The following is a 56,956-nucleotide window of genomic DNA, read 5'->3' as shown; positions in this document are numbered from 1 at the left end:
CCGGGTTCATCGCGACACCGCGGACGGTCGGGCGAACGCCCTTCCAGCGCATACGGCCGGCCTTGCCCCAGTTGATGTTCGACTGCTCGGCGTTGCCGACCTCGCCGATGGTGGCGCGGCAGCGGGCGTCGACCAGGCGGATCTCACCCGACGGCATACGAAGGTGGGCCATGGAGCCCTCCTTCGCCAGCAGCTGCACGGAGGCACCCGCGGAGCGGGCGAACTTCGCGCCGCCGCCGGGCCGCAGCTCGATGGCGTGGATGGTCGTACCGACCGGGATGTTGCGCAGCGCCAGGTTGTTACCGGGCTTGATGTCGGCGGTCGGACCGTTCTCGACACGGTCACCCTGCGACAGGCCACGGGGAGCGACGATGTAACGCTTCTCGCCGTCCGCGTAGTGCAGCAGCGCGATGCGCGCGGTGCGGTTCGGGTCGTACTCGATGTGCGCGACCTTGGCCGGCACGCCGTCCTTGTCGTGACGACGGAAGTCGATCACTCGGTAGGCGCGCTTGTGGCCACCGCCCTGGTGGCGAACGGTCACACGACCGGCGTTGTTACGGCCGCCCTTGTTGTGCAGAGGGCGGACCAGCGACTTCTCCGGCGTGGACCGCGTGATCTCGACAAAGTCGGCGACGCTGGAGCCACGACGGCCCGGGGTCGTCGGCTTGTACTTGCGGATACCCATTTCTCAGTCCTCGTCCGATTCCGGACGACTCGACCTCCGTCAGGAGGTCGGGCCGCCGAAGATGTCGATACGGTCGCCCTCGGCGAGGGTCACGATGGCGCGCTTCGTGTCGGCGCGCTTGCCGAAGCCGGTCTTGGTCCGCTTGCGCTTACCCTGCCGGTTGATCGTGTTGACCCCGGTGACCTTGACCGAGAAGACCGCTTCCACGGCCTGCTTGATCTGGGTCTTGTTGGAGCCGGGCGCGACGATGAAGGTGTACTTGTTCTCGTCGAGCAGCGCGTAGCTCTTCTCGGAGACAACCGGCTTGACGAGAACGTCGCGCGGGTCCGAGTAGGTCTTGCTGGTAACGGTCGCCTCACTCATCAGGCGGCGCTCCCTTCGGTCTCAGCGGTCTGGGGGCCAGACACGAAGGACTCGAAAGCGGCCTGGGTGAAGACCACGTCGTCAGAGACGATCACGTCGTACGTGTTCAGCTGGCCCGGCTCCAGGATGTGCACCTGGGGCAGGTTGCGAGCGGACAGCCACGCGGCCTCGTCGGAGCGCTCGACGACCAGGAGCAGGTTGTTGCGCTCCGAGATCTTGCCGAACAGCGTCTTGGCGGCCTTGGTGGAGATCCCACCCTCGACCACGCCGGTGACGACGTGGATGCGGGAGTGACGCGCCCGGTCCGAGAGGGCACCGCGCAGGGCGGCGGCCTTCATCTTCTTCGGGGTGCGCTGCGAGTAGTCACGCGGCTGCGGGCCGTGGACGACGCCACCGCCGGCGAACTGCGGCGCGCGGGTCGAACCCTGACGCGCGCGGCCGGTGCCCTTCTGGCGGTAAGGCTTGCGCCCACCACCGCGGACCTCGCCACGGCTCTTGGTCTTGTGCGTGCCCTGACGGGCAGCTGCCAGCTGGGCGACGACGACCTGGTGGATCAGCGGAACGCTGGTCTTCGCGTCGAAGATCTCCGCGGGGAGCTCGACGGTACCGGCCTTGTCGCCTGCCGGCGAAAGGATGTCAATGGTGCTCATTACCTCAAGCCCCCTTGGCCGCGGTACGGACCAGGACGAGGCCGCCGTTCGGACCGGGGACCGCGCCCTTGATGAGCAGCAGACCCTTCTCCGCGTCAACCGCGTGGATGGTCAGGTTCTGGGTGGTGACGCGCTCGTTACCCATCCGACCGGCCATGCGCATGCCCTTGAAGACACGCCCAGGGGTGGCGCAGCCACCGATCGAACCGGGGGAACGGTGCTTGCGCTGCACGCCGTGACCGGCGCCGAGGCCCCGGAAGTTGTGACGCTTCATGACACCGGCGAAGCCCTTGCCCTTGCTCTTGCCCGTGACGTCAACCTTGACGCCGGACTCGAACACCTCGGCAGTGACCTCCTGGCCCAGCGTGTACTCGCTGGCGTCAGGGGTGCGGAGCTCCACCAGGTGGCGGCGCGGGGTCACGTCGGCCTTGGCGAAGTGGCCCTTGAGGGGCTTGTTCACCTTGCGCGGGTCGATCTCGCCGAAGGCGATCTGGACCGACTCGTAGCCGTCGCTGTCGTTGGTGCGGACCTGGGTGACGACACAGGGCCCGGCCTTGACGACGGTCACCGGGACGACCCGGTTGTTCTCGTCCCAGACCTGGGTCATGCCGAGCTTCTCGCCCAGGACGCCCTTAATGTTCTTAGCCATCTCGCGCGTCACCTCAGAGCTTGATCTCGATGTCGACGCCCGCCGGCAGGTCGAGACGCATGAGCGAGTCAACCGTCTTCGGCGTGGGGTCGAGGATGTCGATGAGGCGCTTGTGCGTGCGCATCTCGAAGTGCTCGCGCGAGTCCTTGTACTTGTGCGGCGACTTGATGACGCAGTACACGTTCTTCTCAGTGGGCAGCGGCACCGGGCCCGCGACCGACGCACCAGTGCGGGTCACCGTCTCGACGATCTTCTTCGCCGAGGAGTCGATGACCTCGTGGTCGTAGGCCTTGAGCCGGATGCGGATCTTCTGTCCCGCCATGGCTACTAGTAGTCCTGTCTCTCAATAACGCTCTGGAACCCGGGAGTTCTCTTAACTCCGCCTCCGACCCACGCGGTCGGGCGTGTCGCATCCCCTCTACGAAGATCTCCCGAAGGATTTCCCAACCAAGGGGGTGCGGGCCGAAACCGCGCTGCCGGGGGCGAAACCCCACCGGGTGCCTGGCCGGTGCCCCGCTGACACTTCCCGGAAGATTCCCGTACGTCCGACCCTGGGGATCGACGAGTACTGTGGGACTCGCTTCCGGTCCTCCCGGCGGGAGGCGCGCAGCATTGACACTCAACCGAGCAACCTGGCTAGTGTGCCATACGGCGCATGGGCCTGGCCAATCGGGCCGGAGATCTTACCCCCTGTGGGGGACAGCTCAAACAATGACACCAGCGCAGGGGCCCTCACGCTCCCCCGACGCCCTTCCGCCTCGCCGGTCGGGGTCGAGCTGGACCGAGGCGGTGACCTGCCGCGAACGCCCCGCTGGTTGAATCCGTCACATGTCCACACACCCCCCTGTCCAGTCCTGGACCCTGCGCCCCGCCCTGCCCGAGGACGTCGAGCCCATAGCCGAGCTGCGGGCGGTCGTCATGCGGCCCGACCTCGAACGCCTCGGCCGGTACGACGAGCAGCGGGTCCGGCAGCGCTTCCGGGACGCCTACGAGCCCGGGCAGACCGAGATCGTTCTGATCGGCGACGCCTTCGCGGGATGCGTCGCGCTGCGCCCGGCGGACGACGGATGGTGGCTGGAGAGCTTCCTCCTCGCGCCCGAGGTCCAGGGCCGGGGCGTCGGCACGGGGGTACTCACCGCCCTCCTGGCCAGGGCCGACGCCGCAGGCACTCCGGTGCGCCTCCAGGTCCTCCAGGGCAGCCCCGCCCGCGGGCTCTACGAGCGCCACGGGTTCCGGCGGGAACACGAGGACGCGGTGGACGTGTACATGGTCCGGGAGGCCCGGGGCTGACCTCAGGGGCCCTGCTTCCGCGACCGCTCACCGGATCGTGGATTCCCGAGACCCGGTGAGCCACGACCCGGTCCGCCGCGTCCCGGGTCTCCGCGTCCTGGTGAGCCGCGACGTAAAAGGCTTTGAAGTACTCGGGAAATGACCCTTCCCAACCCCACCCTGCCGCCCCATCCGGCCTGATCACTCTCACGGGTGAATTCGGGCAACTGGGCTGGATTCGGGACGGGTTGGCTGCCATATGCTCGCCGCGACAACCCCAGACATGCGACGGCCCCCGGCCGGGACTGAGAATCCCGATCGAGGGCCTGACCACCGAGGAAGTAAGAGGCTTCCCGATGGATACCCAGCAGGTTAACGCGCGCCCTCGCGCGGAATCCCGTAAGGCCCCGGAAAACAGGCCTACTTCCGGTGTGATCCACGACAACACCCGGCACAGCGCCGCCTTCACCGTCGTGGGGAACCACCTCTGCCAGCACCGGGCGCTGTCGCTGCTGGCGATCGGTCTCGCGGTGCACATCCAGTCGCTGCCCACCGGCGCGCGGATCGGCATCAAGCACCTCGCGGCCCGCTTCCCGGAGAGCGAGGTCAGGATCGCGGCGGCTCTGCGCGAGCTGGAGGCGACCGGCTATCTCCGCCGCAGCCGCACCCGGCTCCCGGACGGCCGGGTCGTCACCCGGACCGTCTCCTGCAACCAGCCCGGGACCCCGGCGGTGTCCGGCCGCCCTCGGCACACCCGGCGCGAGGCAGCGGCCACCGCACCGGCAACGAGTGCCCCGGAAACCCTGGCACCGCCCGCCGCCCCACCATCCCTCCAGGGGGCACCCGCCGCCCCACCGTGGTTCCCGGCGCAGCCCTCCGCACCCACGCCGATGGTGGAGCCACCTCAGGCACCCCCGCCGGCCCCCGCACCCGTGCCGATTCCCTCCACCCCCGCCCACGTCCCGGCCCCTGCCGCATCCGTACACGTCCCGGCCCCTGCCGCGCCCGTGCGCGTGCCGACGCCCACCGCGCGCATCGCACCGCCGCCGCCGCTCCCCCGCCCGCTGGCCGACGACGCGGATCGCGACCGGCTGGCAAAGGCGCTGCTGGGTGATCTGCGGCGGGTCTCACCTCAGCTGACGCTGACCGAGGAGGGCATCGCGTCACTCGCCCCAGGAGTGGCCACCTGGCTGGAGCGCGACGCCCACCCCGACGCCATCCGACAGGCCCTGACCAGCGACCTGCCCGTCCCGGTCAAGCACCCGGCCAAGCTGCTGCGCCACCGGATCACCGCACTGCTGCCGCCCCCGCTGCCGGGCGCACAGGACCTGGTGCCCACGCGCCCCGCCAGGATCGTCATCCCGCTGCAGAACTGCGACCGCTGCGACCGCGCCTTCCGCTCGCGCCGTCCCGGACACTGCCGGGACTGCCGGGCGGACGCCCTGCCGGCGGCCTGAGCGGAAGGCTCGCGGTCACGGGCTTCGGAGCCCCCGGGACAGCCCTCAGGTGCGGGTGGTCGTGCCGCACTCCTTGCTGTCCCGCCACTCGCTCCGGTCGTACGGGTCGACCAGCTCGTCGCCGGGGGCCGTCGCGTGGTCGTCACCGTCGAACCACGGGTGCAGGAAACCGTCGTAGACGTCGCACTCGGTGTTACCCACGCTGGACTCGTACGTCTGGAGCGTGATCTTGCCGGGTGTCGCGTCCCACCGCTCGGGGTCGTACATCACAGCCGTCATCCGGCGGCGCACGATCGTCCGCGCAACGTCGTCACTGCCGGTCTTCCTCAGGGCGTACACGAAGGTGTAGTCCGCATCGACCTTTACGGAACCGGGCTCACCCGCCTTGAAGGTCATCCGACCCCGGACCTTCACCACGTCCCCCAGCACCTCGGCCTCATCAGGGTCGAAGCGGGACACGAGCATCACCGGGTCGTTGCTCTCGCTCGGCTCGGAAAGGGAATCCTTCAGTTGTTCCCGCGCTCCCGACGGGTGCGGATCGAGCAGTCGCAGCACCGACTCCGGCCTCTCCCCGCGCAGGGTCGCCGGATTCAGGTTGGACTCGACGAGGAGCCGGCGGGTCTTGTCCAGGGCATCCGCAACCTCCTCCTTGCTCATCCCCCCGGTCGCCCTGGCTTCCGGAAGCTCGATGCCCCGCGCGCCATCGGCCCAGCGGAGTGCGGGAGACCCGCGGAAGGGCTCGGCCTGCGTCGGCCGGTCCGGAGCCTCGCGTGGCGGTGCGGCGCTGGGTGGCGCGGTCTCCGACAGCAGTCGTGTGGTGTCGGCATCCGGTGCCACGCCCCCACCCGGGAGGTGGTCTGTCAGAAGGCTCGGCCGCATGGCGATCACCAGGAGACCCATCACCACGACGAAACCGAGGCCGCCGGCGAGGCGGCTCCGCTTCCGCGAGCGCCCGTTCATCTCCTGCCAGGCGGGGCCGGTGCGCCAGCCCTCGGGCTGCCAGGGTTCGGTCTGCTTCGGCTTCCTGCCCCACCGCCGCCCGGACCGCTGGGCAGCAGCCGCCTCCTCGTCGAGCGCCCGCAGTCTGGCGGTGACCATCCGAGCCCGCGCGGACGGCTCCTTGGGCGCTTCGGGGCTGCGGCTCTCCGCCTGTGCGACGAACTCCTCCCACTGTTCGTCGGAGACGGAGGATCCGTCCGCCTTCGACTGCGGCCTGCCGTCATCGCCGGACCGCTCATCCGGTGACCCACTCATGCTCACTGCGCTGTCCCGCTCCCCACCTGACGTCGTCCTCGCACCCTCATGCGCCACCTCGCAGTCGCACAAGAGGACGAACGCTTCCGTGATGATCTTGTGACGGCCCGGTGCGCACCCCGTGAGGCCGCCCTCTCCGCAGAGGCGGCGGCCGCAGCCGGGAGACGGGCCCGCCGCGCGGCCGCCGCGTGCCATAACGCCGCGGCATGGCCGGCCGGGATGTACCGGTCTCCACCCTCCTCCGGAACCCTGAGGCGCGTCGATCCCCCACCGGCACGCCCGGCGCGTGTCCCGCGAAACGAGGAACCATGCGTATATCCAGGTTGGTCCCCGCCACCGCTGCCGTAGCGGTCTCCGTCCTCGCCCTGCTCTCCCCCGACGCCTCGGCCGCCGCCCCCTCCACCCAGGCCGTGCAGCCGATCATCGGTGGCGGTTACGCGCAGAGCTCGCCCGGGGCGGCCCGCCTCTTCTCGAACGGCCGGGAGACCTGTTCGGCGACGGTCATCGCGCCGACGTGGATCCTCACCGCGAAGCACTGCGTATCCGGCGGCGGGCTGTCGTTCCGCGTCGGCAGCCTCGACCAGCACAGCGGGGGCACCCTCGCCAACGGTGTCCAGACCTACACCCACGGCGCGGACCTCGCGCTCGTACGCCTGGACCGCTCGGTGCAGGGCACCTACGCGACGCTGGGGCAGCCCGGCACCGTGCGGGTGGGTCAGAACGTGCAGGTGTGGGGATGGGGCGCCACCCCGCAGTGCGGCTCCGAGGCGAACTGCCAGTCCCGCTACCTGAAGGTGGCCGATGTGACCGTCACCAGCGGCTGCACCGACGCGTACGGCGGCTCGGCCATCTGCGCCCGGCGCGGCAACGGCATCACCGCGGGCGGCGACTCCGGCGGCCCCATGACGCTCAACGGCGTACAGGTCGGCGTGGCCTCCACCAGCGACCGGCAGACCACGACCGCGTACACCAACGTCACCGCCTACCGCTCCTGGATCCGGTCGGTCGCCGGCGTCTGACGGACCTCCGGCAACGGCGAAGGGCCCCGCCCCACCGCGCGAACGGTGAGACGGGGCCCTTCTTGGTGCTCGGTGAGGAGCAACCAGGTCAGACGATCAAGTGATTACTTGATGATCTTGGTGACCTGGCCGGCGCCCACGGTCCGGCCACCCTCACGGATGGCGAACTTCAGGCCCTCTTCCATGGCGACCGGCTGGATCAGCGCGACGTCCATGAGGGTGTTGTCACCCGGCATGACCATCTCGGTGCCCTCGGGAAGGGTCACAACGCCCGTCACGTCCGTGGTACGGAAGTAGAACTGCGGGCGGTAGTTGTTGAAGAACGGGGTGTGACGGCCACCCTCGTCCTTCGACAGGATGTAGGCCTGGGCCTGGAACTCGGTGTGCGGCGTGACCGAACCCGGCTTGATGATGACCTGGCCGCGCTCGACGTCCTCGCGCTTGATGCCACGGAGGAGCAGACCGACGTTCTCACCGGCCTGGCCCTCGTCGAGCAGCTTGCGGAACATCTCGATGCCGGTGACCGTGGTGGTGGTCTTCTCGGTCTTGATACCGACGATGTCGACGGTCTCGTTGACCTTCAGGACACCACGCTCGATGCGGCCGGTGACGACCGTACCGCGACCGGTGATCGTGAAGACGTCCTCGATCGGCATGAGGAACGGCTTCTCGACGTCACGCTCGGGCTGCGGGATGGCGTCGTCGACGGCCTTCATCAGGTCGAGGACGGACTTGCCCCACTCGGCGTCGCCCTCGAGCGCCTTGAGCGCCGAGACCTTGACGACCGGGACGTCGTCGCCCGGGAACTCGTACTCGGAGAGGAGCTCACGGACCTCGAGCTCGACGAGCTCCAGGATCTCCTCGTCGTCCACCATGTCGGCCTTGTTCAGGGCGACGACGATGTACGGAACGCCGACCTGGCGGGCCAGGAGCACGTGCTCCTTGGTCTGCGGCATCGGGCCGTCGGTGGCCGCGACCACGAGGATGGCGCCGTCCATCTGCGCCGCACCCGTGATCATGTTCTTGATGTAGTCAGCGTGACCCGGGCAGTCGACGTGCGCGTAGTGACGCGACTCCGTCTGGTACTCGACGTGCGCGATGGAGATGGTGATACCGCGCTGGCGCTCCTCAGGAGCCTTGTCGATCTGGTCGAAGGCCGAGGCCTCGTTCAGGTCCGGGTACGCGTCGTGCAGCACCTTGGTAATGGCGGCCGTGAGGGTCGTCTTACCGTGGTCGATGTGACCGATGGTGCCGATGTTGACGTGCGGCTTAGTCCGCTCGAACTTTGCCTTCGCCACTGGGGTCCTCCTGAGTGGATCTGTACGCCTTGCTTCATCGGCGCCAGGTGATCTTTGCTGGAATGCCGGTGCCGGGGGCATTCGCCGCACCGCTCTCGCGGGCGACGAATGCCCTACCGGGCTCCGGTGACAAGCCTAAAGCGTGAGCTCCGAAGAGTTACTCGCCCTTGGCCTTCGCGATGATCTCCTCGGCGACGTTCCGCGGAACCTCGGCGTAGGAGTCGAACTGCATCGAGTAGCTTGCGCGACCCGAGGTCTTGCTGCGGAGGTCTCCGACGTAGCCGAACATCTCCGAGAGGGGCACGAGGCCCTTCACGACGCGAGCGCCGCTGCGCTCCTCCATGGCCTGGATCTGGCCACGGCGGGAGTTGAGGTCGCCGATCACATCGCCCATGTAGTCCTCGGGCGTGGTGACCTCGACGGCCATCATCGGCTCGAGGAGCACGGGGGACGCCTTGCGGGCACCCTCCTTGAACGCCTGCGAACCGGCGATCTTGAAGGCGAGCTCCGAGGAGTCGACCTCGTGGAAACCACCGTCGAGAAGGGTGACGCGGACGCCGACCATCTCGTAGCCGGCCAGGATGCCGAACTGCATGGCTTCCTGGGCACCCGCGTCCACCGAGGGGATGTACTCACGGGGGATGCGGCCACCGGTGACCTTGTTGACGAACTCGTACGACGCGTCGCCACCCTCGATGGGCTCAAGGGCGATCTGCACCTTCGCGAACTGGCCGGTACCACCAGTCTGCTTCTTGTGCGTGTAGTCGATGCGCTCGACGGTCTTGCGGATCGTCTCGCGGTACGCGACCTGGGGCTTGCCGACGTTCGCCTCGACGCGGAACTCGCGCTTCATGCGGTCGACGAGCACCTCGAGGTGGAGCTCACCCATACCACCGATGATGGTCTGGCCGGTCTCCTCGTCCGAGTGCACCTGGAAGGAGGGGTCCTCCTCCGAGAGACGCTGGATGGCGACACCCAGCTTCTCCTGGTCACCCTTGGACTTGGGCTCGATGGCGACCTGGATGACCGGCGCCGGGAAGTCCATGGACTCCAGGATCACCGGGTTCTTGTCGTCGCACAGCGTCTCACCGGTGGTGGTCTGCTTCAGGCCCATGACGGCGATGATGTCGCCGGCGCCCACCGACGCGATCTCCTCACGCTTGTTCGCGTGCATGCGGTAGATCTTGCCGATGCGCTCCTTCTTGCCCTTGACCGAGTTCAGCACCGCGGTGCCGGCCTCGAGGCGACCGGAGTAGATCCGGACGAAGGTGAGCTTGCCGAGGTGCGGGTCGCTCGCGATCTTGAACGCCAGGCCCGAGAAGGGCTCGTCGTCCGAGGGCTTGCGCTTCACGACGGTCTCGGGGTCCTTGACGTCGTGGCCTTCGATGGCCTCGACGTCCAGGGGCGAGGGCAGGTAGCGGACGACCGCGTCGAGCAGGGGCTGGACGCCCTTGTTCTTGAACGCGGTGCCACAGAACACCGGGGTGACGGTGACGGAGTCGGCGCCACCCTTCGACGCCAGGGTGATCCGGCGGATCGCCTCGTGCAGCTGCTCCTGGGTGGGCTCCTCGCCCTCCAGGTACAGCTCCATCATGGCGTCGTCGTTCTCCGAGACGGCCTCAAGGAGCTTGCCGCGCCATTCCTCGGCGGCCTCCTTCAGGTTGTCCGGGATGTCGATGACGTTGTACATCTCGCCCTTGACGGCCTCTTCGGGGTACACGAAGGCCTTCATGGAGACGAGGTCGACGACGCCGGTGAAGTCCGCCTCTGCGCCGATCGGCAGCTGCATGACGATCGGCACGGCGCCGAGGCGCTCGACGATCATGTCGACACAGCGGAAGAAGTCGGCACCGGTGCGGTCGAGCTTGTTGACGAAGCAGATACGCGGAACGCCGTAGCGGTCCGCCTGACGCCACACGGTCTCGGACTGCGGCTCGACGCCCGCCACACCGTCGAACACGGTGACGGCGCCGTCGAGGACGCGGAGCGAACGCTCCACCTCGACGGTGAAGTCGACGTGACCCGGGGTGTCGATGATGTTGATGGTGTGGTCAACATCGTTGAGCGGCCAGTGGCAGGTCGTCGCGGCGGACGTGATCGTGATGCCGCGCTCCTGCTCCTGCTCCATCCAGTCCATCGTGGCAGCGCCGTCGTGGACTTCACCGATCTTGTACGAAACGCCGGTGTAGAAGAGGATCCGCTCAGTGGTGGTCGTCTTGCCCGCGTCGATGTGGGCCATGATCCCGATGTTGCGGACCTTGGCCAGGTCAAGCGAAGTGGTGGCCATAAGGCTCAGTCTTCTCTCGGTCTCGATTGGGGTAGCGACTACCAGCGGTAGTGCGCGAAGGCCTTGTTGGACTCGGCCATCTTGTGGGTGTCCTCACGCTTCTTGACGGCAGCGCCAAGACCGTTGGAGGCGTCGAGCAGCTCGTTCATGAGGCGCTCGGTCATGGTCTTCTCGCGGCGGGCGCGGGAGTAACCGACGACCCAGCGGAGCGCGAGGGTGGCGGCGCGACCGGGCTTGACCTCGATCGGCACCTGGTAGGTGGCGCCACCGACACGGCGGGACTTGACCTCGAGCGAGGGCTTGACGTTCTCAAGCGCGCGCTTCAGCGTGATGACCGGGTCAGCGCCGGTCTTCTCGCGGAGGCCTTCCATGGCGCCGTACACGATCCGCTCGGCGGTGGAACGCTTGCCGTCGAGCAGGATCTTGTTGATCAGCGAGGTGACAAGAGGAGAGCTGTAGACCGGGTCGATGATGACCGGGCGCTTCGGGGCGGGGCCCTTACGAGGCATTCTTACTTCTCCTTCTTGGCGCCGTAGCGGCTGCGGGCCTGCTTGCGGTTCTTGACACCCTGGGTGTCGAGCGAACCGCGGATGATCTTGTAACGAACACCCGGCAGGTCCTTCACACGGCCACCACGCACGAGCACGATCGAGTGCTCCTGCAGGTTGTGTCCCTCACCCGGGATGTAGGCCGTGACCTCGATACCGGAGGTCAGACGCACACGCGCGACCTTACGGAGCGCCGAGTTCGGCTTCTTCGGGGTGGTCGTGAACACACGCGTGCAGACGCCGCGGCGCTGGGGCGAACCCTCGAGCGCGGGCGTCTTGTTCTTCTCGACCTTGTCCTGCCGGCCCTTCCGGACCAGCTGCTGGATCGTAGGCACTACTTCTCCGGTTTCTGTGTGCCGTTCGTGAAACTAACCTGGAACACCCACCGACCCACGCGGTCGGGTGTGTCGAATACTGCACGCCCCTGCGATCAGGCAGGAGGAACACAGATTGCGGTGGCCACTTACGGACTCGCCGTGCGGTTGAGGACACGCACACGAGCCCAGGCACACCCCAGGCACAAGGCTTGAGCGTACCTACCTCACGGAGCTGGGTCAAAACAAATGCTGTCCACGCCCGCCCACGGGGGCCGTGGAGCACCCGGGCCGGCCCCCGGGACCGCCCGGCTCGCGTGTCCGGTTGCCGGATCCCGGCAACCGGCCGGCGCCGGAACGGCCCGGATCTGCCCTGCCGCCATGCCCCACCGGTGCCGGACGATGCGGTCAGCCGACCAGTCGGGCCGCTCCCCGGACCGGCCCGGACCCGAGGAGGTCCCGGATGACAGCCGACCGCCGTGAATCCGTGTCCCGGGCGCCGAGCGCGCTCTCCACCGACGTCAGCCTGGCCGTCATCGAATACGGTGACGCCGCTTCCGCCTACGCGCGGGCCATGACCGCTCCCGGACTGTCACGGTCCGTCGTCGACGACTACGCGATCGTCGTCGACGTCCTGGCTCTCGCCCGCAAGGTCCCGCTGCCCGACGTGCCGCCCCTGCTCGCCGTGGGAACCCGTGCGCTGCTGCGGGTCCACCACGCCCTGCTGGGCTGAGAGAGGCCGCCCCGAGGGCCGGGACGGCACACACGCCTGAGGGCGGTCACCCCGTGCGCAACGGGGTGACCGCCCTCAGGCGTTCAAGCGACGAGCTCTCGCCTACTGGTTGTACGGACCGTAGTCGTAGTCCTCCAGCGGGACGGCCTGGCCGGAGCCGGTGCCGAACGGCGAGTAGTCCATGTCGTCGTAGCCGACGGCCGAGTACATCGCGGCCTTGGCCTCCTCGGTCGGCTCGACCCGGATGTTGCGGTAGCGGGAGAGACCCGTACCGGCCGGGATGAGCTTACCGATGATGACGTTCTCCTTGAGGCCGATCAGGGAGTCCGACTTGGCGTTGATCGCCGCGTCGGTCAGGACCCTGGTCGTCTCCTGGAAGGACGCCGCCGACAGCCACGACTCGGTGGCGAGCGAGGCCTTGGTGATACCCATCAGCTGCGGACGGCCGGAGGCGGGGTGACCGCCCTCGGTGACCACACGACGGTTCTCGGTCTCGAACTTCGACCGCTCGACGAGCTCGCCCGGCAGCAGCTCCGCGTCGCCGGACTCGATGATCGTCACACGGCGCAGCATCTGCCGGATGATGATCTCGATGTGCTTGTCGTGGATCGACACACCCTGCGAGTTGTAGACCTTCTGGACCTCGCCGACCAGGTGGACCTGGACCGCGCGCTGACCGAGGATCCGCAGCACGTCGTGCGGGTTCGTGGCACCGACGGTGAGCTTCTGGCCCACCTCGACCGCGTCGCCCTCGCCGACCAGGAGACGGGCACGCTTGGAGATCGGGAACGCCGTCTCCTCGCTGCCGTCGTCCGGGGTGACGACGAGCTTCTTGGTCTTCTCCGTCTCCTCGATACGGACCCGGCCCTTGGCCTCCGAGATCGGGGCGACCCCCTTCGGGGTACGCGCCTCGAAGAGCTCGACGACACGGGGCAGACCCTGGGTGATGTCGTCACCGGCCACACCACCGGTGTGGAAGGTACGCATCGTCAGCTGGGTACCGGGCTCACCGATGGACTGGGCGGCGATGATGCCGACCGCCTCACCGATGTCGACCAGCTTGCCGGTGGCGAGCGAGCGTCCGTAGCAGAAGGCACAGGTGCCGACCGCGGACTCACAGGTCAGGACCGAGCGGGTCTTGACCTCCTCGACGCCGGCGCCCACCAGGGCGTCGATCAGGACGTCACCGAGGTCGACGTTGGCAGGCGCGATGACCTTGCCGTCGACGACGACGTCCTCGGCGAGCATGCGGGCGTAGACCGAGGTCTCGACGTCCTCCGTCTTGCGGAGCACGCCGTCGGCGCCCTTGACGGCGATCTTCAGCTTGAGGCCGCGGTCGGTGCCGCAGTCCTCCTCGCGGATGATCACGTCCTGCGAGACGTCCACCAGACGACGGGTCAGGTAACCCGAGTCGGCGGTACGCAGGGCGGTGTCCGCCAGACCCTTACGGGCACCGTGCGTGGAGATGAAGTACTCCAGAACGGTGAGGCCCTCACGGAAGGACGCCTTGATGGGACGCGGGATCGTCTCGTTCTTGGCGTTGGACACCAGACCACGCATACCGGCGATCTGACGCATCTGCATCATGTTTCCTCGGGCACCCGAGTCAACCATCATGAAGATGGGGTTCGTCTTGGGGAAGTTCGCGTTCATCGCCTCGGCGACCTCGTTGGTCGCCTTGGTCCAGATCGCGATGAGCTCCTGCGTGCGCTCGTCCTTGGTGATCAGACCGCGCTCGTACTGCTTCTGGACCTTCTCGTCCTGCTCCTCGTAGCCCTTGACGATGGCCTTCTTGGCCTCGGGCACGACGACGTCGGAGATGGCCACGGTCACACCGGAGCGGGTCGCCCAGTGGAAACCGGCCGCCTTCAGGTTGTCGAGCGTCGCCGCCACGATGACCTTGGGGTAGCGCTCGGCCAGGTCGTTGACGATCTCGGAGAGCTGCTTCTTGCCCACCGAGTAGTCGACGAACGGGTAGTCCTCGGGCAGCAGCTCGTTGAAGAGCGCGCGGCCCAGGCTCGTACGCAGACGGAAGGTGTCACCCGGCTGGTACTCGGGCTCGCCCTCCTCGGCGACCGGCGGCACCCAGCCACGGGGCGGCATGGTGCCGACCGGGAAGCGGATGTCGACCTTCGCCTGCAGCGACAGCTCGCGGGCGTCGAACGCCATGATCGCCTCGGCCGTGGAACCGAAGGAACGGTCCGCGCCCTTGACGTTGCGGCCCTCGTCGTCCGTGGTGAGGAAGAAGAGGCCCAGCACCATGTCCTGGGTCGGCATGGTGACGGGACGGCCGTCGGCCGGCTTCAGGATGTTGTTCGAGGACAGCATCAGGATGCGGGCCTCGGCCTGCGCCTCCGCGGAGAGCGGCAGGTGCACGGCCATCTGGTCACCGTCGAAGTCCGCGTTGAACGCGGTGCAGACGAGCGGGTGGATCTGGATGGCCTTGCCCTCGACCAGCTGCGGCTCGAAGGCCTGGATGCCGAGGCGGTGCAGGGTGGGCGCACGGTTCAGCAGCACCGGGTGCTCGGCGATGACCTCTTCGAGGACGTCGTACACCACGGTGCGGCCGCGCTCGACCATGCGCTTGGCCGACTTGATGTTCTGCGCGTGGTTCAGGTCCACCAGGCGCTTCATCACGAACGGCTTGAAGAGCTCCAGCGCCATCGCCTTCGGCAGACCGCACTGGTGCAGCTTGAGCTGCGGACCGACGACGATCACGGAACGCGCGGAGTAGTCCACGCGCTTACCGAGGAGGTTCTGGCGGAAACGGCCCTGCTTGCCCTTCAGCATGTCGCTGAGGGACTTCAGGGGGCGGTTACCGGGACCGGTGACCGGGCGACCACGACGACCGTTGTCGAAGAGGGCGTCCACGGCCTCCTGGAGCATGCGCTTCTCGTTGTTCACGATGATCTCGGGCGCGCCGAGGTCGAGAAGCCGCTTCAGGCGGTTGTTGCGGTTGATGACACGGCGGTACAGGTCGTTCAGGTCGGAGGTCGCGAAGCGGCCACCGTCCAGCTGCACCATCGGACGCAGGTCCGGCGGGATGACCGGCACGCAGTCGAGCACCATGCCCTTGGGCTTGTTGCTGGTCTGCAGGAACGCGGAGACGACCTTGAGGCGCTTGAGCGCACGGGTCTTCTTCTGGCCCTTGCCGGTGCGGATGATCTCGCGGAGGCGCTCGGCCTCCTCGTCGAGGTCGAAGGACTCCAGGCGCTTCTGCAGCGCGGCGGCGCCCATGCAGCCGTCGAAGTACGTGCCGAAACGGTCACGCAGCTCGCGGTAGAGCAGCTCGTCGCCCTCGAGGTCCTGGACCTTGAGGTTCTTGAAGCGGCTCCACACCTCGTCGAGACGGTCGATCTCGCGCTGCGCGCGGTCGCGCAGCTGCTTCATCTCGCGCTCGGCACCTTCGCGCACCTTGCGGCGCACGTCGGCCTTGGCACCCTCGGCCTCGAGCTCGGCCAGGTCGGTCTCGAGCTTCTTGGCGCGGTTCTCGAGGTCCGAGTCGCGGCGGTTCTCGATCTGCTGACGCTCGACGGAGACGTGCGCCTCCAGCGACGGGAGGTCGCGCGTGCGGCGCTCCTCGTCGACGAACGTGATCATGTACGCGGCGAAGTAGATGACCTTCTCGAGGTCCTTCGGCGCGAGGTCCAGCAGGTAGCCGAGGCGCGACGGGACGCCCTTGAAGTACCAGATGTGGGTGACGGGAGCGGCAAGCTCGATGTGACCCATGCGCTCACGGCGCACCTTGGCGCGGGTGACCTCGACGCCACAGCGCTCACAGATGATGCCCTTGAAGCGGACACGCTTGTACTTGCCGCAGTAGCACTCCCAGTCCCGGGTCGGACCGAAGATCTTCTCGCAGAAGAGTCCGTCCTTTTCGGGCTTGAGCGTGCGGTAGTTGATGGTCTCCGGCTTCTTCACTTCGCCGTGGGACCAGGTCCGGATGTCGTCCGCGGTGGCAAGGCCGATCCGCAGCTCGTCGAAGAAGTTGACGTCGAGCACTTGTCGTCAATCCCTCTTTCGGGGGTTCGAGCCCCCTCGCGTCACGCGAGAAAACGGGGCACTTCAGCAATGGTCTGAACGGGTCCGGGGAGGGCCGGCCGGATCACTGGGATCCGGCCGGGCAACCCGTCAGACCTCTTCGACGCTGCTCGGCTCGCGCCGGGACAGGTCGATACCGAGCTCCTCCGCCGCGCGGAAGACGTCCTCGTCCGTGTCGCGCATCTCGATGGACATGCCGTCCGAGGACAACACCTCCACGTTGAGGCAGAGCGACTGCATTTCCTTGATGAGCACCTTGAAGGACTCGGGAATGCCCGGCTCGGGGATGTTCTCGCCCTTGACGATCGCCTCGTAGACCTTCACACGGCCCGTGACGTCGTCGGACTTGATCGTCAGCAGTTCCTGGAGGGCGTATGCGGCGCCGTAAGCCTCAAGGGCCCACACCTCCATCTCACCGAATCGCTGCCCACCGAACTGCGCCTTACCACCCAGCGGCTGCTGCGTGATCATGGAGTACGGGCCGGTCGAACGCGCGTGGAGCTTGTCGTCGACCAGGTGGTGCAGCTTGAGGATGTACATGTACCCGACCGAGACCGGGTCCGGGAACGGCTCGCCGGAGCGGCCGTCGAACAGCTGGGCCTTGCCGGAGGGCTGGACCAGCCGGTCGCCGTCGCGGTTCGGGATCGTGGCTCCGAAGAGACCCGAGATCTCGTCCTCGCGCGCACCGTCGAAGACGGGCGTGGCGACGTTGGTGCCGGGGGCGACCTGGTCGGCGCCGATGGCCTGCAGGCGCTGCGCCCACTCGTCACCGAGGCCGGAGACGTCCCAGCCGCGGCTGGCGAGCCAGCCGAGGTGGATCTCCAGGACCTGTCCCGGGTTCATTCGGGACGGGACACCCAGCGGGTTGAGGATGATGTCGACCGGGGTGCCGTCCTCGAGGAAGGGCATGTCCTCGATCGGGAGGATCTTGGAGATGACACCCTTGTTGCCGTGACGGCCGGCGAGCTTGTCACCGTCGGTGATCTTGCGCTTCTGCGCGACGTAGACGCGGACCAGCTGGTTCACGCCCGGCGGCAGCTCGTCGCCCTCTTCGCGGTCGAAGACGCGGACGCCGATGACCTTGCCGATCTCACCGTGCGGCACCTTCAGGGAGGTGTCACGGACCTCGCGCGCCTTCTCACCGAAGATCGCGCGGAGCAGGCGCTCCTCCGGGGTCAGCTCGGTCTCACCCTTGGGCGTGACCTTGCCGACGAGGATGTCGCCGGCGACGACCTCGGCACCGATGCGGATGATGCCGCGCTCGTCGAGGTCGGCGAGGACCTCCTCGGAGACGTTCGGGATGTCCCGGGTGATCTCCTCCGGGCCGAGCTTGGTGTCACGGGCGTCGACCTCGTGCTCCTCGATGTGGATCGAGGAGAGGACGTCGTCCTGCACGAGGCGCTGCGACAGGATGATCGCGTCCTCGTAGTTGTGACCCTCCCACGGCATGAACGCCACGAGCAGGTTCTTGCCGAGCGCCATCTCACCGTTCTCGGTGGCCGGACCGTCGGCGAGGACCTGGCCCTCGATCACCCGGTCGCCCTCGGAGACGACGACCTTCTGGTTGACCGAGGTGCCCTGGTTGGAGCGCGAGAACTTGGCGATGCGGTACGTGGTGTACGTGCCGTCGTCGTTCGTCACGGTGATGTAGTCCGCGGAGACCTCCTGGACCACACCCGCCTTCTCGGCCTTGAGCACGTCGCCGGCGTCGGTGGCACAGCGGTACTCCATGCCGGTGCCGACCAGCGGCGCCTCGCTCTTGATGAGCGGGACGGCCTGACGCATCATGTTCGCGCCCATGAGGGCACGGTTGGCGTCGTCGTGCTCGAGGAACGGGATCATCGCGGTGGCGACGGACACCATCTGGCGCGGCGAGACGTCCATGTAGTCGACGTCGTCACCGGGGATGTAGTCGATCTCGCCGCCACGACGGCGGACGAGGACGCGGGCCTCGGTGAAGCGCATCTCGTCGGACAGCGTCGCGTTCGCCTGGGCGATCACGAAGCGGTCCTCCTCGTCGGCCGTGAGGTAGTCGACGTCGTCGGTGACGACGCCCTCGACGACCTTGCGGTACGGCGTCTCGATGAACCCGAAGGGGTTGATCCGGCCGTAGGAGGCGAGCGAGCCGATCAGACCGATGTTCGGGCCTTCGGGCGTCTCGATCGGGCACATGCGGCCGTAGTGCGACGGGTGGACGTCACGGACCTCGAAGCCGGCCCGCTCACGGGAGAGACCACCCGGGCCGAGGGCGTTCAGACGACGCTTGTGCGTCAGCCCCGACAGCGGGTTGTTCTGGTCCATGAACTGGGACAGCTGGCTGGTGCCGAAGAACTCCTTGATGGAGGCGACGACCGGCCGGATGTTGATCAGGGTCTGCGGCGTGATCGCCTCGACGTCCTGGGTGGTCATGCGCTCGCGCACGACGCGCTCCATGCGGGCGAGACCCGTGCGGACCTGGTTCTGGATCAGCTCACCGACGTTGCGGATACGGCGGTTGCCGAAGTGGTCGATGTCGTCGGTCTCGACCATGATCGAGCGGCCGGACTCGCCGACGGTCTCGGTCTCACCGGCGTGCAGCTTCACCAGGTACTTGATGGACGCGATGATGTCGTCGCTGGTGAGGACACCGGCGTCGAGCGGCTCGTCGGCGCCGAGCTTCTTGTTCACCTTGTAGCGGCCGACCTTCGCGAGGTCGTAGCGCTTCGGGTTGAAGTAGAGGTTCTCGAGCAGCGTCTGAGCGGCCTCGCGCGTGGGCGGCTCGCCCGGGCGCAGCTTGCGGTAGATGTCGAGCAGCGCGTCGTCCTGGCCCTGGGTGTGGTCCTTCTCCAGGGTGGCGCGCATGGACTCGTACTCGCCGAACTCCTCGAGGATCTGCTCGGTGGTCCAGCCGAGAGCCTTCAGAAGGACGGTGACGGACTGCTTGCGCTTGCGGTCGATGCGGACACCGACCATGTCGCGCTTGTCGATCTCCATCTCCAGCCAGGCACCCCGGGACGGGATGATCTTGGCGGAGAAGATGTCCTTGTCGGACGTCTTGTCGATGGAGGAGTCGAAGTAGACACCCGGCGAACGCACGAGCTGCGACACGACGACACGCTCGGTGCCGTTGATGACGAAGGTGCCCTTGTTGGTCATGAGCGGGAAGTCGCCCATGAAGACCGTCTGGGACTTGATCTCGCCGGTCTCGTTGTTGGTGAACTCGGCCGTGACGAAGAGCGGCGCGGCGTACGTGAAGTCGCGCTCCTTGCACTCGTCGATCGAGTTCTTCGGGGGCTCGAAGCGGTGGTCGCGGAACGTGAGCGACATCGACCCGGAGAAGTCCTCGATGGGGGAGATCTCCTCGAAGATCTCTTCCAGGCCGGACTTGGTGGGGACGTCTTGTCCGCTGTCCAGAGCAGCCTCGACGCGAGCCTTCCAGGCGGCGTTGCCGAGGAGCCAGTCAAAGCTCTCGGTCTGCAGCGCGAGGAGGTTCGGAACCTCGAGGGGCTCCTTGATCTTTGCAAAAGAGATGCGCAGCGGGGCGGTGCTGGCACCGTTGTTCGTATTCGAGGTCGAGGCGTTGCGCGAGGCGGCCAAGAGGGGGTCCTTCCGAGGGCTCGGACTCACTACGCGCGTACCGGCCCCAAGCCACGCACAGAGACAGAGATCCCAGGTCAGGGAAGGTCCGGCATCGATGCTAGGCGTGGGCATGCCCCTGGTGACGGGCAGGAGGCAGCTAACAGGCAGCGCAAAGGGTCAGTGTAGCCAAGTGGCACACTGATGTCCAGTCGGGGTTCTCAGAGACCCACGTTGCTCTCAACAGCTGTTCTCAACACCTATGAATCGCCCTCGCGCTGTGTGCGCTCTTCTTTACTGCCCTCTTCGCTCTCGATCCATGCCTCGGATGCGGATCGAGATGACGACGCGTCCTGAGAATTGCGCGCCGCGTGCGGTTCGTCAAGGCCCCGGGGGCCCCGGCGGACGACCGGCGATCTTCACCTGGGCCGGAAGGACGCCTGTTGACGCCTCACGGCGCTCCGGAGAAACGCACGGCGAAGATCACCCTACTCGCCGCGCGCGGAAGTTCAAGGCAGCCTCCGGGGGCACGCCAAAGGGCGACCACCCGGATGGGTGATCGCCCTTTGCGATGTGACATCCCCGCCTCGCGGCAGAGAGGGTCCTGAGGAGTCAGAGGACTCGCAGGGTCACTTGACCTCGACGGAGGCGCCGGCGGCCTTGAGGGACTCGGCAGCCTTGTCGGCGGCCTCCTTCGCGACCTTCTCGAGGACCGGCTTCGGGGTGCCGTCGACGAGGTCCTTGGCCTCCTTCAGGCCCAGCGAGGTCAGCTCACGCACGACCTTGATGACCTGGATCTTCTTCTCGCCGGCGCCGGTGAGGATGACGTCGAACTCGTCCTGCTCGGCAGCGGCCTCGGCGGCCGGGGCACCCGGGCCCGCGACGGCGACGGCGGCCGGGGCGGCGGCGGTGACGTCGAACTTCTCCTCGAAGGCCTTCACGAACTCGGAGAGCTCGATGAGGGTCATCTCTTCGAACTGCGCGAGCAGGTCGTCCTGGGACAGCTTCGCCATGACAGGCGTCCTTCCACTATTCGGCAGGTGCCGGATGTATATGTCGGCGGGCGTACGTGGAGCCCGCTGGACCGCTGAGCGTGATTACTCTGCGGCCTCGGCGGGAGCCGGAGTACCGGCACCGCCCTGCTCTTCCTTCTTGGCACGAAGCGCTTCCGCGGTGCGGACGAACTTCGAGGGCAGCGCCTGGAAGAGTGCGGCAGCCTGAGACTGCTTGCCCTTCATGGCACCGGCCAGCTTGGAGAGCAGAACCTCGCGGGACTCGAGGTCCGCGAGCTTCTTGATCTCATCGGCGGACAGCGCCTTACCGTCAAGGACACCGCCCTTGATGATGAGGTTGGGGTTGTCCTTGGCGAAGTCACGAAGACCCTTCGCCGACTCCACCGGGTCACCGGTGACGAAGGCAACCGCCGTCGGACCCGTGAACAGGTCGTCCAGCGCGTTGATCCCGGCCTCGTTGGCCGCAATCTTGGTCAGCGTGTTCTTCACCACGGCGTACTGGGCGTTCTCACCGAGCGAACGGCGCAGCTGCTTGAGCTGTGCCACGGTGAGACCCCGGTACTCGGTCAGCACGGCGGCGTTCGAGCTGCGGAACTGGTCCGTCAGCTCGGCTACCGCGGCAGCCTTGTCGGGCCTTGCCATGAGCGTCGGCCTCCTTCCGGGTGATGAGGACCGCTCAGAAGGGGCCGGGAAAGAAAAAACGCCCCGGCGCAGGCGCCAGGGCACAGCTCGACCGGATCGAGATCCAGGAGCTTTCCACAGTCACCTGCGCAGGTCGCCCGTTCTTGACGGATCCTTCGGTCGCCGCTCCCTCTTGCGAGGACACGGCAACGACCAGCGGTCTTTGGCTTCCTGATGAGCGTACGCGACTCGGGCCGTTCGGAGCAAATCCGTCCCGGTTCGCCCCCCGGACGAGGTTTATCGGCTGCTGGGACGGTCCGGGAATACCGCGTGCAGCGCCGGCCGGACACGCGGACGGGCCCCGCGCTCTCCGAGGAGACCGCGGGGCCCGTCCCATGCCGTCGACGCGGCTACCGGGTGAGCACGAGGGCTCAGACGGCGGCCGGGTCCTCCTCGACGAGGAGGTTGCGCGTGCGGTTGGCGTCCAGCGGGATGCCGGGGCCCATCGTCGTCGTCATGGTCGCCTTCTTGATGAAGCGGCCCTTGGCGGCGGACGGCTTCAGACGGAGGATCTCCTCCAGGGCGGCGCCGTAGTTCTCGACCAGCTTCGTGTCATCGAAAGAGGTCTTTCCGATGATGAAGTGCAGGTTCGAGTGCTTGTCGACGCGGAACTCGATCTTTCCGCCCTTGATGTCGTTGACAGCCTTGACGACATCGGGGGTGACGGTGCCGGTCTTCGGGTTCGGCATCAGACCACGCGGACCGAGCACGCGGCCCAGGCGGCCGACCTTGCCCATGAGGTCCGGCGTGGCGACGACGGCGTCGAAGTCCAGACGGCCCTTCGCCACCTCGTCGATGAGCTCGTCGGCGCCGACGATGTCGGCGCCCGCGGCTTCCGCGGCCGCAGCACGGTCACCGGTCGCGAAGACCAGGACCCGGGCGGTCTTGCCGGTGCCGTGCGGGAGGTTCACGGTGCCACGGACCATCTGGTCGGCCTTGCGCGGGTCAACACCCAGGCAGAACGCGACCTCGACGGTGCCGTCGAACTTCGTGGTGGCGGTGTCCTTGGCGAGACGGACGGCCTCGAGCGGGGCGTAGGTACGCTCCCGGTCGATCTTCGCGTCCGCAGCGCGGAGGTTCTTGCTGCGCTTCACTTCTGCTCCTGATGATTTCAGAGTGTGGAGTCGTGGTGCGGACCAGCGCTTGGTCCTACCACTGAGGGGCTACGAGGGCTGACTCAGCCTTCGACCGTGATGCCCATGGAACGGGCGGTGCCAGCGATGATCTTCGACGCGGCGTCGAGGTCGTTGGCGTTCAGGTCGGGGAGCTTGGTCGTGGCGATCTCGCGGACCTGGTCGGCCGTGAGCTTGGCGACCTTGGTCTTGTGCGGCTCGCCGGAGCCCTTCTCCACGCCCGCGGCCTTCAGGATCAGCTTGGCGGCCGGCGGAGTCTTGGTGATGAAGGTGAAGGAGCGGTCCTCGTAGACCGTGATCTCCACCGGCACGACCATGCCACGCTGCGACTCGGTCGCGGCGTTGTAGGCCTTGCAGAACTCCATGATGTTGACGCCGTGCTGGCCCAGCGCGGGACCGACCGGCGGGGCCGGGTTGGCCGCACCGGCGTTGATCTGGAGCTTGATAAGCCCCGTGACCTTCTTCTTCTTGGGAGGCATTGCTCTCTCCGGGTCCTAGTGAGAGTGTTTCGCCGCCAATCCGGTCATCCGGATGGAGGCATACCGCACAACGATAACGGGTATAGCTGCGCGACCAAAAACCGAGCAGGTCAGACCGGCTGCGAAGCCCGTCTGACCTGCTCGGTAGGCATGTGTCCAGATGTCGGCGGAAAGCCGTCAGTTCTTCTGGATCTGGTCGAAGCTGAGCTCGACCGGGGTCTCGCGACCGAAGATCTCGACGAGGCCCTTGACCTTCTTCGAGTCGGCGTTGATCTCGTTGATCGTGGCCTGGAGGGTCGCGAACGGGCCGTCGGTGACGGTGACCGAGTCGCCCACCTCGAAGTCCAGGACCTGGACCTCGACCTTGCGGGCCGGTGCCGGCTTGCCCTCGGCCTCGGCGGCCTCACGGGCGGCCTTCTCCTCGGCCTCGGGGGCGAGCATCTTGACGATCTCGTCCAGGGTCAGCGGGTACGGGTCGTAGGCGTTGCCCACGAAGCCGGTGACGCCGGGCGTGTTGCGGACAACACCCCAGGACTCGTTCGTCAGGTCCATGCGCACCAGGACGTATCCCGGGAGCTTGTTCTGACGGACGTTCTTCCGCTCACCGTTCTTGATCTGGACGATCTCTTCCTCGGGCACCTCGGCCTGGTAGATGAAGTCCTCGACGTTGAGCGAGACGGCGCGCTGCTCCAGGTTGGCCTTCACGCGCTTCTCGTAGCCGGCGTACGTGTGGATGACGTACCACTCGCCGGGAAGTCCGCGCAGCTCCTCGCGGAGGGCGGTGACGGCGTCGACCGGGGCGGCTTCCTCAGCGGGCTCGGCGTCGGACTCGTCCGCGGCCTCGACGGCCTCGTCGTCCTCATCCTCGTCGGACTCGGCGCGCACGGCATCCTGCTCGGCGGGCTCGCCGGCGGCGGCGTCAGCAGCTTCGACCTGGTCCGGGGCCACGGCATCCGCCGCCTCGACGATGTCGAGCTCGTCCTCGGCGGACTCGACGGCGCTCGCCGTGGGCTCGGCGTCGTCGTTCAGGTTCGGGTCAGACACGATGGCTGCTTCTTCCTGGATACATATGGGTGGAACATGCGAAAGGGGCGCCGGTGAGGCGCCCTCCGCGGGATCAGCCGAAGACGTACTTGATGACCCGCGCGAATCCGAAGTCAATCACGGTGACGAGACCGATCATGACGACCACGAACACGATCACCACGGCTGTGTAGGTCGACAGCTGGCTGCGCGTAGGCCAGACGACCTTGCGGAGCTCGGCGACGATCTGGCGGTAGAAAAGCGCGAGACGGCCCAGAGGGCCCTTCTTTCCGCGCTTGCCGCCCTTGCGTGTCTTCTTCGACTCGGGGGCTTCGTCCTCGGCATCAGGCATGTCGATGGAGCCCACGGCGTCCGTCACGCTACTCACCTGATTCCGGGTCGTGGCCGTGCCGCGCCCGGTGGAGCCGCACGGCGGTGCATTGAAGTACGTACATGCGCACACATCCTGGCGAAGGAGTGTGTAGCAGGGCCGGAGGGACTTGAACCCCCAACCGCTGGTTTTGGAGACCAGTGCTCTACCAATTGAGCTACGACCCTTTGTGGTGTCCACCAACCTACCGCATCTCCCCCCGTGGTTCGGTGGGGAAACGGTGTGGCTGATGAAGGCCAACGACAGGTGAGTGTACGTGTTCAGGGGCCCCGCGTCGAACAGACAACTACCGACCGGTCCTGTCCGGATGCTGTCCGAACCCTGTCCGGTCCCTGAAACCCCTGTGCCACGGGGATTTACGGTCTGGGAACATGGGGGACATGAGCGCTGCAACTTCTCCGTCCGAGCGCCGGGTCTCGGCCCGCGTCGGTGCGATCTCCGAGTCCGCCACCCTCGCCGTCGACGCCAAGGCCAAGGCACTGAAGGCCGCCGGGCGTCCGGTGATCGGCTTCGGCGCCGGCGAGCCCGACTTCCCGACCCCCGGCTACATCGTGGACGCCGCGATCGAGGCGTGCCGCAACCCGAAGTACCACCGCTACACCCCGGCGGGCGGGCTCCCCGAGCTCAAGGCCGCCATCGTGGCGAAGACGCTGCGCGACTCCGGCTACGAGATCGACGCCTCCCAGGTCCTGGTGACCAACGGCGGCAAGCAGGCCATCTACGAGGCCTTCGCCGCGGTCCTCGACCCGGGCGACGAGGTCATCGTCCCCGCCCCGTACTGGACCACCTACCCCGAGTCGATCCGGCTCGCCGGCGGTGTCCCGGTCGAGGTCGTCGCCGACGAGACCACCGGCTACCGGGTCTCCGTCGAGCAGCTGGAGGCGGCGCGCACCGAGCGCACGAAGGTCGTCCTGTTCGTCTCGCCGTCGAACCCGACGGGCGCCGTGTACACCGAGGCCGAGACCGAGGCCATCGGCCGCTGGGCCGTCGAGCACGGCCTGTGGGTCATGACGGACGAGATCTACGAGCACCTCGTGTACGGCGGCGCCGCGAGCGCCTCGCTCCCCGCGGTCGTGCCCGAGCTGCGCGACAAGTGCATCGTGGTCAACGGTGTCGCCAAGACCTACGCGATGACCGGCTGGCGGGTCGGCTGGATCATCGGCCCGAAGGACATCGTCAAGGCCGCGACCAACCTGCAGTCGCACGCCACCTCCAACGTCAGCAACGTCGCCCAGGCGGCGGCGCTGGCGGCGGTCTCGGGACCGCTGGACGCGGTCGCCGAGATGCGGTCGGCCTTCGACCGCCGGCGTAAGACGATCGTGCGCATGCTCAACGAGATCGAGGGCGTCCTCTGCCCCGAGCCCGAGGGGGCGTTCTACGCCTACCCGTCGGTGAAGGGCCTGCTCGGCAAGGAGATCCGGGGCAAGCGTCCCGCGGACTCCGTCGAGCTCGCGGCGCTCATCCTGGACGAGGCCGAGGTCGCCGTGGTGCCGGGCGAGGCGTTCGGCACGCCGGGTTACCTGCGCCTGTCCTACGCGCTGGGCGACGACGACCTCGTCGAGGGTGTCTCGCGGCTCCAGAAGCTGCTGGGCGAGGCGCGCGACTGATCGCGCACCCTGGTTCACAAGTGGTCCCCGGCTCGCGCCGGGGACCACTTTTGTGTTCGAGGCATAACCCGGAAGGGAATCCGGCTACCGCGGGGCCCCGCGGATGCGGCAAGATCCCTGAATGGAGCGTGACGTACGGCGACTGCCCAAGGCCCATCTGCACCTGCACTTCACCGGGTCGATGCGCCCGACGACCCTGCTCGAACTGGCGGACAAGTACGGGGTCCGCCTGCCCGATGCGCTGACGAGCGGGGAGCCACCCGAGCTCAGGGCCACGGACGAACGCGGCTGGTTCCGCTTCCAGCGCCTCTACGACATCGCCCGGTCCTGTCTGCGCGCACCCGAGGACATCCAGCGGCTGGTGCGCGAGACCGCCATGGAGGACGTCGCGGACGGCTCCGGCTGGCTGGAGATCCAGGTCGACCCCACGTCGTACGCCCCGCTGCTCGGCGGGCTCATCCCGGCCATCGAGATCATCCTGGACGCCGTGGACAGCGCGGCGAGGGAGACCGGGCTGGGGATCAGGGTGGTCATCGCCGCGAACCGGATGAAGCACCCGCTGGACGCCCGGACGCTGGCGAGGCTCGCCGTCCGCTACGCAGACCGGGGCGTGATCGGCTTCGGGCTCTCCAACGACGAACGCCGCGGCATGGCCAGGGACTTCGACCGCGCCTTCGCCATCGCCCGCGAGGGCGGTCTGCTCGCGGCGCCGCACGGCGGCGAGCTGGCGGGGCCGTCGAGCGTGCGGGACTGCCTCGACGACCTCGACGCGGCCCGGATCGGCCACGGCGTGCGGGCGGCCGAGGACCCGAGACTGCTGCGCAGGCTCGCGGAGCGCGGGGTGACCTGCGAGGTCTGCCCGGCGTCCAACGTGGCTCTGGGCGTCTACGAGAAGCCCTCCGACGTACCCTTGCGCACTCTGTTCGACGCGGGGGTGCCGATGGCGCTCGGCGCGGACGACCCGCTGCTGTTCGGCTCCCGTCTGGCCGCGCAGTACGAACTCGTGCGCCGCCACCACGCGTTCACCGACGAGGAGCTCGCCGAGCTGGCACGTCAGTCGGTACGGGCGTCGGTGGCCCCGCCCGAGGTGCGGGAGAGGCTGCTGGACGGCATCGACGCCTGGATCGTCGGCTGATCCCGCCGGCAGCGTGCGCGCCGGGGCGGCCGCGAACTCGTCATGGGGCTCCCGGGGTGCGGCGCCGGTGAGGCGGGGCGGGACACCCGTGGACGTGCGGGGGCGGCCGTGAGTGGCCCCGGTGCGGCCGCCCAGGCCGCACCGCCGTCCTACAGGTCGACGCCGACCGTCACCGGTTCGTTGACGAGGGTCACTCCGAAGGCGTCGCGCACCCCGGCGACGACCTCCCGGGCCAGGGCGAGGAGGTCCTCGGTGGTGGCGCCGCCCCGGTTGGTCAGGGCGAGGGTGTGCTTGGTGGAGATGCGGGCGGGCCCCGTGCCGTACCCCTTGGTGAAGCCCGCCTTGTCGATGAGCCAGGCCGCGGAGGTCTTCACCCGTCCGTCGCCGGCCGGGAAGGCGGGGGGCGTGACGTCCGCGCCCAGGCGCTCGGCGACCCGGGCCAGGAAGGCGTTGTGCTCGGCCTCGTCCAGGATGGGGTTGGTGAAGAAGGACCCGGCCGACCAGGTGTCGTGGTCCTCCGGGTCGAGCACCATGCCCTTGCCCGCCCTCAGCCTGAGGACGGTCTCGCGGGCGGAGGCGAGGGGCACGCGCTCCCCCTGCTCGACGCCCATGGCCCGCGCCGTCTCCGGGTAGCGCAGCGGCGCGGACAGCCCGCCCGCGTCCTCCAGGCCGAACCGGACACGCAGCACGACGAAGCGGTCGGGGGCGGCCTTGAAGCGGCTGTGGCGGTAGGAGAACGCGCAGTCCTCGTCGGCGAGGGTGACCGTCCGGCCGGTCGTCCGGTCGTAGGCGACGACCTCGGTGATGACCGAGGACACCTCCTGACCGTAGGCGCCGACGTTCTGGATGGGTGTCGCCCCCGCGGATCCCGGGATCCCGGCGAGGCACTCGATGCCTGCCAGGCCCGCCTCGACGGTGCGGGCGACGGCGTCGGTCCACACCTCACCGGCGGCGAGTTCGAGCTCCGTGCCGGAGAGCTCGAAGCCCTCGGTGGCGATGCGGAGCACCGTCCCGTCGAAGCCCTTGTCCCCGATGACCAGGTTGGAACCACCGCCGACGACCAGGAGCGGGGTGCCGCTGTCATCGGCCTCGCGTACGGCGGCGATCACCTCGTCGTCCGTGGTGGCCGTCAGGAGCCGGGCGGCCGGGCCGCCGAGCCGGAAGGTGGTCAGGGGGGCGAGGGGAGCGTCGTGGAGTTCCTGCACGGGACAAGAGTACGGTCCGCGCTCCGCGCCTCCGGGCAGGGCCACGGACGCGCGGAGGGCGCCCTCCCCGATGGGGACGGCGCCCTCGTCTCGCGGGCGGGGCCGCTCCTCAGGCGAGGCGGACGACCGCGCGGGACATGCCCAGCACCTTCTTGTCGTCGCTCGTCGCCGTCAGGTCGACGCGCACCAGGTTGTCGTCCAGCTTGGCGGCCACCTTGGCGCTGACCTCGACGACCGCGCCGGTCTCGTCGTTCGGTACGACGACCGGCTTCGTGAAGCGCACGCCGTACTCGACGACCGCGCCCGGGTCGCCGGCCCAGTCGGTGACCACACGGATCGCCTCGGCCATCGTGAACATGCCGTGCGCGATGACGTCCGGCAGGCCGACCTCGCGGGCGAACTTCTCGTTCCAGTGGATCGGGTTGAAGTCGCCGGAGGCTCCCGCGTACCGCACCAGTGTGGCCCTCGTCACAGGGAACGACTGCGCCGGCAGCTCGGTGCCGACCTCGACGGACCCGTATGCGATGTTCGCCGTCATCACGCCTCCTCGGCGGCCCGCGCCACCAGCTTGGTCCACGCGGTCACCACGTGTTCACCGGACTCGTCGTGGACCTCGCCCCGGATGTCCAGGATGTCGTTGCCCGCCATCGACTTGATGCCCTCGATGGTGGAGGTCACCGTCAGCCTGTCGCCGGCCCGCACGGGACGCGTGTAGGCGAACTTCTGGTCACCGTGCACCACGCGGCTGTAGTCCAGACCCAGCTGGGGATCCTCGATGACCTGGCCCGCGGCCTTGAAGGTGATGGAGAAGACGAACGTCGGCGGGGCGATCACGTCGGAATGCCCCAGCGCCTTGGCGGCGTCCGGATCCACGTACGCGGAGTTGGCGTCTCCCACCGCCTCCGCGAACTCCCGGATCTTCTCCCGGCCGACCTCGTAGGCGGGGGTGGGCGGATAGGTCCGCCCCACGAAGGACTGGTCGAGCGCCATGAGCCCGGTACCTCCTGATGAAATCGACTGTGGGCGAGGGACCCAATACAACGACACGAGGCCGCCCCCAGTGGGGACGGCCTCGTGTACGAGCCTGTTTCAGCGCGTTTCGCGGTGCGCGGTGTGCGAGTTGCAGCGCGGGCAGTGCTTCTTCATCTCAAGACGGTCCGGGTTGTTACGCCGGTTCTTCTTGGTGATGTAGTTCCGCTCCTTGCACTCCACGCAGGCCAGCGTGATCTTCGGGCGGACGTCGGTGGCAGCCACGTGAGTGCTCCTTGGACGGACGGATTGACGGATGAACGCATAAAAGGGTAGCCGATCGAAGGACCGACCCCACAATCGGCTACCGTTAGTAGCGGTGACCGGACTTGAACCGGTGACACAGCGATTATGAGCCGCTTGCTCTACCGACTGAGCTACACCGCTTTGATGCCGGGATCCCCCGCCGAAGCGGGTTCACCCGGTCACCAGAGCCCCAATGCGGAATCGAACCGCAGACCTTCTCCTTACCATGGAGACGCTCTACCGACTGAGCTATTGGGGCGAGCGAGGAAGACATTACACGGTCTGTCGCCGATCGCCCAAATCCGTTTCCGCGGCCCGCACCGAACCCCGCCGGAGCCCGGCGCCGACCCCCCTGATCAGGCCCTTGATCAGCCCGTACGCGATCTCGGCGGGCGGATCCACCGGGCCTCGCGACGCCCCTCCCCGGGACGCCCACGGGCAGCCACATTCGTGCGACTAATCGCCCGCTCCCCGGGACGGGCGGGGCTCCGCCCTAGGCTCGGCCCACCCGGCGTGATCTTGTGATCCATCCAGGAGCGGCTCGATGCCCGACAGCCCCAGCGACGCGCCCTCCCTCCTGCTGAGCGGCGCCCGGCTCACGGACGGGCGCACCGTCGACGTACGGATCTCCGGACCCCGCATCGAGGCGGTGGGCACCGCGGGCAGCCTCACCACCCGCGGGACCCGGCTGGACCTGCGCGGCCACCTCCTGCTGCCCGCTCCCGTCGAGCCCCACGCCCACCTGGACACGGCCCTCACCGGCGCCGCGGACGGCCCTCCCCCGCAGCGGCCCGAGGACGTGCGGCGCCGGGTGACCGAGGCGGCTCTGCTCCAGACCGCCCACGGGGCGACCGCGCTGCGCACCCACGTACGTGTCGGCGACGCCCAGGGCCTCGGGCGCCTCGACGGCGTCCTGGGCGCCGCCCGCTCACTCACGGGACTCACCGAACTGACCGTGGTCGCCGTGCCCGGGCCTCTCACCGGCCGGGCGGGCGCGGACGGCCTCGCCCTGCTGCGGGAGGCCCTGGACAGGGGCGCGGCCGTGATCGGCGGCGACCCCGACCGCGATCCGGACCCCACCGGGCACGCGGAGGCGGCCCTCGGCCTGGCCGCCGCCCGCGGGCTCCCCGCCGACCTGCACACCGACGGCACGGACACCGTCCGGCTCGCGCGGCTGGCGTCGATGGCGGGCGAGCTGCGGACGGAGGTCGCCCTGGGCCCCTGCACGGGCCTCTCGCTGCTCCCCGGCGACGAGGCCGCCCGCGCCGCCGAGCGGCTCTCCGCGGCCGCCGTGACGGTGATCTGCCTCCCTCAGGGCGGCTGCTCCGGGACCCCGCTGCGCGGATCGCCTCCCGTCAGGCTGCTGAGTGCGGCCGGCGTGCGGGTGGCGGCGGGCGGCGGAGCCCTGAGGGACGGTTTCAACCCGGTCGGCCGCGGCGACCCCCTGGAAGCCGCCTACCTCCTCGCCTCCCAGTGCGGCCTCGCACCGGAGGACGCCTACGAATCCGTCTCCACGAGCGCCCGGGCGGCGCTGGGCCTGCCGGCCACGCACGTCCAGGCCGGATTCCCGGCGGAACTCCTCGCCGTCCGGGGGGACGGGCTGCCCGGCGCGCTCTCCCTCGCGTACAGCCGGATCGTGGTGCACCGGGGCCGGGTGGTGGCCAGGACCAGCGCCGTACGGGAGTACCGCGACTCCGGTGCCGCCGCCGCGGCCCTGGACCTCCCGCGTCAGGGACGGGCGGATTCCGGCCCCGGCGGCGGGCCTTGAGCACCGGCCGCGCCGGCGGCGTACGGTCGGAAGCATGCGCATTGTCATCGCAGGTGGACATGGTCAGATCGCGCTGCGGCTGGAGCGGATGCTCGCCGCGCGTGGTGACGAGGCTGTGGGTGTCATCCGCAACCCGCAGCACGGCGAGGATCTGAGGGCGGCGGGCGCCGAACCGGTCGTCCTCGACCTCGAATCGGCTTCCGTGGAGGAGGTGGCGGAGGTCCTGCGCGGCGCGGACGCCGTGGTCTTCGCCGCCGGCGCCGGCCCGAGCAGCGGCGCCGCGCGCAAGGACACGGTGGACCGGGGAGCGGCGGTGCTCTTCGCGGACGCCGCCGAGCGCGCGGGGGTACGCCGGTACGTCGTGGTGTCCTCGATGGGCGCCGACCCCGACCATCAGGGCGACGAGGTGTTCGACGTCTATCAGCGGGCCAAGGGTGCCGCGGACGCGGACGTACGCGCCCGGAGCGGCCTGGACTGGACGATCCTGCGCCCCGGGATGCTCACGAACGACGCGGGCACGGGCGAGGTCCGGCTGGCGGCGTCGACGGGTCGCGGTCCCGTCCCCCGCGACGACGTGGCGGCGGTGCTCGCCGAACTCCTCGACACCCCGGCCACGGCGGGGCTGACCTTGGAACTGATCAGCGGATCCAAGCCGGTCGCCGTCGCGGTGAAGGACGTGGCGGGGAACTGAGAGGGGCCCGTCCGCCGTTGTACGGGTAATCGTCGGCAGGTCCCCCTCGCGGGCAGATCCCTCACCGGAGTGGTCACTCGCCCGCAGATCCCTCGTCGGCAGAACCGTCCCCGGCGTGGTCCCTCGCGGACGGGACCACGCCGTCGGTGTCCGCCGGGGCGCTTCCGGTTTCCGCCGGGGCGCTTCCGGTCTCCGGCAGCGGGTACCGGAAGGACACGGTCCACGCGCCCGGCCACCCCGGCGCCCCTGTTCCGGTGACCGGCCCGGGCCGCACACGGCCGTCCTTCCGCCCTGGAGACCCTTTGCAACTCGTGACCTCGGCGGCAGCGCCGCAGAAACCCGACGGCGGCATAGCGGGCTGGGCCACCGGGCTGGTCGAGACGCTCGGCGGCCCCGGCGCCGGGCTGGCGATCGCGCTGGAGAATCTCTTCCCGCCGCTGCCGAGCGAGGTGATCCTCCCGCTGACCGGGTTCGCCGCGGGCCAGGGGGTGCTCAGTCTGCCGTCGGCGCTGTTCTGGACCACGCTCGGCTCGGTCGTGGGGGCCGTCGTCCTGTACTGGATCGGCGCGTCCTTCGGCCGTGAACGCATGCACGCCCTCTGGGCGAAGCTGCCCCTGGTGAAGGCCTCCGACCTGACACGTACGGAGGAATGGTTCGGCCGGCACGGGACCAAGGCCGTCCTCTTCGGCCGGATGGTCCCGGTCTTCCGCAGCCTGATCTCCGTCCCCGCCGGGGTGGAACGCATGCCGGTGCGGGTGTTCGTCCCGCTGACCGCGCTCGGCAGCCTGATCTGGAACTCGGTTCTGGTGATGGCCGGTTACTGGCTGGGCGACCGCTGGGACGTCGTGGGTGACTACGTCGGGCTGGCCTCCAAGGCAGTCCTGGCCCTGGTGGCGGTGGCCGTCGTGACCTGGGTGGTCCGCCGGGTGCGCCGCTCCGACCGTTCCCACGACGCCCACTGACCCGTCGGCCCCTCCCCCCTTCGGGGCGAGGCGATGCGGTCCCGGCGCGGGCGGCGGGTTAGCGTCGCCCCATGGACGGTGTCCCTGAACGCCGAGGCTGGCTCCCCTGCTACACGGCCGGGGCGGTGTTCGCCGTATGCATGGCGGGAACCACCCTGCCGACCCCGCTGTACAGCCTCTACCAGGAAAAACTCGGATTCTCCGAACTCACGGTGACCGTGGTCTACGCCGTGTACGCCTTCGGGGTCATCGGTGTGCTGCTGCTGGCGGGCAACGCGTCCGACGCGGTGGGCAGACGCCCCGTACTGCTGTCGGGCCTGGGGTTCGCCGCGGCGAGCGCGGTCTGCTTCCTGTGCGCGTCCGCCCTGGGCTGGCTCTTCGCGGGACGCCTGCTGTCCGGGCTCTCGGCCGGCCTCTTCACGGGGGCGGCCACGGCGTACGTCATGGAGCTGGCGCCGGGGAAGGGTTCCCCCAGGGCCTCACTGGTGGCCACCGCGGCCAACATGGGCGGCCTGGGGTGCGGGCCCCTGCTCGCCGGAATCCTCGCGCAGTTCGCGCCCTGGCCGCTGTATCTCGCGTTCATCGTGCACCTGGTGCTGGTGGCCGTCTCGGCGGCCGTCCTGCTCCGGCTGAGGGAGACGGTGCGTCAGCGACGGCCCCTGGGCACGGTGCGGCCGCAGCGGCCCGGGCTTCCCCCCGAGGTCCGCGAGGTGTTCAGGCCGGCCGCACTCGCGTCCTTCACCGGCTTCGCTCTCTTCGGGGTGTTCACCGCGGTGAGCCCCGCCTTCCTGGCGCAGTACCTCGATGTGGAGAACCACGCGGTGAGCGGGGTGATCGTGGCGCTCGCCTTCTTCTCCTCGATCGCCGGGCAGACCGCCGTCGGCAGGATCGGCGAGGCGCGCTCGCTGCCCCTGGGATGCGCGGGCCTCCTCGCCGGCCTGGCGCTGCTCGCGGGCGCGCTGTGGTGGCATCTGCTCCCCCTGGTCGTGCTGAGTGCTGTTCTGGGCGGCGGAGGCCAGGGCCTGACCTTCCGCGCCGCCCTGGCGCAGGTGGCGAACGCCTCTCCCCCGGACCACCGGGCGGCGGTCGTCTCCACGCTCTTCGTGGTGGCCTACACGGGGATCTCCCTGCCGGTGATCGGCGTGGGCGTCCTGTCCGTCCACGTCGGACTCCAGGACGCCGGTCTGGTCTTCATCGCCTGCATGGCCGCCCTGGTCGTGGCCGCGGGGGTCTATCTGGTGCGCCGGCCGTCGGCGGTGCCCGGCTCCTGAGCCGGGGACGAGTACAGGGCATACAGGAACCCGAGGACTGGAGTCGGCAGGTGAGTCGGACCGAGGAGACCGCCGAGCGCGCGGGACCGTTCACCACCCGGCTGACCTGGCGCCTCGACGACGGGGCGACCGCTGTCTGGGAGTCACGGCGGGCGCGCAAGAGGGGCCTGCTCACCGTCAGGGCAGCGGATGCGGCCGAGTCCCGGTCCCGGAGCGCGGACCGGGGCTCGGTGCGCCGCCTGCGCAGGCTGAACACACTGACAGCCGGTTCGTTCGCAGTCGGTGGGGGCCTGTTCGTCGCCGGGGCGGCGGTGGCCCAGTTCGGCCCCGTCGACGCGAGGGGCGCGTGGATCTACTTCGCCGGCGGCCTGTTCTTCAACGCGGGTGGCTACGCCGCCCTCCTCGAAGCGGTCAACGCTCCGCGCCGCGACAGCGGGGCCGGTGCTCTTGCCGCACGGCGCTGGAGATGGTGGCGCTACGAGCCCGGCAGGATCGACTGGCTCAGCACCTTCCTGCTGTTCGTGGGGACGCTGGTGTTCGGCATCAACCTGGTCGGCTCCCTCCTGCAAGGGCTCTCGGTGCGGCAGGAGAACGGGCTGGTCTGGGCCCCGGACCTGATCGGCTGCGCACTCTTCCTCGTGTCGGGACATCTGGCCCTCGTGGAGGTCTGCCACGGCCGGCCGGGCCTCCGGCCGCACGAACTCGGCTGGTGGATCGTCGCGGTCAACCAGTTCGGGTCGGCACTCTTCATGGTGTCGGCCCTGGCCGACTTCACCCGGCCCGCTACGGGAAGCGTCGTGAACGTCGACATCGCGAACTGGGGAACGCTCGCAGGTGCGCTCTGCTTCTGCGCCGGCGGGGTGCTGCAGTTCTACGAGCGGCCCTGATCCCGCACAGCTCTCCGGGACGGCACCCGGCCCCCGTACGGCCCGTCCCGGGTGCTCCGGCGGGGTCCGGAAAGGGTGTGTGGCAAGGTATGCCCACAGCTCACGCCGGCCGGGTCCCGCGAGGAGAGTCCGGCCCGGAGCGATGTCCTGGGGTCCCGGCATGCAAACGGCATCCGGATGCGGCGAGCCAGTACGCCGGGCGGAAGCATCCGCCCCGGCTCGCATCCGACCTCGCAGGAGTACGCCCATGAACGGAAAGCGCCGCCGGCTGTTGCTGGCCGCCATCGACCCCATGCTCGAGACCGGGGAACGGGTCGAAGTGGCGACCATCGTGAACCTGAGCACGGTCTCCGTACGCCGGACCGCCGCGTTCGCGGCTGCCTCGGCGCTCGTGAGCGGCGGCGCGATGGCCGTGATCCCCGTCCCGGCCCCCATGTATCTCGCGATGACCGACCGCCGCATCTTCGTCTTCCGGGCCAACCCGACGTTCGCGCGGCCCGAGGAGCACCTGATGACGATTCCCCTCGCCGGGCTCGTGCGCTCGGAGATCAAGGAGCGCGTGCTCAACTCGTCGTTCGTCGTCTCCTCGCAGGAGGACGAGCAGGGCCTGAAGATCATCTTCCCTCTGATCGCACGCAAGGAGCGGAACGCGATAGCGGCCGTACTGCCCCTGGGCGGCTGACCTCCCGAACCCATCCGGCCCCCTCGTAGCGGGGTCGGCGGGTGGGTGCGGACGCGACACCGGCCTCACCCGGCGCACGGAACTCCCGGCCGCTTCGACCCCCGGCAGCTCCTCTCCGCAGGCGGCACCTGCCCCCGGGGACGGCCGGCAGGACGGCGACGGGCTCTTCGCCGTCGCCGTCCTGCGGAAGGGCGCCGTGCCCGACGGTGAACGGGTGGACCGGCCCAGCCGATGGATCGTGCTCCTCGCGACCGGCACCGCACCACGGGAGCGGAAGGAGAGTGGGGCGAGACCGAGCGAGCCCGTGCCCCCGGGGGACGGCTGGGGGGACACGCCTTGCCGCGCCCTGGCAGGGACCGGATCCCGGTGGGACGGCAGGAGATTCCGGAGGCAGGCAGGTCCGTTCCGTGGCGGCACCGGCCCACACGCAGAAACCCCGCCCGACCCGCTGTTTCAGCAGGTCGGACGGGGTTTCCCGTCCTGTGGCGGCGCCAGGGTTCGAACCTGGGTAGGCTGAGCCGGCAGATTTACAGTCTGCTCCCTTTGGCCACTCGGGCACACCGCCTGGAACGACGCCTCGGATCCCCTGGGGGCTCCTTGGCGACGACGTAAACGATACCCGATACCCAGGGGTGCTCCGCCACCTGGTTGATCAGCGCCTGACGGGGGCGGGGGTGGCTAGGCTTTGTGCCGTACCCAACGCATACGACGCAAGGAGCCACACGTCATGGCCGACTCCAGTTTCGACATCGTCTCGAAGGTCGAGCGGCAGGAGGTCGACAACGCCCTCAACCAGGCCGCCAAGGAGATCTCCCAGCGCTACGACTTCAAGGGGACGGGCGCGTCGATCGCCTGGTCCGGCGAGAAGATCCTCATGGAGGCGAACGGCGAGGAGCGGGTCAAGGCGATCCTCGACATCTTCCAGTCCAAGCTGATCAAGCGCGGAATCTCCCTGAAGTCGCTGGACGCGGGTGAGCCGCAGCTCTCCGGCAAGGAATACAAGATCTTCGCCTCCATCGAGGAGGGCATCTCCCAGGACAACGCCAAGAAGGTCGCGAAGATCATTCGCGACGAGGGCCCCAAGGGCGTCAAGGCTCAGGTCCAGGGCGATGAGCTGCGCGTCAGCTCCAAGAGCCGGGACGATCTGCAGGCGGTGCAGGCGCTGCTCAAGGGCAAGGACCTCGACTTCGCGCTGCAGTTCACCAACTACCGGTAGAGGGTCCGCTGCCGGTGCAGCGGGTCGGGCAACGGGGCGGAGTGCCGGTGGGCACTCCGCCCCGTTGTCGTACGCTCCGGCCGTCCGGGACGGCGGTCAGCGGCGTTCGCGGGAGTTGCCGAAGAGCAGGCGGTAGGCGATCAGCAGGACGAGGGAGCCCGCGATCGCCGCGACCCAGGTGGCCGCGTCGAAGAAGTCGGTGTTGATGGGGCGGTCGAGGAAGCGGGACGAGAGCCAGCCGCCGAGGAACGCGCCGATGATGCCGATGATGGTGGTGCCGATGATGCCGCCGGGGTCGCGGCCCGGCAGGAGGATCTTTGCTATGGCGCCGGCCAGCAGCCCGAGGATTATCCAACCGATGATGCTCATGTTCGTCTACCTACCCGTCACTTGTTCCTGCAAGCAGGGACGCCTGCGGGGGCGGGTACGGTTGCCGGCCGGCTGCTTCGTCAGTGCCCCACGAGCGGCTGGTCGCTCGGGACGATCTCCTTGCCGAAGGGCATCAGCGAGACCGGGATGAGCTTGAAGTTCGCGATTCCCAGCGGGATGCCGATGATCGTGACGCACAGGGCGATGCCGGTGCAGATGTGACCGAGCGCGAGCCACCAGCCCGCCAGGATCACCCAGAGGACGTTGCCGACGAGGGAGCCGCCACCGGCGCCCGGACGGTCCACGACGGTGCGGCCGAAGGGCCACAGGGCGTAGACGCCGATACGGAACGCGGCCACGCCGAAGGGGATGCCGATGATCGTGATGCAGAGCAGGATCCCCGCGAGCATGTAGCCCAGGAACATCCAGAAGCCGCACAGGATCAGCCAAATGACGTTCAGGATTGCGTTCATGGTCGGTACCCTGCCATCTGCTCGAGTCGGGCGATGCGTTCAGCCATGGGCGGGTGGGTGGAGAACATCTTGGACATGCCCTGGCCGGGACGGAACGGGTTCGCGATCATCATGTGGCTCGCGGTCTCGATCCGCGGTTCGGGGGGAAGCGGAAGCTGTTTGGTGCCGGCGTCCAGCTTGCGCAGCGCGGACGCCAGGGCGAGCGGGTCCCCGGTGAGCTGAGCGCCGGACGCGTCGGCCTGGTACTCGCGGGAGCGGCTCACCGCCAGCTGGATGACGGAGGCCGCCAGCGGCCCGAGGATCATGATCAGGAGCATTCCGAGAAGGCCCGGACCGTCGTCGTCGTCCGATCTGCCCACGGGGATCAGCCAGGCGAAGTTCACCAGGAACATGACGACGGACGCGAGGGCTCCCGCGACGGACGAGATGAGGATGTCGCGGTTGTAGACGTGGCTCAGCTCGTGGCCGAGGACTCCCCTCAGCTCGCGCTCGTCGAGGATCTGGAGGATTCCCTCGGTGCAGCACACGGCGGCGTTGCGCGGGTTGCGGCCGGTGGCGAAGGCGTTGGGGGCCTGCGTCGGGGAGATGTACAGCCGGGGCATGGGCTGGCGGGCCGCGGTCGAGAGCTCGCGCACCGTGCGGTAGAGCTGCGGTGCCTCGAATTCGCTGACCGGGCGGGCTCTCATCGCGCGCAGGGCGAGTTTGTCGCTGTTCCAGTACGCGTAGGCGTTGGTGGCGAGCGCGACGAGGAGCGCCACGAGCAGCCCGGTCCGCCCGAAGAAGCTGCCGATGACGATGATGAGGGCCGAAAGGCCCCCGAGGAGAACAGCGGTTCTCAGCCCGTTGTGCCGGCGGTGCACGGTACGCCCTCCAAGTGGTGCGGCAGGGGAACCCTTGCTCGGTGGTGCTCCACCTCCAGTGGAACCTCCCGTACTGGTCAACGCGAGGCGGAAGGAGCTAGTTCCCTTGTGCCGGGTGGCCGGGGGCACAGGCGGCAGGGGCGGATCCGGATGGATCCGCCCCTGGGCCGTTCGGGTGGGTGTGCCGGTCGCGGGCGGGACGCCCTGCCGGTCAGCGCTGTGCGGGGAGCCCCGCGAGGGCGCGCGCCTCGGCGTCCGGCTCGACCTCGCTGGTGCAGTGGGCGCAGCGGGTGGCGACGGAGGGGATCTCGGTGAAGCAGTGGGGGCAGTCGCGGAGGGCGGCCTTGATGTCCGCCTTCTCCTCCTCCTGCTTGGCGGTGAAGCGGTTCTGGACCTTGGCCATGGGCACGACGACCAGGAAGTAGAGGACCGCGGCGGTGATGAGGAAGGCGATCGCGGCGCTGATGAAGAGCCCGTAGGGGAACTTCACGCCGTCGACGGTGTAGGAGGCCTTGCTGAAGTCGCCGGTGCCGCGGGTGAAGAGTCCGATGAGCGGCACGATGAAGGCGTTGCTGAAGCCGGTGACGACGGCGGTGAAGGCGGCTCCCACGGCGAGGCCGATGGCCATGGAGATGACGTTCCCGCGGAGGATGAAGTCCTTGAACCCGTTCAGCACCGCTCTGACTCCTCTGTGCTCTTCTCGGCGTGCCCGTCCCGCGCCCTCGGTCCGTGGCGCGTACACGCATACTCCTGACCCGTGCACGCAAGACCATGCCCTGTCCGCGGCATCCCGGGCAAGCTGGTCCCGGGGGCTCAGAAGAGGCTGACCGCGGCGAAGCGGAGGATGAGCTGGGGCGCCCCGGAGAGTGTGACTCCGGCTACGGCGGCGAGGACGATGGCCAGCGTGAGCGGGGCGGGGACGCGTCGTGCGGGCGCCGTGGAGGCGGTCGCCCCGGCCGCGTCGGCCTCCGGGGCCGCGAAGAGCGCGGCGGTCCAGCGGAGGTAGTAGTAGAGGGCGATCACCACGTTGACGGCCATGACGACGGCGAGCCACCCGAGCCCGGCGTCCACGGCCGCGGAGAAGACCGTGACCTTGGCGAAGAGGCCGATGATGCCGGGCGGCAGGCCCGCCAGGCAGAGCAGGAAGAAGCCCAGGGCGAGCGCGGCCAGGGGGCGTGTGGCGTACAGGCCCCGGTAGTCGCGGAGCCGGTTTCCGGGGGCGGTGCGGGCGACCAGGGCGGCGACCCCGAAGGCCCCGAGGTTCACCACGGCGTACATCAGGGCGTAGGCGACGGTGGATCCGATCTGCCCGTCACCGGCGTACGCCGCCGCCGCGACGGGGACGAGCAGGTAGCCGGCCTGGCCGACGGACGACCAGGCGAGAAGGCGTACGGCACTCCGGGCGCGGTCGGCGTTCTGCCTGAGGGCCGCGAGGTTGCCGACGGTCATGGTGAGGGCGGCGAGGACGGCCAGGGCGGGGCCCCAGAGGTCGCCGTACGAGGGGAAGCCGACCACCGTGACGAGGACGAGTCCGGAGAAGCCGACGGCCTTGCCGACCACGGAGAGGTAGGCGGCTACGGGGAGGGGGGCGCCGACGTAGGTGTCGGGGACCCAGAAGTGGAAGGGGGCGACGGCGGTCTTGAAGGCGAAGCCTACGAGGGTGAGGACGACGCCCGTCTCGGCGAGGGTGGTGAACGCGCCGGGTACGTCGTCCAGGCGTCCGGCGATCTCCGTGAGGTGCATGGTGCCGGTGGCCGCGTAGACGAAGCTGACGCCGAGGAGTGTCACCGCGGTGGCGACCACGGAGGACAGGAAGAACTTCAGGGCCGCCTCGGAGGAGCGCCGGTCGCCGCGCTTGATGCCGACGAGCGCGAAGGCCGGCAGCGAGGCGACCTCGAGCGCCACCACGAGGGTGGCCAGGTCCCGGGAGGCGGGCAGCAGGGCGGCGCCCGCGGCTGACGACAGGAGCAGGAACCAGAACTCGCCGGCGGGGAGCTTGCGGGTGTCGCCGATCGAGAGGAGGGCGGTGAGCAGCGCTCCGCCGAGCACCAGCGCCTGGATGACGAGGGCGAAGTGGTCGGCGTCGTAACTGCATGCCCGGGTGCCTTCGGTGAGGCAGAAGGTGGAGCGGTCCCCCGCCCGCAGCGGGACGAGCGTCGCGAGCGCCGCCACGAGCCCGGCGACGGCCCCATAGCCGAGGAGTGGCTTGTGACGTTCGGCGGTGAAGAGATCGGCCACGAGGACGATCAGGGCCACTGAGGCGACGATGACGGGGGGCGCGATCGCGAGCCAGTCGACGGACTGGACGAGGCTCGCCGCCCCGGTTGCGCTGCCGGCTGCCACGGTCACGACTTGCCTCCTGCGAGGAGCTTCTGCACGGCCGGGTCGGTGAGGCCGAGGAGGACGGCGGGCCAGAGTCCGGCGAGGACGGTGAGGGCGGCGAGGGGTGTCCAGGCTGCGAGTTCGTGGCGCCGGATGTCGGCGACCGGCTGCGGCTGCTCCCGTCGTTCGCCCATGCAGATCCGGCGTACGACGATCAGCATGTACGCGGCGGTGAGCAGGGTCCCGACGGCGCCGATCGCCATGAAGGTGAGGAAGGCCGGACGGTTGAGCCCTTCGGCGGGGTCGAAGGCGCCGAACAGGGTGAGCATCTCGCCCCAGAACCCGGCGAGGCCGGGGAGTCCGAGGGAGGCGACCGCGGCGAAGGCGAGGAGGCCGCCGAGCCGGGGGGCGTGGCCGTAGAGGGCGGCCCCGGTGGCTCCGGAGAGGGTGTCGAGGTCGGCCGTGCCGTAGCGGTCCTTGACGGCGCCGACCAGGAAGAACAGCAGGCCGGTGATGAGGCCGTGGGCGATGTTCGCGAAGAGCGCGCCGTTCACACCGGTCGGGGTCATGGTCGCGATGCCCAGCAGGACGAAGCCCATGTGGCCCACGGAGGAGTAGGCGATCAGACGCTTGAGGTCGCCCTTCGATCCCGGGCGGGCGAGAGCGAGACAGGCGAGGGATCCGTAGACGATCCCCACGACGGCGAAGGCGGCGAGACCGGGCGCGAAGGTCTGCATCCCCTCGGGGGCGGCGGGCAGCAGGATGCGCACGAAGCCGTAGGTGCCCATCTTCAGCAGGACGCCCGCGAGGAGGACGGAGCCGACGGTGGGCGCCGCGGTGTGGGCGTCGGGCAGCCAGCTGTGCAGGGGCCACATCGGGGTCTTGACCGCCAGCCCGATGCCGATGGCGAGTACGGCGATGACCTGCACGGATGTGGTGAGCTCGCGGCCGTTGTCAGTGGCGAGTGCCACCATGTCGAAGGTGCCGCTCTTCAGTCCGATGAGCAGCAGCCCCAGCAGCATGATCACGGAACCGAGCAGTGTGTAGAGGATGAACTTCCAGGCGGCGGGCTGCCTCGCCGCGCCGCCCCAGCGGGCGATGAGGAAGTACATCGGGATGAGGACCATCTCGAAGGCCAGGAAGAACAGGATCAGGTCGAGGACGGCGAAGGTCGCGAGGGTGCCGGACTCGAGCACGAGGACGAGGGCGACGAATGCCTTCGGGGAGGGGCCCGCGGGGGGCTTGAAGTAGCTGTGGAGCGCGCAGAGGAAGGTCAGCAGCGCGGTCAGTACGAGGAGGGGGAGCGAGATGCCGTCGGTACCGAGGTGGATCCGCACGTCGAGTGCGGGGATCCAGCTGATGTCCGTGGTGGCCTGCATCTTCGACGGGTGGTCGTGGTCGAATCCCGCGGCGAGGACGAGCGCGGCGACGAGCACGGCGCCGGTGACGGTCATGCCGTGGCGGAGCACCGCCTGGTCGGGGTTCCTGCCCTTGAGCCCGGGAGGGGCGGGCAGCAGCGCGGCGACCGCGCCGAGGAGCGGGGCGACGACGACGAACGCCAGAAGGAACTGCATCACGGATGCGCTGATATCGAACACGGCTCACGCCCCGGCGTAGACGTTGGCAAGGACGACGGCGGCGACCGCCAGGACGAGGGTTCCCGCGAGCAGGGCTCCCAGGTAGGTCTGCACGTTGCCGGTCTGGGCGCGGCGGATCAGGGTTCCGAGGCCGCGTGCGGTGCCGGCCGAGCCCCGCACGTAGGTGTCGACGACCTCGCGGTCCAGGAAGCGGACGAGCCGTGCGGCGGCCTTCGTGGGCCGCACGAGAACGGCGGTGTAGAGGGCGTCGAGGTGGAAGCCGGTGACCGCGTGGCGGTGCAGCGGGCCCAGCAGCAGGCGTCCGGGGTCCGAGGGGTCCGGGGCGTCCGCGATGGTGCCGTAGGCGGCGGTGTGGGAGGTGATCGCCTCCGCCTCGACGAGGGCCGGTTCCGCGTCCGGGTGTGCGGCGACGGCGCCGACCGGGGGGCGGTCGCCGCCCATCGCGGTGGTGTGGCGCCAGGCCCCGTAGGTGACGAGTCCGCCGACGAGCCCCACCCCGGTGGAGAGGACGGCAGTGGTGAGCGAGGGCGTGAGTTCGTGTCCGTCGAACCAGTCCGTGAGGGCGCCCGCGGTGAGTCCGAAGGCGATCGTGGGGACGGCGAGGACCCAGAGGACGGCGGTCATCGCGACGGGCTGCCTGCCGTGGTCCGGGGTCTGGGGGCCGCGCCCCCGGAAGGCGAGTAGCCACAGGCGGGTCGCGTAGGCGGCGGTGAGCAGCGCGGCGGCCAGTCCTGCCACGAGGATCGTCCATCCGGCCGTGGCCGGGGCGATGTCGCGGTCGCCGAAGGCTGTGTGCTCGGCGGCCACGAGGACTGCTTCCTTGGAGAAGAAGCCCGCGAAGGGGGGAATGGCGGCGAGCGCGAGCAGGGCGACGGTCATCGTCCAGTAGGCGTCGGGGATGCGCCTGGTGAGGCCGCTCATACGGGACATGGCGGCCAGCGAGTTCGTCCCGGCGGCGTGGATGACGACGCCTGCCGCGAGGAAGAGGACGGCCTTGAACGCACCGTGCGACAGGAGGTGGAAGACGGCGGCCCCGCGGTCACCGACGGCGAGGGCGCCGGACATGTAGCCGAGCTGGCCGATGGTCGAGTAGGCGAGGACGCGCTTGATGTCGTCCTGTGCCAGGGCGGCCAGCCCTGAACCGATCATGGTCACGGCGGCCATCACGGCGAGGACGACGAGGACGGCACCGGAGGCGGTGAAGACCGGGAGGAGCCGGGCCACGAAGTAGATGCCGGCGGCGACCATCGTCGCGGCGTGGATGAGCGCGGAGACGGGGGTGGGGCCGGCCATCGCGTCGGGCAGCCAGGTGTGCAGCGGGAACTGCGCGGACTTGCCCGCCACACCGGCGAGGAGCAGCAGTCCGACGAGGGTGGGGTGGTCGAGTCCGCCGTTGGTGACGGCGGCCAGGACACCGGTGATGCGGAAGGTGCCGGTGTCCGCGGCGAGCGCGAACAGGCCGATGAGGAATGGCACGTCACCGAGCTTGGTGACCAGGAAGGCCTTGAGGGATGCGGCGCGGGCCTCGGGGGTCTCCCAGTAGTGCCCGACCAGGAAGTACGAGCAGATGCCCATGATCTCCCAGCCGACCAGGAGCACCATCAGGTCGCCGGAGTAGACGACGAGCAGCATCGCGGAGGTGAAGAGGGAGACGAGGGCCGCGTAGGAGGGGTAGCGGGCGTCGTCCTTGAGGTACGCCGTCGAGTAGATCTGGACGCAGGTGGCCACGAGTCCGACCAGCACGGCGACCAGCACGGCGAAGCCGTCCAGGTGCAGCGCCAGGTCGATCGGGACGGAACCTGTGGGGGTCAGCTGTGTCGCGGCGTCGATGGACCGCCCGCCGCCCTGGCGTACGGCCACGACGACGGCGAGGGCCGCGGCGGTGAGCGTCGGGAGGACGGCGAGGGGGCGTACGAAGCCGGGGGCACCGCGGCCCAGGAGCAGACCGGCGGCGGCTCCGAGGAAGGGGAGGAGGGGGACGAGGACGGCGAGGGTCGTGGTGGTCACGCGGTGGCCTCTGCCTTCTTTGCCTTCCCTGCCGGAGCAGTGGCCTGGTCTGCGGTGGTGTCCCCGTGGGCGTCCCCGTGGGGGTCTCCGTCGGCATCGGCGTAGGCGTCGTCCGGGAGCGTCTCGGCGTCGTCGGTCTCCGCGGTGTCACGGAGACGGTCGATGTCCGAGCTGCCGCGGTTGCGGTACACGGCCAGGACGATGGCCAGGCCGATGCCGATCTCGGCCGCGGCGACGGCGATCGTGAAGAGGGTGAGCGCCTGGCCCGAGTGGAGCGTGTCGCGGAGCCAGACGTCGAAGGCGACCAGGTTGAGATTGACGGCGTTGAGCATCAGCTCCACGGCCATCAGGACGAGGATCGTGTTGCGGCGGGCGAGCACTCCGTAGAGCCCGGTGCAGAAGAGGAGGACGGCGAGTACGGCCGGGTAGGCGAGATGCATCAGCTCTTGTCCTCCCGCCGGGCGTCGGGCTCTCGCCTGCCGGCCCGGTCCCTGTCATGGCCCGGGGCACCTGTGCCGCCGGGACGGTCCGGACTGCCTGCCCGGTCACCGGTGCCGTCACGGTCCTTGCGTGACAGCACGATCGCGCCCACGAGAGCCGCGAGCAGCAGTACGGAGAGTGCTTCGAAGGGCAGTACCCAGTGCCTGAAGAGGAAGGCGCCGGTGACCTTGGTCGAGCCCTGAGCCGGGCCGTCCAGGTCGATCCAGGTCGCACGGAAGGCGTCCACGACGACCCAGACGAGTGCACCGGCCGCGGCGGCCGAGGCGCCGACGGCCATCCACCGGTTGCCCGAGTCGGCGTCCGGTGAACGGCCGATGGGGGCCCTGGTCAGCATCAGCCCGAAGAGGAGCAGGACGACGATCGAACCGACGTAGATGAGGACCTGCACCCAGGCGATGAACTCGGCGGTGAGCAGGAGGTACTCCACTGCTATGCCACCGAGGGCCACGACGAGCCAGAGTGCGGCGTGCACGAGCTGCCTGGTCGTGACGGTGACGAGGGCTGCGCCCAGGGTGGCGATTCCGACGAGCACGAAGGCGATCTCGACGCCGGTGGGTGAGAGGAAGCCGGGATGGCCGGCAGCGGCCGCGAGAATCACTCCTGCACCTCCTGGCCGCCCTGGCCGCCCTGACCGTCCTGGCCCGACCGGTCCGCCCGCTCTGCCTGCCGCGTCTCCTGCGCCCGCTCGGCGTCCTGCGCGTCCTCGGCCTGCGCCGTCCCCTGAGCCGTCCGCTGCGCTTCCTGCGCCCGCTCGGCTTCCTCGGCGCGGAGCTTGTCGGCCGTCTTCCGGGCCGCGGCGATCTCCTTGGGCTCCTCGGCGCCCGGGTCGAGCGCCGGGGGCTCGGGGACGGTCCACATCCACTCGCGGAGCTTGTCCCGTTCGTGGGTGAGTTCGTGGATGTCCGTCTCGGCGTACTCGAACTCGGGCGACCAGAACAGCGCGTCGAACGGGCAGACCTCGATGCAGATACCGCAGTACATGCACAGGGCGAAATCGATCGCGAAGCGGTCGAGGACGTTGCGACTGCGTTCGCGGCCGCCGGGGGTGGCGGCGGGCACCGTCTCCTTGTGGGAGTCGATGTAGATGCACCAGTCGGGGCATTCACGGGCGCAGAGCATGCAGACCGTGCAGTTCTCCTCGAACAGTCCGATGACCCCGCGGGTGCGGGGCGGCAGTTCGGGCTGCACGTCGGGGTACTGGGCGGTGACCGTGCGCTTCGTCATCGTCCGCAGGGTGACGGCGAGGCCCTTGGCCAGGCCTGAGCCGGGGATCGGGGGCACTAGTTGATCGCCACCTTCACGATGCCGGTGAGCGCGATCTGCGCGAGGGCGAGGGGGATGAGCGTGGTCCAGGCGAGCTTCTGCAACTGGTCCTCACGCAGACGGGGATAGGTGACCCGGAGCCAGATGACCACGAAGGCGAGGACTCCGGTCTTCAGCAGGGTCCAGACCCAGCCGAGGCCGTCGGCGCCCATCGGGCCGTGCCATCCGCCGAGGAAGAGCACCGTCGTCAGCCCGCACAGGACGACGATCCCCGCGTACTCCGCGAGCAGGAACAGGGCGAAGCGGAGGCCGGTGTACTCGGTGTAGGCGCCGAAGATGATCTCCGAGTCGGCAACCGGCATGTCGAAGGGCGGCCGTTGGAGTTCGGCGAGTCCGGCGACGAAGAACACCAGGGCGCCGACTATCTGCCAGGGCAGCCACCACCACTCGAAGGCGTCGAGGATGCCGGGCAGCGAGACCGTACCCGCGGCCATCGCCACGGAGGCGGCGGCCAGCAGCATGGGCAGTTCGTACGCGAGGAGCTGCGCCGCGGTCCGGAGTCCGCCGAGGAGGGAGAACTTGTTGGCGGACGCCCAGCCCGCCATCAGCGAGCCGAGCACGCCCACGCCCATGACGGCGAGCACGAAGAAGATGCCGGCGTCGACGACCTGCCCGACCGCCCCCTCACCGGGACCGATCGGAACGGCGACGAGCACCAGGAGGTACGGGAGCAGCGCGACGGCCGGGGCGAGCTGGAAGATACGGCGGTCCGCCTCGGCGGGTACGACGTCCTCCTTCTGCGCGAACTTCACCCCGTCGGCGACGAGCTGGGCCCAGCCGTGGAAACCACCGGCGTACATGGGACCGAGGCGGCCCTGCATGTGGGCCATCACCTTGTGCTCGGCCTGCCCCACGACGAGCGGGACCACCATGAAGACGGCAAAGACGATGACGAGGCGGAGGGCGACGTCGAGTACGTCGTTCACGCGGTATCGCCTCCGGCGGGTCGGTCGGGGTGGTCGGTACGTCCGGGGCCGCCGGGGCGCTCAGGGGCCTCGGAGGGGTCCGTGCGCTCAGGGGCCTCGGAGGGGTCCGTGCGCTCAGGGGCCTCGGGGCCATCCGTGCCCTCACGGGCCTCGGGGCCGTCAGTGCGCTCACGGGCCTCGGAGCCGTCCGTGCCCTCACGGGCCTCGGAACCGTCGGTGTCGGGGCCTTCGGGGCGGTCGGCGGTTCGCTCGGCAGCGGCGGTGGAGCCGTCGCCGCCGGCCTGCTCCTGCCCGGTGGAGTCCGGAGCGACCTGGGGTGAGCCGTCACCCTCCGACGCGGGCGCCGGGCCCGGAGCGGAATCAGCCACCGGGGGCTCGCGGTCCGAGGCCGGCTCCACGCCCCTCGACGGATCGCGGTCCGGAGCCGGCTCCACGCCCCGCGAGGGCTCGCGATCCGGGGACGGCCGTTTCCGGGTCTCGTCGAACGCGGGCCGCGCGTCGTGCCAGGGTGCGTCCGCACTGCTCGCCGCGCCGCCGCCCGGCCGTGCCGCCTCGCGGCCGTCACGCGCGCCGGCGGCGGGCGCCGCACCCGGGCCCGTCGTGGCCGAGCCGTTCGCGTCGCCGCCCTCGGCACCGGAGGCCGGGGGCTTCGGTCCGGCGGCCTGGCTCGCCGAGCCCTGCGAGGCACTGCGGCTGCGGCGTGGCGGAGCCGTCCGGGGCGCCTCGGTCGGCTCCGGGGCTGTCGCGGCGTCCGGAGTGCCCGTGGCGACGTCCGCCCGCTGGGCCGCCGAGCCCTCACTCGCGCTGCGGGCCCGGCGCACCGGGCGTTCGCCCGCCGCGCGGGCTCCTCGGGCGGGCCTGGCGGGAGCAGGCGGGAGCTGGCCCTTGAGCGGGCCCCATTCGTTGGGGTCGGGCACGCCGGGCGGCAGCATGGTGCGCCGCTTGGGGCCGCCGTGCTCGGACTCGCCCGGCTCCTTCGCGCCGGGCCACGCCTTGGCGACGCGGGCGGCGAGGACGAAGTCCTTGCGCAGCGGGTGGCCCTCGAAGTTCTCGGGCAGCAGCAGCGGGGCCAGGTCGGGGTGGCCGTCGAAGTCGACGCCGAACATCTCGTGGGTCTCGCGCTCGTGCCACGCGGCGCCCGCGTAGACCCCGACGGCGGTGGGCAACGACGCCGCGTCGTGCGGGACGGTCGTACGGACGAGCAGGCGGCGCACCGTGCCGTCCCCCACGGCCGCGACATGGGCGCAGACGCGGAAGCCGGTTCCCGGCTCGTCGACGGCGCTCAGCCAGTCGAAGTAGGTGCAGCCCAGTTCGTCGCGCGCCGTTTCGAGGGCGGACGTCCAGGAGGCGGCGGGTACGTCGACGGTCAGCAGGTCGTAGGCACGGGCGGCGGTGGCGTCCGCGCCGAAGACGTCGGTGACGGCGTCGGGCAGCCGGTCGTAGACGTCCGGGGCGTCCCCGCCACCCGAGGTGTCCGGGGCTCGCGAAGCATCCGGGGCTCCCGACGAGTCCGGCGTCCCGGGGGCGCCGGAGGCGCGGGAGGACCCGGAAGAACCCGGAGTACCCGAGATGCCCCGGGCATCCGAGGTGTCCGAGGCACCCGAAGCGTTCGAGGCGCCGGAATTGTCCGGGGCGGTCACTCGCCCTCCCCCTTCGGCGGCTTCGGGGCGGCGACGAGCGGGCTGCGCAGCGCGGCGGCGGACGGGCGGCCGGTGTCAGCCGTGGCGTAGCGGTCGGCGAGCGACTCGCGGGCGATCTTCTCCTGGAGCTTGAGGATGCCCTGGAGGAGCGCCTCGGGCCGGGGCGGGCAGCCGGGGACGTAGACGTCGACGGGGATGATCTGGTCGACCCCCTTCGTCACGGAGTACGAGTCCCAGTACGGGCCGCCGCAGTTGGAGCAGGCACCGAAGGAGATGACGTACTTCGGTTCGGGCATCTGCTCGTACAGGCGCTTCACGGCCGGGGCCATCTTGTCCGTGACCGTGCCGGAGACGACCATCAGGTCGGCCTGCCTCGGTCCGGGGGCGAACGGGATGACGCCGAGGCGGATGAAGTCGTGCCTGGCCATGGAGGCGGCGATGAACTCGATGGCGCAGCAGGCGAGTCCGAAGTTGAAGACCCAGAGGCTGTAACGGCGCCCCCAGTTGAGGACCACCTTCATGGGCTCCGGCGCGAGGCGGGACAGCACGCCGAGCGACTTCCGCTCGGGAAGCCGCACCGGGTCGGGCAGCGGCACGGAGGATTCGGCGGCTGAGGATTCGGGGGCTGGGGATCCGGCGGCTGGGGATCCGGTGTTCGGCCGGCTCGTCACGCCCATGTCAGGACGTCCTTCTTCCATGCGTAGAGCAGTCCCACGGCCAGGAAACCGAGGAAGATGAACATCTCCACCAGCGTCGTCGCCCCGTAACCGGGGGCCGCGAAGACCGTCGCCCACGGGAACAGGAAGATCGAGTCGACGGCGAAGATCACGTACAGGAAGGCGTACACGTAATAGCGAACCTGGGTGTGGGCCCAGCCCTCCCCCACGGGGTCCACCCCGCACTCGTACGTGAGGAGTTTCTCCGGCGTCGGGACCACGGGCCTCAGCAGACGGCCGGCGCCGAAGGCGACGGCTACGAACAGCACGCCGACGACGGCGAGCAGCCCGACGACCGAGTAGCTCCGGAAGTAGTCCGACGCGAGAACGGTCGGTCCGGTCAGGTCCGCCACGTCCGCCCCTCGCTCCCTCAACCTGTTCGACGGTCTGTACGCACGGGAGTCTAGGCCCTGTTAAAGAGACGGTAAGCAGCCGCGTCGCCCTACAGGCGGGGCGGAGGGGGCGCGAGGGGTCCGGCGCGGGGTGGGGTTATCCCCACCGGCCGCCACCCACGAACCCCATGGCATCCGCGGGTCCGGCCCGGCAGGCTGGTCGTATGACGACGAGTTCCCCACCACCGGACGGCGACCGGCCGCCGCCCCCGCGCCTTGCCTACGACCGGTGGACGTGGAAGGAGGTCGCCCACCTTCTGGCCAATCTGCCGATGTCGGTCGCCGGGTTCGTGTACGCCGTGGTGATCGTCTCCTTGGGCGCCGGGCTCTCCGTCACGGTGATCGGCCTGCCGCTGCTGGCGCTGGGACTGCGGGGTGCGCGTGGGCTGGGCAGGGCCGAGCGCGGCCGGGCACGGCGACTGCTCGGGGTGAGGATCGACGAGCCGAGCCCGTTGGCCCACGCCCGGCGTGACCAGGGTTTCTTCGGCCGGCTGTGGTCCGGTCTGAAGGACCCGGTCGGCTGGCGGGCGTTGCTGTATTCGTTCATCCGCCTCCCCTGGGGGGTGGCGACGTTCGTGGTGACCCTGGTGAGCCTGTTCGTGCTCTGGCCGGTGCTGCCCTACATCGCCCGGGGGATGGGCAACGCGGACCGGGCGATGGCACGGGCGCTGCTCTCCCCCTCGGACGAACTGGAGGCCAGGATCGCCGAGCTGGAGTCGGACCGGGGGGTGGTCGTGGACACCGCCGCCGCCGACCTGCGCCGCATCGAACGCGACCTCCACGACGGCGCACAGGCCCGGCTCGTCGCCCTCGCCATGGGCCTGGGGCTGGCCAAGGAGAAACTCACCGCCGACCCCGAAGCAGCCGCCCGCATGGTCGACGAAGCCCACGGCGAGGTCAAGATCGCACTCCAGGAACTCCGCGACCTCGCCCGCGGCATCCACCCCGCCGTCCTCACCGACCGCGGACTCGACGCCGCCCTCTCCGCCATCGCCTCCCGCTGCACCGTCCCCGTGACGGTCTCGGTGGAGCTCCCGGCACGGCCGGCGGAGGCCATCGAGGGCATCGCCTACTTCACCGTCTCCGAACTGCTCCAGAACGTCAGCAAGCACAGCCGCGCCACCAGGGCCTCGGTCGACGTCTGGCGTTCCGGCGACCGGCTGATGCTCCAGGTCACCGACGACGGGCAGGGCGGGGCCCGGCTCGACGGGGGTACGGGCATGTCGGGGCTGGCAGAGCGGCTGGGCGCGGTGGACGGCCTGTTCGTGCTGGACTCCCCGGAGGGCGGCCCCACCGCGGTCACGGCGGAACTGCCCTGGCGGGACCGCGCCGACGTACGGCCGGCGGGGAGCACCGCACGGTGAACCCGGCCGGGAACCGCACGGATCGCCCCGGACCGGGCACGGCCGGGTGCCGCACGGATCGCCCCGGCCGGGGCACTGCCCCGGGACCGGACGCCTCGCCGGCGTCACCACGCAGTGGCCCGGGTGGGGAAAACCCCCGGCCGGATACGGCGACCGCCCTCATGGTGCGGCCGCGGGGGACACCGCACTCTTGAGGTATCGGCCGTCGGATCGGCCCGCGGGAGTTCCCGCCCGGAAGTACCCGCGGGAGTTCCCGCCCGGAAGTACCCGCGGGGAGTTCCCGCCCAGAAGAACCCCGCGGGGAGTTCCCGCCCAGAGGAAACGGACGGAGACCAGTGATGGCCACGGCATACGGAGCGAACACGCGGGACCGCGACCGGCACGGTCAAGGGCACGGCGGAGGCGCCCCGGAGAGGCACGTCCTCCCCACGGCGCTGCGCGCCCCCTTCGAGGCACGCGCCTGGCGCGAACTGGGCTATGTGCTCCTGGGCCTGCCGATCAGCGTCGTCCTGTTCGCCGTGGCGGTGACCATGGTGTCGCTGGGCCTCGGTCTGCTGATCACCTTCCTCGGCATCCCGGTGCTGGCCGCCGCGCTGGCGGTGTGCCGGGGCTTCGGCGTCGTGGAACGGGCCCGCTCGCGCGGCCTGCTGAAGCTGGAGATCTCGGATCCGGCCCCGGCACGGGGGCGGACGGGCGGCCTGATGTCCTGGGTCGGGGCGGTGCTCAGGAGCGGGGTGTCCTGGCGTCACCTGCTCTACGCGATGCTGCACATGCCGTGGGCGACCTTCTCGTTCACCGTCGCCGTGACGTTCTGGGCGTACGGCTGGGCGGCGTTCACCTATCCACTGTGGCAATGGGTCTTCCCCGCGTACGCCGGAATCGACGGCATCCAGTTGTACGGCGACGCGACGCACCAGGTCTACATCGACTCGGCTCCGGAGATCGCGCTCACCAGCGCTCTGGGATTCGCCCTCGTACTGCTCACGCCGTGGATCGTCCGCGGGCTGGTGTCCGTGGACAGGTTGATGGTGCTGGGGCTGCTGGGACCTTCCCGGCTGGCGACCAGGGTCTCGGAGCTGGAGTCGGACCGGGGGGTGGTCGTGGACACCGCCGCCGCCGACCTGCGCCGCATCGAACGCGACCTCCACGACGGCGCACAGGCCCGGCTCGTCGCCCTCGCCATGGATCTCGGGCTGGCCAAGGAGAAACTCACCGCCGACCCCGAAGCAGCCGCCCGCATGGTCGACGAAGCCCACGGCGAGGTCAAGATCGCACTCCAGGAACTCCGCGACCTCGCCCGCGGCATCCACCCCGCCGTCCTCACCGACCGCGGACTCGACGCCGCCCTCTCCGCCATCGCCTCCCGCTGCACCGTCCCCGTCGGCGTCGAGGTCGACCTGGCGACCCGGCCGGCCCAGGCCATAGAGGGCATCGCCTACTTCACGGTCTCCGAACTGCTTCAGAACGTCAGCAAGCACGCCCGCGCCACCAGGGCCTCGGTCGACGTCTGGCGTGCCGCGGACCGGCTGATGCTCCAGGTCACCGACGACGGGCAGGGCGGTGCGGGTGTGACGGCGGGCGGCGGGCTCGCCGGGCTCGCCGAGCGGCTGGACGCGGTGGACGGAGTCCTCGTCGTCGACTCGCCCGCCGGCGGCCCGACTACGGTCACCGCGGAGCTGCCCTGGCGGGGATGAGGCCGTCGCCTCGGTGCCCCGGACACCTCCCGGTGTCCGGGGCACCGAGGCGTGACCGGAGGGACGCGAACGCCGGTGTACCGCACATCCGGGAGCCGATACTGGAATGCTGGGCTGCCAGGGGCCGCGCGGTCGGCCGCGTGCACAGGTGACACCGACAGTGGGGGACGCAGGGTCGTGGAGGAAAGAGTGAGGGTCGTCATCGCCGAGGACTCGGTGCTTCTCAGGGAGGGGCTCACCCGGCTGCTGACCGATCTCGGGCACGAGGTGGTCGCCGGGGTGGGTGACGCCGAGGCGCTCCTCAAGACCGTCAGTGACCTCGCCGGGACGGACACGCCACCGGACGTGGTGGTCGCCGACGTACGCATGCCCCCGACCCACACCGACGAAGGGGTGCGTGCGGCGGTACGGCTGCGCAAGGACTACCCGGACATCGGGGTGCTGGTCCTCTCGCAGTACGTCGAGGAGCAGTACGCCACCGAGTTGCTGGCGGGCAGCAGCCGAGGGGTCGGCTACCTGCTGAAGGACCGGGTCGCCGAGGTCCGGGAGTTCGTGGACGCCGTGGTGCGGGTGGCGCGCGGAGGCACGGCCCTGGACCCGGAGGTCGTGGCCCAGTTGCTCGGCAGGAGCCGCAAGCAGGACGTCCTGGCCGGGCTGACACCCCGTGAGCGGGAGGTCCTCGGTCTGATGGCGGAGGGGCGGACGAATTCGGCCGTCGCCCGGCAGCTGGTGGTCAGCGACGGGGCCGTGGAGAAGCACGTCAGCAACATCTTCCTGAAACTGGGCCTCGCGCCCAGTGACGGGGATCACCGACGCGTTCTCGCCGTTCTGACTTATCTGAACTCGTGACGAAGCGATGATCTACCCACGATGATCCGGGCATCGCAGCGATCCGGATGATCAGCACCGCAGCGGAGTTCAGCACCGGGCCCGAGCGAAAGGACAAGCGCCACGGAGGCGCCCGGTAACCCGAACGGATCCGGAAATATGGCGGAGCGTGACGCATTCGCGCGCCGGAAACGCGTCCACCATTTGACCGGTCCGAGGAAGGCGACCCTTACAGAAGTAGGGTGGTGCACTGGACCGCCGGCGGGCCGGCCGGTCCCGAGCCGCCGCCCCGAGGGAGGTCCAGTTCAGTGACCAGCCAGGTCAGTAGCCCAGCCGGAAAGTCCGATGAGGCCAGCGAGGCTGTCGTCGGGGAGCAGCGCGCCCCTCACATCGATCGCGCGGGCGCCACCGAGAAGGAAGTCCGTCGTCTGGATCGTGTGATCATCCGTTTCGCGGGTGATTCGGGTGATGGCATGCAGTTGACGGGTGACCGGTTCACGTCGGAGACGGCGTCGTTCGGGAACGATCTGTCGACGTTGCCGAACTTCCCGGCCGAGATCCGGGCGCCTGCCGGGACGCTGCCGGGTGTGTCGTCGTTCCAGCTGCATTTCGCGGACCATGACATCCTGACGCCGGGTGACGCGCCGAACGTGCTGGTCGCGATGAATCCGGCGGCGTTGAAGGCGAATATCGCCGATGTGCCGCGCGGTGCGGACATCATCGTGAACACGGACGAGTTCACGAAACGTCCGATGGCGAAGGTGGGATACGACCGGTCGCCTCTGGAGGACGGGTCGCTGGAGGCCTACAACGTCCATCCGGTGCCGTTGACGACGTTGACGATCGAGGCGTTGAAGGAATTCGGTCTTTCCCGTAAGGAGGCCGAGCGGTCGAAGAACATGTTCGCGCTGGGCCTGTTGTCCTGGATGTACAACCGTCCGACCGAGGGGACGGAAACATTCCTCCGGTCGAAGTTCGCGAAGAAACCGGCCATCGCGGAGGCGAACGTGGCGGCGTTCCGGGCGGGCTGGAATTTCGGTGAGACGACGGAGGATTTCGCGGTCTCCTACGAGGTGGCCCCGGCGTCGCAGGCTTTCCCGACGGGCACGTACCGCAACATCTCGGGGAATCTGGCGTTGTCGTACGGGCTGATCGCGGCGGGCCGGCAGGCGGATCTGCCGGTGTATCTGGGGTCGTATCCGATCACCCCGGCCTCCGACATCCTGCACGAGCTGAGCAAGCACAAGAACTTCGGTGTGCGCACGTTCCAGGCGGAGGACGAGATCGCCGGGATCGGCGCCGCGCTGGGGGCGGCGTTCGGCGGGTCCCTCGCGGTGACGACGACGTCGGGTCCGGGTGTGGCGCTGAAGTCGGAGACGATCGGCCTGGCGGTCTCGCTGGAACTGCCTTTGCTGATCATCGACATCCAGCGCGGCGGCCCCTCGACGGGTCTGCCGACGAAGACGGAGCAGGCGGACCTGCTGCAGGCGATGTACGGGCGCAACGGTGAGGCCCCCGTCCCGGTGGTCGCACCGCGTACCCCGGCGGACTGCTTCGACGCGGCCCTGGACGCCGCGAGGATCGCCCTGACCTACCGGACCCCGGTGTTCCTGCTGTCCGACGGGTATCTCGCCAACGGCTCCGAGCCCTGGCGGATCCCGGAACTCGACAGTCTGCCCGACCTGCGGACCCGGTTCGCGACCGGACCCAACCACGAACTCGCCGACGGCACCGCGGTGTTCTGGCCCTACAAGCGCGACCCGCAGACCCTCGCCCGCCCCTGGGCCATCCCCGGCACCCCCGGCCTGGAGCACCGGATCGGCGGGATCGAGAAGCAGGACGGCACCGGGAACATCTCCTACGACCCGGCCAACCACGACTTCATGGTCCGCACCCGCCAGGCCAAGATCGACGGCATCACCGTGCCCGACCTGGAGGTCGACGACCCGGCCGACGCGAACACCCTCGTCCTGGGCTGGGGCTCCACCTACGGCCCGATCACCGCGGCCGTCCGCCGGCTCCGCGCCGCCGGCGACACCATCGCCCAGGCCCACCTGCGCCACCTCAACCCCTTCCCGAAGAACCTCGGCGAGGTCCTGAAGCGTTACGACAAGGTCGTGGTCCCGGAGATGAACCTCGGACAGCTCGCCATGCTGATCAGGGCGAAGTACCTCGTGGACGCCCAGTCCTACAACCAGGTCAACGGCATGCCCTTCAAGGCCGAGCAGCTCGCCACCGCCCTCAAGGAGGCCATCGATGCCTGACGCCAACCACCTCCTCCAGCTGGTGCCCAAGGCCGAGGGCAAGCAGTCGATGAAGGACTTCAAGTCCGACCAGGAGGTCCGCTGGTGCCCGGGCTGCGGTGACTACGCCGTCCTCGCCGCCGTCCAGGGCTTCATGCC

At 69.5% G+C, this 56,956-nt stretch carries 53 protein-coding genes, 4 tRNA genes and 1 pseudogene (1 of these 58 cut by a window edge); 18 read left to right on the top strand and 40 right to left on the bottom strand.

Annotated features, from left to right (window positions below; genetic code table 11):
- The 5 genes in view from rplB to rpsJ are tightly spaced (at most 39 nt apart) and all read right to left on the bottom strand, a layout consistent with a single transcriptional unit that may run on beyond the window.
- Positions 1-685, bottom strand: partial view of a 50S ribosomal protein L2 gene (gene rplB, locus ACFXOA_RS26445; protein ID WP_362552661.1) — the 5' portion only. 152 nt of this gene lie to the left of the window's left edge; the window shows 685 of its 837 coding nt (coding positions 1-685); its start codon is at positions 683-685; its stop codon lies beyond the left edge, outside the window.
- A 39-nt stretch (positions 686-724) separates the two neighbouring features.
- On the bottom strand, positions 725-1,048 hold the full coding sequence (gene rplW / locus ACFXOA_RS26440) for a 50S ribosomal protein L23 (RefSeq protein WP_014154589.1): 324 nt from the start codon (positions 1,046-1,048) through the stop codon (positions 725-727).
- Entirely contained in the window at positions 1,048-1,698 is a 651-nt protein-coding gene (rplD, locus tag ACFXOA_RS26435) for a 50S ribosomal protein L4 (protein ID WP_365519147.1), read from the bottom strand. Before rplD ends, rplW begins: the two co-directional genes overlap by 1 nt.
- Positions 1,699-1,702: 4 nt before the next feature.
- Positions 1,703-2,347 (bottom strand): 50S ribosomal protein L3, encoded by a 645-nt coding sequence (rplC, locus tag ACFXOA_RS26430; RefSeq protein ID WP_327176191.1) that lies wholly within the window; start codon positions 2,345-2,347, stop codon positions 1,703-1,705.
- A 13-nt stretch (positions 2,348-2,360) separates the two neighbouring features.
- Entirely contained in the window at positions 2,361-2,669 is a 309-nt protein-coding gene (gene rpsJ, locus ACFXOA_RS26425; protein WP_003948644.1) for a 30S ribosomal protein S10, read from the bottom strand.
- Between the two features lie 506 nt (positions 2,670-3,175).
- On the opposite strand from rpsJ, the gene ACFXOA_RS26420 reads away from it, so the two are divergent.
- Both ACFXOA_RS26420 and ACFXOA_RS26415 read left to right on the top strand, forming a co-directional pair.
- A complete protein-coding gene (locus tag ACFXOA_RS26420) occupies positions 3,176-3,637 on the top strand; it encodes a GNAT family N-acetyltransferase (protein WP_385033450.1) in 462 nt (153 codons plus the stop codon).
- Positions 3,638-3,972: 335 nt separating this feature from the next.
- Positions 3,973-5,073: a helix-turn-helix domain-containing protein gene (locus ACFXOA_RS26415; RefSeq protein WP_385033447.1), complete on the top strand. Its 1,101-nt coding sequence runs from the start codon at positions 3,973-3,975 to the stop codon at positions 5,071-5,073.
- Between the two features lie 45 nt (positions 5,074-5,118).
- Here ACFXOA_RS26415 and ACFXOA_RS26410 read toward each other — a convergent pair whose 3' ends face one another.
- Positions 5,119-6,327, bottom strand: a complete 1,209-nt coding sequence (locus ACFXOA_RS26410) for a hypothetical protein (RefSeq protein ID WP_385033444.1) — start codon at positions 6,325-6,327, stop codon at positions 5,119-5,121.
- Between the two features lie 308 nt (positions 6,328-6,635).
- On the opposite strand from ACFXOA_RS26410, the gene ACFXOA_RS26405 reads away from it, so the two are divergent.
- Positions 6,636-7,346, top strand: coding sequence for a S1 family peptidase (locus tag ACFXOA_RS26405; protein WP_385033441.1), 711 nt, complete (start codon positions 6,636-6,638; stop codon positions 7,344-7,346).
- A 104-nt stretch (positions 7,347-7,450) separates the two neighbouring features.
- Here the strand turns inward: ACFXOA_RS26405 and tuf are convergent, their stop codons facing one another.
- From tuf to rpsL, 4 genes are all read right to left on the bottom strand, one after another.
- Positions 7,451-8,644 carry an elongation factor Tu gene (gene tuf, locus ACFXOA_RS26400; RefSeq protein ID WP_362667215.1) on the bottom strand — a complete coding sequence of 398 codons (1,194 nt, stop codon included), beginning with the start codon at positions 8,642-8,644 and terminating at the stop codon, positions 7,451-7,453.
- A 157-nt stretch (positions 8,645-8,801) separates the two neighbouring features.
- Positions 8,802-10,931, bottom strand: coding sequence for an elongation factor G (fusA, locus tag ACFXOA_RS26395; RefSeq protein WP_362667213.1), 2,130 nt, complete (start codon positions 10,929-10,931; stop codon positions 8,802-8,804).
- A 38-nt stretch (positions 10,932-10,969) separates the two neighbouring features.
- Complete coding sequence (gene rpsG / locus ACFXOA_RS26390; protein WP_018101248.1) at positions 10,970-11,440, bottom strand: 30S ribosomal protein S7; 471 nt, start codon at positions 11,438-11,440, stop codon at positions 10,970-10,972.
- Positions 11,441-11,442: 2 nt separating this feature from the next.
- On the bottom strand, positions 11,443-11,814 hold the full coding sequence (rpsL, locus tag ACFXOA_RS26385) for a 30S ribosomal protein S12 (protein WP_003948652.1): 372 nt from the start codon (positions 11,812-11,814) through the stop codon (positions 11,443-11,445).
- Positions 11,815-12,256: 442 nt separating this feature from the next.
- On the opposite strand from rpsL, the gene ACFXOA_RS26380 reads away from it, so the two are divergent.
- Entirely contained in the window at positions 12,257-12,526 is a 270-nt protein-coding gene (locus tag ACFXOA_RS26380; protein ID WP_385033436.1) for a hypothetical protein, read from the top strand.
- 102 nt (positions 12,527-12,628) lie between these two features.
- Here the strand turns inward: ACFXOA_RS26380 and ACFXOA_RS26375 are convergent, their stop codons facing one another.
- From ACFXOA_RS26375 to ACFXOA_RS26335, 9 genes are all read right to left on the bottom strand, one after another.
- A complete protein-coding gene (locus ACFXOA_RS26375) occupies positions 12,629-16,528 on the bottom strand; it encodes a DNA-directed RNA polymerase subunit beta' (protein WP_385033434.1) in 3,900 nt (1,299 codons plus the stop codon).
- Positions 16,529-16,657: 129 nt separating this feature from the next.
- Positions 16,658-20,143 (bottom strand): DNA-directed RNA polymerase subunit beta, encoded by a 3,486-nt coding sequence (gene rpoB, locus ACFXOA_RS26370; RefSeq protein WP_385033431.1) that lies wholly within the window; start codon positions 20,141-20,143, stop codon positions 16,658-16,660.
- 608 nt (positions 20,144-20,751) lie between these two features.
- Complete coding sequence (gene rplL / locus ACFXOA_RS26365; protein ID WP_362552619.1) at positions 20,752-21,135, bottom strand: 50S ribosomal protein L7/L12; 384 nt, start codon at positions 21,133-21,135, stop codon at positions 20,752-20,754.
- Between the two features lie 84 nt (positions 21,136-21,219).
- Entirely contained in the window at positions 21,220-21,777 is a 558-nt protein-coding gene (gene rplJ / locus ACFXOA_RS26360) for a 50S ribosomal protein L10 (RefSeq protein WP_385033427.1), read from the bottom strand.
- A gap of 410 nt (positions 21,778-22,187) precedes the next feature.
- On the bottom strand, positions 22,188-22,910 hold the full coding sequence (rplA, locus tag ACFXOA_RS26355; RefSeq protein ID WP_362552613.1) for a 50S ribosomal protein L1: 723 nt from the start codon (positions 22,908-22,910) through the stop codon (positions 22,188-22,190).
- An 83-nt stretch (positions 22,911-22,993) separates the two neighbouring features.
- Complete coding sequence (gene rplK / locus ACFXOA_RS26350) at positions 22,994-23,428, bottom strand: 50S ribosomal protein L11 (protein ID WP_073220156.1); 435 nt, start codon at positions 23,426-23,428, stop codon at positions 22,994-22,996.
- Between the two features lie 177 nt (positions 23,429-23,605).
- Positions 23,606-24,472 carry a transcription termination/antitermination protein NusG gene (gene nusG / locus ACFXOA_RS26345; protein ID WP_385033424.1) on the bottom strand — a complete coding sequence of 289 codons (867 nt, stop codon included), beginning with the start codon at positions 24,470-24,472 and terminating at the stop codon, positions 23,606-23,608.
- 73 nt (positions 24,473-24,545) lie between these two features.
- Complete coding sequence (secE, locus tag ACFXOA_RS26340; RefSeq protein ID WP_362552607.1) at positions 24,546-24,830, bottom strand: preprotein translocase subunit SecE; 285 nt, start codon at positions 24,828-24,830, stop codon at positions 24,546-24,548.
- 106 nt (positions 24,831-24,936) lie between these two features.
- Positions 24,937-25,009: transfer RNA gene (locus tag ACFXOA_RS26335), tRNA-Trp, on the bottom strand.
- 213 nt (positions 25,010-25,222) lie between these two features.
- Between ACFXOA_RS26335 and ACFXOA_RS26330 the strand changes: the two genes are divergently transcribed.
- Both ACFXOA_RS26330 and ACFXOA_RS26325 read left to right on the top strand, forming a co-directional pair.
- Positions 25,223-26,449, top strand: a complete 1,227-nt coding sequence (locus tag ACFXOA_RS26330; RefSeq protein WP_385033420.1) for a pyridoxal phosphate-dependent aminotransferase — start codon at positions 25,223-25,225, stop codon at positions 26,447-26,449.
- A gap of 121 nt (positions 26,450-26,570) precedes the next feature.
- On the top strand, positions 26,571-27,584 hold the full coding sequence (locus tag ACFXOA_RS26325) for an adenosine deaminase (protein WP_385033417.1): 1,014 nt from the start codon (positions 26,571-26,573) through the stop codon (positions 27,582-27,584).
- A 149-nt stretch (positions 27,585-27,733) separates the two neighbouring features.
- Here ACFXOA_RS26325 and ACFXOA_RS26320 read toward each other — a convergent pair whose 3' ends face one another.
- The 6 genes from ACFXOA_RS26320 to ACFXOA_RS26295 all read right to left on the bottom strand — a co-directional run bounded on the left by ACFXOA_RS26320 (position 27,734) and on the right by ACFXOA_RS26295 (position 30,323).
- Positions 27,734-28,789 carry a UDP-N-acetylmuramate dehydrogenase gene (locus tag ACFXOA_RS26320; RefSeq protein WP_385033414.1) on the bottom strand — a complete coding sequence of 352 codons (1,056 nt, stop codon included), beginning with the start codon at positions 28,787-28,789 and terminating at the stop codon, positions 27,734-27,736.
- Between the two features lie 109 nt (positions 28,790-28,898).
- Positions 28,899-29,327, bottom strand: a complete 429-nt coding sequence (locus tag ACFXOA_RS26315) for a MaoC family dehydratase (protein WP_385033411.1) — start codon at positions 29,325-29,327, stop codon at positions 28,899-28,901.
- A complete protein-coding gene (locus tag ACFXOA_RS26310; RefSeq protein ID WP_385033409.1) occupies positions 29,327-29,779 on the bottom strand; it encodes a MaoC family dehydratase N-terminal domain-containing protein in 453 nt (150 codons plus the stop codon). Before ACFXOA_RS26310 ends, ACFXOA_RS26315 begins: the two co-directional genes overlap by 1 nt.
- A gap of 99 nt (positions 29,780-29,878) precedes the next feature.
- Complete coding sequence (gene rpmG, locus ACFXOA_RS26305) at positions 29,879-30,043, bottom strand: 50S ribosomal protein L33 (RefSeq protein ID WP_003956487.1); 165 nt, start codon at positions 30,041-30,043, stop codon at positions 29,879-29,881.
- A gap of 89 nt (positions 30,044-30,132) precedes the next feature.
- Positions 30,133-30,205, bottom strand: a tRNA-Met gene (locus ACFXOA_RS26300).
- A gap of 45 nt (positions 30,206-30,250) precedes the next feature.
- Positions 30,251-30,323 (bottom strand) — tRNA-Thr (locus ACFXOA_RS26295).
- A 285-nt stretch (positions 30,324-30,608) separates the two neighbouring features.
- Between ACFXOA_RS26295 and ACFXOA_RS26290 the strand changes: the two genes are divergently transcribed.
- The 6 genes from ACFXOA_RS26290 (at position 30,609) to ACFXOA_RS26265 (ending at position 36,325) form a co-directional block, all read left to right on the top strand.
- Positions 30,609-31,832, top strand: a complete 1,224-nt coding sequence (locus tag ACFXOA_RS26290; protein ID WP_385033406.1) for an amidohydrolase family protein — start codon at positions 30,609-30,611, stop codon at positions 31,830-31,832.
- A 34-nt stretch (positions 31,833-31,866) separates the two neighbouring features.
- Positions 31,867-32,523 (top strand): SDR family oxidoreductase, encoded by a 657-nt coding sequence (locus ACFXOA_RS26285; protein ID WP_385033403.1) that lies wholly within the window; start codon positions 31,867-31,869, stop codon positions 32,521-32,523.
- A gap of 302 nt (positions 32,524-32,825) precedes the next feature.
- Entirely contained in the window at positions 32,826-33,485 is a 660-nt protein-coding gene (locus tag ACFXOA_RS26280; protein WP_385033400.1) for a DedA family protein, read from the top strand.
- A 71-nt stretch (positions 33,486-33,556) separates the two neighbouring features.
- Positions 33,557-34,756, top strand: coding sequence for an MFS transporter (locus tag ACFXOA_RS26275; RefSeq protein WP_385033397.1), 1,200 nt, complete (start codon positions 33,557-33,559; stop codon positions 34,754-34,756).
- Between the two features lie 50 nt (positions 34,757-34,806).
- Positions 34,807-35,643 carry a hypothetical protein gene (locus ACFXOA_RS26270; RefSeq protein ID WP_385033394.1) on the top strand — a complete coding sequence of 279 codons (837 nt, stop codon included), beginning with the start codon at positions 34,807-34,809 and terminating at the stop codon, positions 35,641-35,643.
- Between the two features lie 247 nt (positions 35,644-35,890).
- Positions 35,891-36,325, top strand: a complete 435-nt coding sequence (locus ACFXOA_RS26265) for a hypothetical protein (RefSeq protein WP_385033391.1) — start codon at positions 35,891-35,893, stop codon at positions 36,323-36,325.
- 483 nt (positions 36,326-36,808) lie between these two features.
- Here ACFXOA_RS26265 and ACFXOA_RS26260 read toward each other — a convergent pair.
- Positions 36,809-36,890 (bottom strand) — tRNA-Tyr (locus ACFXOA_RS26260).
- Positions 36,891-37,052: 162 nt separating this feature from the next.
- On the opposite strand from ACFXOA_RS26260, the gene ACFXOA_RS26255 reads away from it, so the two are divergent.
- Positions 37,053-37,541 carry a YajQ family cyclic di-GMP-binding protein gene (locus ACFXOA_RS26255; RefSeq protein WP_365519184.1) on the top strand — a complete coding sequence of 163 codons (489 nt, stop codon included), beginning with the start codon at positions 37,053-37,055 and terminating at the stop codon, positions 37,539-37,541.
- A gap of 96 nt (positions 37,542-37,637) precedes the next feature.
- Here the strand turns inward: ACFXOA_RS26255 and ACFXOA_RS26250 are convergent, their stop codons facing one another.
- The 14 genes from ACFXOA_RS26250 to ACFXOA_RS26185 all read right to left on the bottom strand — a co-directional run bounded on the left by ACFXOA_RS26250 (position 37,638) and on the right by ACFXOA_RS26185 (position 50,629).
- Entirely contained in the window at positions 37,638-37,910 is a 273-nt protein-coding gene (locus ACFXOA_RS26250; RefSeq protein WP_385033388.1) for a GlsB/YeaQ/YmgE family stress response membrane protein, read from the bottom strand.
- Between the two features lie 80 nt (positions 37,911-37,990).
- Positions 37,991-38,383, bottom strand: coding sequence for a YccF domain-containing protein (locus tag ACFXOA_RS26245; protein WP_385033386.1), 393 nt, complete (start codon positions 38,381-38,383; stop codon positions 37,991-37,993).
- Positions 38,380-39,243: a zinc metalloprotease HtpX gene (gene htpX / locus ACFXOA_RS26240; protein ID WP_385033384.1), complete on the bottom strand. Its 864-nt coding sequence runs from the start codon at positions 39,241-39,243 to the stop codon at positions 38,380-38,382. The genes ACFXOA_RS26245 and htpX overlap by 4 nt, the downstream gene beginning before the upstream one ends.
- A gap of 211 nt (positions 39,244-39,454) precedes the next feature.
- Positions 39,455-39,919, bottom strand: coding sequence for a large conductance mechanosensitive channel protein MscL (gene mscL, locus ACFXOA_RS26235; RefSeq protein ID WP_385033381.1), 465 nt, complete (start codon positions 39,917-39,919; stop codon positions 39,455-39,457).
- A 137-nt stretch (positions 39,920-40,056) separates the two neighbouring features.
- Positions 40,057-41,592 (bottom strand): NADH-quinone oxidoreductase subunit N, encoded by a 1,536-nt coding sequence (locus tag ACFXOA_RS26230; protein ID WP_385033378.1) that lies wholly within the window; start codon positions 41,590-41,592, stop codon positions 40,057-40,059.
- Positions 41,589-43,139: a NuoM family protein gene (locus tag ACFXOA_RS26225; protein WP_385033472.1), complete on the bottom strand. Its 1,551-nt coding sequence runs from the start codon at positions 43,137-43,139 to the stop codon at positions 41,589-41,591. The genes ACFXOA_RS26230 and ACFXOA_RS26225 overlap by 4 nt, the downstream gene beginning before the upstream one ends.
- A 27-nt stretch (positions 43,140-43,166) precedes the next feature.
- Entirely contained in the window at positions 43,167-45,170 is a 2,004-nt protein-coding gene (locus tag ACFXOA_RS26220; RefSeq protein ID WP_385033375.1) for an NADH-quinone oxidoreductase subunit L, read from the bottom strand.
- A complete protein-coding gene (gene nuoK / locus ACFXOA_RS26215) occupies positions 45,167-45,610 on the bottom strand; it encodes an NADH-quinone oxidoreductase subunit NuoK (RefSeq protein ID WP_385033372.1) in 444 nt (147 codons plus the stop codon). The genes ACFXOA_RS26220 and nuoK overlap by 4 nt, the downstream gene beginning before the upstream one ends.
- Positions 45,610-46,269, bottom strand: a complete 660-nt coding sequence (locus ACFXOA_RS26210; protein ID WP_385033369.1) for an NADH-quinone oxidoreductase subunit J — start codon at positions 46,267-46,269, stop codon at positions 45,610-45,612. Before ACFXOA_RS26210 ends, nuoK begins: the two co-directional genes overlap by 1 nt.
- Entirely contained in the window at positions 46,266-46,952 is a 687-nt protein-coding gene (locus ACFXOA_RS26205; protein WP_385033366.1) for a NuoI/complex I 23 kDa subunit family protein, read from the bottom strand. The genes ACFXOA_RS26210 and ACFXOA_RS26205 overlap by 4 nt, the downstream gene beginning before the upstream one ends.
- Entirely contained in the window at positions 46,952-47,920 is a 969-nt protein-coding gene (locus tag ACFXOA_RS26200; RefSeq protein ID WP_385033363.1) for an NADH-quinone oxidoreductase subunit H, read from the bottom strand. The genes ACFXOA_RS26205 and ACFXOA_RS26200 overlap by 1 nt, the downstream gene beginning before the upstream one ends.
- Positions 47,917-49,353 carry an NADH-quinone oxidoreductase subunit C gene (locus ACFXOA_RS26195; RefSeq protein WP_385033469.1) on the bottom strand — a complete coding sequence of 479 codons (1,437 nt, stop codon included), beginning with the start codon at positions 49,351-49,353 and terminating at the stop codon, positions 47,917-47,919. Before ACFXOA_RS26195 ends, ACFXOA_RS26200 begins: the two co-directional genes overlap by 4 nt.
- Before the next feature lie 203 nt (positions 49,354-49,556).
- On the bottom strand, positions 49,557-50,237 hold the full coding sequence (locus ACFXOA_RS26190; protein WP_385033360.1) for an NADH-quinone oxidoreductase subunit B: 681 nt from the start codon (positions 50,235-50,237) through the stop codon (positions 49,557-49,559).
- Positions 50,228-50,629 carry an NADH-quinone oxidoreductase subunit A gene (locus tag ACFXOA_RS26185; protein ID WP_362554975.1) on the bottom strand — a complete coding sequence of 134 codons (402 nt, stop codon included), beginning with the start codon at positions 50,627-50,629 and terminating at the stop codon, positions 50,228-50,230. Before ACFXOA_RS26185 ends, ACFXOA_RS26190 begins: the two co-directional genes overlap by 10 nt.
- A gap of 203 nt (positions 50,630-50,832) precedes the next feature.
- On the opposite strand from ACFXOA_RS26185, the gene ACFXOA_RS26180 reads away from it, so the two are divergent.
- The 5 genes and pseudogenes from ACFXOA_RS26180 to ACFXOA_RS26160 form a co-directional block, all read left to right on the top strand.
- Entirely contained in the window at positions 50,833-52,032 is a 1,200-nt protein-coding gene (locus tag ACFXOA_RS26180; RefSeq protein ID WP_385033357.1) for a sensor histidine kinase, read from the top strand.
- Between the two features lie 338 nt (positions 52,033-52,370).
- Positions 52,371-53,726, top strand: coding sequence for a sensor histidine kinase (locus tag ACFXOA_RS26175; protein ID WP_385033354.1), 1,356 nt, complete (start codon positions 52,371-52,373; stop codon positions 53,724-53,726).
- A gap of 189 nt (positions 53,727-53,915) precedes the next feature.
- Entirely contained in the window at positions 53,916-54,575 is a 660-nt protein-coding gene (locus ACFXOA_RS26170; RefSeq protein WP_385033466.1) for a response regulator, read from the top strand.
- A gap of 287 nt (positions 54,576-54,862) precedes the next feature.
- Positions 54,863-56,818, top strand: coding sequence for a 2-oxoacid:acceptor oxidoreductase subunit alpha (locus ACFXOA_RS26165; RefSeq protein ID WP_385033351.1), 1,956 nt, complete (start codon positions 54,863-54,865; stop codon positions 56,816-56,818).
- Positions 56,811-56,956, top strand: a pseudogene (locus tag ACFXOA_RS26160) (2-oxoacid:ferredoxin oxidoreductase subunit beta); the annotation flags it as partial. The gene ACFXOA_RS26165 and the pseudogene ACFXOA_RS26160, both read left to right, overlap by 8 nt.

The organism is Streptomyces sp. NPDC059166 (assembly GCF_042755185.1).
Taxonomy (GTDB): Bacteria; Actinomycetota; Actinomycetes; order Streptomycetales; family Streptomycetaceae; genus Streptomyces.
This window is presented reverse-complemented; position numbering and strand designations above follow the sequence as displayed.

Bases quoted from the DNA above. Each gene is read 5' to 3' on its own strand.
- rplW (WP_014154589.1), bottom strand. From the start codon at position 1,048: ATGAGTGAGGCGACCGTTACCAGCAAGACCTACTCGGACCCGCGCGAC.
- rplD (WP_365519147.1), bottom strand. From the start codon at position 1,698: ATGAGCACCATTGACATCCTTTCGCCGGCAGGCGACAAGGCCGGTACC.
- rplC (WP_327176191.1), bottom strand. From the start codon at position 2,347: ATGGCTAAGAACATTAAGGGCGTCCTGGGCGAGAAGCTCGGCATGACC.
- rpsJ (WP_003948644.1), bottom strand. From the start codon at position 2,669: ATGGCGGGACAGAAGATCCGCATCCGGCTCAAGGCCTACGACCACGAG.
- ACFXOA_RS26420 (WP_385033450.1), top strand. From the start codon at position 3,176: ATGTCCACACACCCCCCTGTCCAGTCCTGGACCCTGCGCCCCGCCCTG.
- ACFXOA_RS26415 (WP_385033447.1), top strand. From the start codon at position 3,973: ATGGATACCCAGCAGGTTAACGCGCGCCCTCGCGCGGAATCCCGTAAG.
- ACFXOA_RS26410 (WP_385033444.1), bottom strand. From the start codon at position 6,327: ATGAGTGGGTCACCGGATGAGCGGTCCGGCGATGACGGCAGGCCGCAG.
- ACFXOA_RS26405 (WP_385033441.1), top strand. From the start codon at position 6,636: ATGCGTATATCCAGGTTGGTCCCCGCCACCGCTGCCGTAGCGGTCTCC.
- fusA (WP_362667213.1), bottom strand. From the start codon at position 10,931: ATGGCCACCACTTCGCTTGACCTGGCCAAGGTCCGCAACATCGGGATC.
- rpsG (WP_018101248.1), bottom strand. From the start codon at position 11,440: ATGCCTCGTAAGGGCCCCGCCCCGAAGCGCCCGGTCATCATCGACCCG.
- ACFXOA_RS26380 (WP_385033436.1), top strand. From the start codon at position 12,257: ATGACAGCCGACCGCCGTGAATCCGTGTCCCGGGCGCCGAGCGCGCTC.
- rplL (WP_362552619.1), bottom strand. From the start codon at position 21,135: ATGGCGAAGCTGTCCCAGGACGACCTGCTCGCGCAGTTCGAAGAGATG.
- rplJ (WP_385033427.1), bottom strand. From the start codon at position 21,777: ATGGCAAGGCCCGACAAGGCTGCCGCGGTAGCCGAGCTGACGGACCAG.
- rplK (WP_073220156.1), bottom strand. From the start codon at position 23,428: ATGCCTCCCAAGAAGAAGAAGGTCACGGGGCTTATCAAGCTCCAGATC.
- ACFXOA_RS26330 (WP_385033420.1), top strand. From the start codon at position 25,223: ATGAGCGCTGCAACTTCTCCGTCCGAGCGCCGGGTCTCGGCCCGCGTC.
- ACFXOA_RS26325 (WP_385033417.1), top strand. From the start codon at position 26,571: ATGGAGCGTGACGTACGGCGACTGCCCAAGGCCCATCTGCACCTGCAC.
- ACFXOA_RS26315 (WP_385033411.1), bottom strand. From the start codon at position 29,327: ATGACGGCGAACATCGCATACGGGTCCGTCGAGGTCGGCACCGAGCTG.
- ACFXOA_RS26310 (WP_385033409.1), bottom strand. From the start codon at position 29,779: ATGGCGCTCGACCAGTCCTTCGTGGGGCGGACCTATCCGCCCACCCCC.
- ACFXOA_RS26290 (WP_385033406.1), top strand. From the start codon at position 30,609: ATGCCCGACAGCCCCAGCGACGCGCCCTCCCTCCTGCTGAGCGGCGCC.
- ACFXOA_RS26285 (WP_385033403.1), top strand. From the start codon at position 31,867: ATGCGCATTGTCATCGCAGGTGGACATGGTCAGATCGCGCTGCGGCTG.
- ACFXOA_RS26275 (WP_385033397.1), top strand. From the start codon at position 33,557: ATGGACGGTGTCCCTGAACGCCGAGGCTGGCTCCCCTGCTACACGGCC.
- ACFXOA_RS26265 (WP_385033391.1), top strand. From the start codon at position 35,891: ATGAACGGAAAGCGCCGCCGGCTGTTGCTGGCCGCCATCGACCCCATG.
- ACFXOA_RS26255 (WP_365519184.1), top strand. From the start codon at position 37,053: ATGGCCGACTCCAGTTTCGACATCGTCTCGAAGGTCGAGCGGCAGGAG.
- ACFXOA_RS26250 (WP_385033388.1), bottom strand. From the start codon at position 37,910: ATGAGCATCATCGGTTGGATAATCCTCGGGCTGCTGGCCGGCGCCATA.
- ACFXOA_RS26245 (WP_385033386.1), bottom strand. From the start codon at position 38,383: ATGAACGCAATCCTGAACGTCATTTGGCTGATCCTGTGCGGCTTCTGG.
- ACFXOA_RS26225 (WP_385033472.1), bottom strand. From the start codon at position 43,139: ATGCAGTTCCTTCTGGCGTTCGTCGTCGTCGCCCCGCTCCTCGGCGCG.
- nuoK (WP_385033372.1), bottom strand. From the start codon at position 45,610: ATGCATCTCGCCTACCCGGCCGTACTCGCCGTCCTCCTCTTCTGCACC.
- ACFXOA_RS26190 (WP_385033360.1), bottom strand. From the start codon at position 50,237: ATGGGCGTGACGAGCCGGCCGAACACCGGATCCCCAGCCGCCGGATCC.
- ACFXOA_RS26180 (WP_385033357.1), top strand. From the start codon at position 50,833: ATGACGACGAGTTCCCCACCACCGGACGGCGACCGGCCGCCGCCCCCG.
- ACFXOA_RS26175 (WP_385033354.1), top strand. From the start codon at position 52,371: ATGGCCACGGCATACGGAGCGAACACGCGGGACCGCGACCGGCACGGT.